The organism is Ruegeria sp. CK2 (assembly GCF_056536585.1).
Map to the genome: position 1 here is coordinate 1 of NZ_JBQFPW010000001.1, position 57,671 is coordinate 57,671.

Annotated in this window: 52 protein-coding genes and 1 tRNA gene (1 of these 53 running past the window's edge); 24 read left to right on the top strand and 29 right to left on the bottom strand. The window is 55.4% G+C overall.

What is annotated here, in order from left to right; translation table 11 throughout:
* Positions 1–69 precede the first annotated feature (69 nt).
* The 4 genes from ACR0BU_RS00005 to ACR0BU_RS00020 form a co-directional block, all read right to left on the bottom strand.
* Positions 70–2,430: a xanthine dehydrogenase family protein molybdopterin-binding subunit gene (locus tag ACR0BU_RS00005; RefSeq protein ID WP_480735394.1), complete on the bottom strand. Its 2,361-nt coding sequence runs from the start codon at positions 2,428–2,430 to the stop codon at positions 70–72.
* A 79-nt stretch (positions 2,431–2,509) separates the two neighbouring features.
* Positions 2,510–2,995, bottom strand: coding sequence for a (2Fe-2S)-binding protein (locus ACR0BU_RS00010; protein ID WP_299078741.1), 486 nt, complete (start codon positions 2,993–2,995; stop codon positions 2,510–2,512).
* A gap of 150 nt (positions 2,996–3,145) precedes the next feature.
* The gene (locus ACR0BU_RS00015) at positions 3,146–4,147 is read right to left on the bottom strand and encodes a molybdopterin-binding protein (RefSeq protein WP_480735392.1); all 1,002 of its coding nucleotides are present in this window, start codon (positions 4,145–4,147) and stop codon (positions 3,146–3,148) included.
* A complete protein-coding gene (locus ACR0BU_RS00020; protein WP_299078735.1) occupies positions 4,144–5,112 on the bottom strand; it encodes an XdhC family protein in 969 nt (322 codons plus the stop codon). The genes ACR0BU_RS00015 and ACR0BU_RS00020 overlap by 4 nt, the downstream gene beginning before the upstream one ends.
* A gap of 233 nt (positions 5,113–5,345) precedes the next feature.
* Here ACR0BU_RS00020 and ACR0BU_RS00025 point away from each other — a divergent pair, with 233 nt between their 5' ends.
* The gene (locus tag ACR0BU_RS00025) at positions 5,346–5,846 is read left to right on the top strand and encodes a hypothetical protein (RefSeq protein WP_299078732.1); all 501 of its coding nucleotides are present in this window, start codon (positions 5,346–5,348) and stop codon (positions 5,844–5,846) included.
* Positions 5,847–5,850: 4 nt separating this feature from the next.
* Here ACR0BU_RS00025 and ACR0BU_RS00030 read toward each other — a convergent pair whose 3' ends face one another.
* Together ACR0BU_RS00030 and ACR0BU_RS00035 are read right to left on the bottom strand one after the other, a co-directional pair.
* Positions 5,851–7,107 carry a vWA domain-containing protein gene (locus ACR0BU_RS00030; protein ID WP_480735390.1) on the bottom strand — a complete coding sequence of 419 codons (1,257 nt, stop codon included), beginning with the start codon at positions 7,105–7,107 and terminating at the stop codon, positions 5,851–5,853.
* Between the two features lie 58 nt (positions 7,108–7,165).
* A complete protein-coding gene (locus ACR0BU_RS00035; RefSeq protein WP_299078726.1) occupies positions 7,166–8,074 on the bottom strand; it encodes an AAA family ATPase in 909 nt (302 codons plus the stop codon).
* A gap of 180 nt (positions 8,075–8,254) precedes the next feature.
* Between ACR0BU_RS00035 and pyrC the strand changes: the two genes are divergently transcribed.
* Complete coding sequence (gene pyrC / locus ACR0BU_RS00040; RefSeq protein ID WP_480735388.1) at positions 8,255–9,292, top strand: dihydroorotase; 1,038 nt, start codon at positions 8,255–8,257, stop codon at positions 9,290–9,292.
* On the opposite strand, the gene ACR0BU_RS00045 is transcribed toward pyrC, so the two are convergent.
* Positions 9,289–10,584: an MmgE/PrpD family protein gene (locus ACR0BU_RS00045; RefSeq protein ID WP_480735387.1), complete on the bottom strand. Its 1,296-nt coding sequence runs from the start codon at positions 10,582–10,584 to the stop codon at positions 9,289–9,291. The two genes, pyrC and ACR0BU_RS00045, sit on opposite strands and share 4 nt — an antisense overlap.
* Positions 10,585–10,621: 37 nt before the next feature.
* Complete coding sequence (locus ACR0BU_RS00050; protein WP_298932234.1) at positions 10,622–11,068, bottom strand: type II toxin-antitoxin system RatA family toxin; 447 nt, start codon at positions 11,066–11,068, stop codon at positions 10,622–10,624.
* Between the two features lie 72 nt (positions 11,069–11,140).
* On the opposite strand from ACR0BU_RS00050, the gene hpt reads away from it, so the two are divergent.
* Both hpt and ACR0BU_RS00060 read left to right on the top strand, forming a co-directional pair.
* A complete protein-coding gene (gene hpt / locus ACR0BU_RS00055; protein ID WP_298932236.1) occupies positions 11,141–11,683 on the top strand; it encodes a hypoxanthine phosphoribosyltransferase in 543 nt (180 codons plus the stop codon).
* On the top strand, positions 11,684–11,857 hold the full coding sequence (locus tag ACR0BU_RS00060) for a hypothetical protein (protein ID WP_298932238.1): 174 nt from the start codon (positions 11,684–11,686) through the stop codon (positions 11,855–11,857).
* Between the two features lie 5 nt (positions 11,858–11,862).
* Here ACR0BU_RS00060 and ACR0BU_RS00065 read toward each other — a convergent pair whose 3' ends face one another.
* Complete coding sequence (locus ACR0BU_RS00065; RefSeq protein WP_480735385.1) at positions 11,863–13,005, bottom strand: amidohydrolase; 1,143 nt, start codon at positions 13,003–13,005, stop codon at positions 11,863–11,865.
* Positions 13,002–13,952, bottom strand: coding sequence for a lipoyl synthase (gene lipA / locus ACR0BU_RS00070; RefSeq protein ID WP_299078712.1), 951 nt, complete (start codon positions 13,950–13,952; stop codon positions 13,002–13,004). Before lipA ends, ACR0BU_RS00065 begins: the two co-directional genes overlap by 4 nt.
* A gap of 262 nt (positions 13,953–14,214) precedes the next feature.
* On the opposite strand from lipA, the gene ACR0BU_RS00075 reads away from it, so the two are divergent.
* Entirely contained in the window at positions 14,215–14,763 is a 549-nt protein-coding gene (locus tag ACR0BU_RS00075) for a redoxin family protein (RefSeq protein ID WP_480735384.1), read from the top strand.
* Positions 14,764–14,808: 45 nt separating this feature from the next.
* Here ACR0BU_RS00075 and ACR0BU_RS00080 read toward each other — a convergent pair whose 3' ends face one another.
* Together ACR0BU_RS00080 and ACR0BU_RS00085 are read right to left on the bottom strand one after the other, a co-directional pair.
* Positions 14,809–15,732, bottom strand: coding sequence for a LysR substrate-binding domain-containing protein (locus ACR0BU_RS00080; RefSeq protein WP_300072756.1), 924 nt, complete (start codon positions 15,730–15,732; stop codon positions 14,809–14,811).
* A 50-nt stretch (positions 15,733–15,782) separates the two neighbouring features.
* The gene (locus ACR0BU_RS00085) at positions 15,783–16,865 is read right to left on the bottom strand and encodes a DUF6456 domain-containing protein (RefSeq protein ID WP_480735803.1); all 1,083 of its coding nucleotides are present in this window, start codon (positions 16,863–16,865) and stop codon (positions 15,783–15,785) included.
* A gap of 240 nt (positions 16,866–17,105) precedes the next feature.
* On the opposite strand from ACR0BU_RS00085, the gene ACR0BU_RS00090 reads away from it, so the two are divergent.
* Entirely contained in the window at positions 17,106–17,405 is a 300-nt protein-coding gene (locus tag ACR0BU_RS00090) for a DUF6477 family protein (RefSeq protein ID WP_480735382.1), read from the top strand.
* Here the strand turns inward: ACR0BU_RS00090 and ACR0BU_RS00095 are convergent, their stop codons facing one another.
* Together ACR0BU_RS00095 and ACR0BU_RS00100 are read right to left on the bottom strand one after the other, a co-directional pair.
* The gene (locus ACR0BU_RS00095) at positions 17,406–18,950 is read right to left on the bottom strand and encodes a trimethylamine methyltransferase family protein (protein WP_298932247.1); all 1,545 of its coding nucleotides are present in this window, start codon (positions 18,948–18,950) and stop codon (positions 17,406–17,408) included.
* A gap of 145 nt (positions 18,951–19,095) precedes the next feature.
* Complete coding sequence (locus ACR0BU_RS00100; RefSeq protein ID WP_480735380.1) at positions 19,096–19,794, bottom strand: MgtC/SapB family protein; 699 nt, start codon at positions 19,792–19,794, stop codon at positions 19,096–19,098.
* A gap of 173 nt (positions 19,795–19,967) precedes the next feature.
* On the opposite strand from ACR0BU_RS00100, the gene guaA reads away from it, so the two are divergent.
* The 11 genes from guaA to ACR0BU_RS00155 all read left to right on the top strand — a co-directional run bounded on the left by guaA (position 19,968) and on the right by ACR0BU_RS00155 (position 31,808).
* Positions 19,968–21,527, top strand: a complete 1,560-nt coding sequence (gene guaA / locus ACR0BU_RS00105; RefSeq protein WP_480735378.1) for a glutamine-hydrolyzing GMP synthase — start codon at positions 19,968–19,970, stop codon at positions 21,525–21,527.
* Between the two features lie 307 nt (positions 21,528–21,834).
* Positions 21,835–22,896, top strand: a complete 1,062-nt coding sequence (locus ACR0BU_RS00110) for a hypothetical protein (RefSeq protein WP_480735377.1) — start codon at positions 21,835–21,837, stop codon at positions 22,894–22,896.
* Between the two features lie 170 nt (positions 22,897–23,066).
* Positions 23,067–23,930 (top strand): DMT family transporter, encoded by an 864-nt coding sequence (locus ACR0BU_RS00115; RefSeq protein WP_480735802.1) that lies wholly within the window; start codon positions 23,067–23,069, stop codon positions 23,928–23,930.
* Positions 23,931–24,056: 126 nt separating this feature from the next.
* Positions 24,057–25,181: an OmpP1/FadL family transporter gene (locus tag ACR0BU_RS00120; RefSeq protein ID WP_300072747.1), complete on the top strand. Its 1,125-nt coding sequence runs from the start codon at positions 24,057–24,059 to the stop codon at positions 25,179–25,181.
* 101 nt (positions 25,182–25,282) lie between these two features.
* Entirely contained in the window at positions 25,283–26,179 is an 897-nt protein-coding gene (locus tag ACR0BU_RS00125) for a DMT family transporter (RefSeq protein ID WP_480735375.1), read from the top strand.
* A gap of 48 nt (positions 26,180–26,227) precedes the next feature.
* The gene (locus ACR0BU_RS00130) at positions 26,228–27,100 is read left to right on the top strand and encodes an ATPase (RefSeq protein WP_480735373.1); all 873 of its coding nucleotides are present in this window, start codon (positions 26,228–26,230) and stop codon (positions 27,098–27,100) included.
* 38 nt (positions 27,101–27,138) lie between these two features.
* Positions 27,139–28,056 carry a homoserine O-acetyltransferase MetA gene (gene metA, locus ACR0BU_RS00135; protein ID WP_299078682.1) on the top strand — a complete coding sequence of 306 codons (918 nt, stop codon included), beginning with the start codon at positions 27,139–27,141 and terminating at the stop codon, positions 28,054–28,056.
* Positions 28,040–28,999, top strand: coding sequence for an alpha/beta fold hydrolase (locus ACR0BU_RS00140; protein ID WP_480735372.1), 960 nt, complete (start codon positions 28,040–28,042; stop codon positions 28,997–28,999). Before metA ends, ACR0BU_RS00140 begins: the two co-directional genes overlap by 17 nt.
* 49 nt (positions 29,000–29,048) lie before the next feature.
* A complete protein-coding gene (ppk2, locus tag ACR0BU_RS00145) occupies positions 29,049–29,918 on the top strand; it encodes a polyphosphate kinase 2 (protein WP_480735371.1) in 870 nt (289 codons plus the stop codon).
* Between the two features lie 129 nt (positions 29,919–30,047).
* Positions 30,048–31,079 carry a sterol desaturase family protein gene (locus ACR0BU_RS00150; protein ID WP_299078674.1) on the top strand — a complete coding sequence of 344 codons (1,032 nt, stop codon included), beginning with the start codon at positions 30,048–30,050 and terminating at the stop codon, positions 31,077–31,079.
* A gap of 114 nt (positions 31,080–31,193) precedes the next feature.
* Positions 31,194–31,808, top strand: a complete 615-nt coding sequence (locus tag ACR0BU_RS00155; RefSeq protein WP_298932263.1) for a TetR/AcrR family transcriptional regulator — start codon at positions 31,194–31,196, stop codon at positions 31,806–31,808.
* A 304-nt stretch (positions 31,809–32,112) separates the two neighbouring features.
* Here ACR0BU_RS00155 and ACR0BU_RS00160 read toward each other — a convergent pair whose 3' ends face one another.
* From ACR0BU_RS00160 to pyrH, 10 genes are all read right to left on the bottom strand, one after another.
* Complete coding sequence (locus ACR0BU_RS00160) at positions 32,113–32,994, bottom strand: urea carboxylase-associated family protein (protein WP_480735370.1); 882 nt, start codon at positions 32,992–32,994, stop codon at positions 32,113–32,115.
* 373 nt (positions 32,995–33,367) lie between these two features.
* A tRNA-Ser gene (locus tag ACR0BU_RS00165) sits at positions 33,368–33,457 on the bottom strand.
* A gap of 158 nt (positions 33,458–33,615) precedes the next feature.
* A complete protein-coding gene (locus tag ACR0BU_RS00170; protein ID WP_480735368.1) occupies positions 33,616–36,051 on the bottom strand; it encodes a DUF3772 domain-containing protein in 2,436 nt (811 codons plus the stop codon).
* Positions 36,051–37,085 (bottom strand): cysteine synthase A, encoded by a 1,035-nt coding sequence (locus ACR0BU_RS00175; RefSeq protein ID WP_299078668.1) that lies wholly within the window; start codon positions 37,083–37,085, stop codon positions 36,051–36,053. Before ACR0BU_RS00175 ends, ACR0BU_RS00170 begins: the two co-directional genes overlap by 1 nt.
* Before the next feature lie 68 nt (positions 37,086–37,153).
* Entirely contained in the window at positions 37,154–38,269 is a 1,116-nt protein-coding gene (locus ACR0BU_RS00180; RefSeq protein WP_480735367.1) for an NUDIX domain-containing protein, read from the bottom strand.
* A 29-nt stretch (positions 38,270–38,298) separates the two neighbouring features.
* Complete coding sequence (locus tag ACR0BU_RS00185) at positions 38,299–38,739, bottom strand: TrgA family protein (protein WP_298932272.1); 441 nt, start codon at positions 38,737–38,739, stop codon at positions 38,299–38,301.
* A 15-nt stretch (positions 38,740–38,754) separates the two neighbouring features.
* Positions 38,755–39,963, bottom strand: coding sequence for an SAM-dependent methyltransferase (locus ACR0BU_RS00190; RefSeq protein WP_298932274.1), 1,209 nt, complete (start codon positions 39,961–39,963; stop codon positions 38,755–38,757).
* A 69-nt stretch (positions 39,964–40,032) separates the two neighbouring features.
* Complete coding sequence (locus tag ACR0BU_RS00195; protein ID WP_480735365.1) at positions 40,033–41,457, bottom strand: cryptochrome/photolyase family protein; 1,425 nt, start codon at positions 41,455–41,457, stop codon at positions 40,033–40,035.
* A 48-nt stretch (positions 41,458–41,505) separates the two neighbouring features.
* Entirely contained in the window at positions 41,506–42,732 is a 1,227-nt protein-coding gene (locus tag ACR0BU_RS00200; RefSeq protein WP_480735364.1) for an aminotransferase class V-fold PLP-dependent enzyme, read from the bottom strand.
* Positions 42,733–42,992: 260 nt separating this feature from the next.
* Positions 42,993–43,745, bottom strand: a complete 753-nt coding sequence (gene pyrH, locus ACR0BU_RS00205; protein ID WP_480735363.1) for a UMP kinase — start codon at positions 43,743–43,745, stop codon at positions 42,993–42,995.
* A 97-nt stretch (positions 43,746–43,842) separates the two neighbouring features.
* Between pyrH and miaA the strand changes: the two genes are divergently transcribed.
* From miaA to ACR0BU_RS00230, 5 genes are all read left to right on the top strand, one after another.
* On the top strand, positions 43,843–44,736 hold the full coding sequence (gene miaA / locus ACR0BU_RS00210; protein WP_480735362.1) for a tRNA (adenosine(37)-N6)-dimethylallyltransferase MiaA: 894 nt from the start codon (positions 43,843–43,845) through the stop codon (positions 44,734–44,736).
* A gap of 347 nt (positions 44,737–45,083) precedes the next feature.
* Entirely contained in the window at positions 45,084–46,754 is a 1,671-nt protein-coding gene (locus ACR0BU_RS00215; protein WP_298932286.1) for an ABC transporter substrate-binding protein, read from the top strand.
* Between the two features lie 137 nt (positions 46,755–46,891).
* A complete protein-coding gene (locus tag ACR0BU_RS00220) occupies positions 46,892–47,938 on the top strand; it encodes an ABC transporter permease (protein WP_299078646.1) in 1,047 nt (348 codons plus the stop codon).
* A gap of 12 nt (positions 47,939–47,950) precedes the next feature.
* Entirely contained in the window at positions 47,951–49,414 is a 1,464-nt protein-coding gene (locus ACR0BU_RS00225; protein ID WP_480735360.1) for an ABC transporter permease, read from the top strand.
* A gap of 93 nt (positions 49,415–49,507) precedes the next feature.
* The gene (locus ACR0BU_RS00230; RefSeq protein WP_300067198.1) at positions 49,508–51,595 is read left to right on the top strand and encodes a dipeptide ABC transporter ATP-binding protein; all 2,088 of its coding nucleotides are present in this window, start codon (positions 49,508–49,510) and stop codon (positions 51,593–51,595) included.
* Positions 51,596–51,716: 121 nt separating this feature from the next.
* Here the strand turns inward: ACR0BU_RS00230 and ACR0BU_RS00235 are convergent, their stop codons facing one another.
* The 3 genes from ACR0BU_RS00235 to ACR0BU_RS00245 all read right to left on the bottom strand — a co-directional run bounded on the left by ACR0BU_RS00235 (position 51,717) and on the right by ACR0BU_RS00245 (position 54,472).
* Entirely contained in the window at positions 51,717–52,703 is a 987-nt protein-coding gene (locus tag ACR0BU_RS00235; RefSeq protein WP_480735358.1) for an MBL fold metallo-hydrolase, read from the bottom strand.
* A 129-nt stretch (positions 52,704–52,832) separates the two neighbouring features.
* Positions 52,833–53,795 (bottom strand): LuxR C-terminal-related transcriptional regulator, encoded by a 963-nt coding sequence (locus tag ACR0BU_RS00240; RefSeq protein WP_480735356.1) that lies wholly within the window; start codon positions 53,793–53,795, stop codon positions 52,833–52,835.
* A 98-nt stretch (positions 53,796–53,893) separates the two neighbouring features.
* The gene (locus ACR0BU_RS00245; RefSeq protein WP_300067204.1) at positions 53,894–54,472 is read right to left on the bottom strand and encodes a lytic transglycosylase domain-containing protein; all 579 of its coding nucleotides are present in this window, start codon (positions 54,470–54,472) and stop codon (positions 53,894–53,896) included.
* 205 nt (positions 54,473–54,677) lie between these two features.
* On the opposite strand from ACR0BU_RS00245, the gene ssb reads away from it, so the two are divergent.
* Positions 54,678–55,175, top strand: a complete 498-nt coding sequence (ssb, locus tag ACR0BU_RS00250) for a single-stranded DNA-binding protein (RefSeq protein WP_480735355.1) — start codon at positions 54,678–54,680, stop codon at positions 55,173–55,175.
* Positions 55,176–55,193: 18 nt separating this feature from the next.
* Positions 55,194–56,264, top strand: a complete 1,071-nt coding sequence (locus tag ACR0BU_RS00255) for a site-2 protease family protein (RefSeq protein WP_480735353.1) — start codon at positions 55,194–55,196, stop codon at positions 56,262–56,264.
* 12 nt (positions 56,265–56,276) lie between these two features.
* Here ACR0BU_RS00255 and aroB read toward each other — a convergent pair whose 3' ends face one another.
* Together aroB and ACR0BU_RS00265 are read right to left on the bottom strand one after the other, a co-directional pair.
* The gene (gene aroB, locus ACR0BU_RS00260) at positions 56,277–57,389 is read right to left on the bottom strand and encodes a 3-dehydroquinate synthase (RefSeq protein ID WP_480735352.1); all 1,113 of its coding nucleotides are present in this window, start codon (positions 57,387–57,389) and stop codon (positions 56,277–56,279) included.
* A protein-coding gene (locus ACR0BU_RS00265) for a shikimate kinase (RefSeq protein ID WP_480735350.1) crosses the window boundary here: on the bottom strand, positions 57,390–57,671 show its 3' portion. It continues 306 nt past the right edge of the window; the window shows 282 of its 588 coding nt (coding positions 307–588); its start codon lies off the right edge, out of view; the stop codon is at positions 57,390–57,392. It abuts the gene before it with no gap.

The following is a 57,671-nucleotide window of genomic DNA, read 5'->3' on the forward strand; positions in this document are numbered from 1 at the left end:
CTCCCTTTGTTGTTTTTTATGTAATTTTGGGGGGGGGGGGGGGGCCCCCCCCTCCCCCTTCCCCATAACTCACCCGTTCATCGCCGCCCAGACACGCGACGGGCTGACCGGCATGTCGATATGATCGACCGCCTTGCCACCCGAGTTCAGCGCATCCAAAACCGCGTTGACCACAGCCGGTGGCGAGCCGATCGCACCGGCCTCGCCACAACCCTTCACACCCAGCGGATTGTGGGTACAGGGCGTCTGGCTGGAATGGTCGACACCATAGAACGGCACGTCATCGGCACGCGGCATCGCGTAGTCCATGAAAGATGCGCTCAGCAGTTGGCCATTCTCGTCATAGGCGCAGTTCTCAAGTAAGGCCTGACCAATGCCCTGACCGATGCCACCATGTACCTGACCGTCCACGATCATCGGGTTGACGATGTTGCCAAAGTCATCCGCCGCAGTGAACGCCTCGATGCTGACCTGCCCGGTCTCGGGGTCAACCTCGACTTCACAGGCATAAGCGCCAGCCGGGAAGGTAAAGTTGGCCGGGTCGTAAAACGCGGTCTCTTCCAGCCCCGGCTCAACTTCCAGAGGGTAGTTATGCGGCACATAGGCCGTCAGGGTTACATCCCCCCAGGCCACCGATTTGTCGGTGCCGGCCACGCTGAACTGACCATCCTTCAGCTCGATATCCGCCTCGGAGGCCTCCAGCAGGTGGGCGGCGATCTTCTTGGCCTTGTCGATCACCTTCTCGGTCGCCTTGACCATGGCCGAGCCGCAAACAGCCAGGCTGCGCGACCCATAGGTGCCCATGCCAAACGGGATCTTCGAGGTGTCGCCATGTACGATCTCAACCATCGACTCGTCGATGCCGATCATGTCAGCCACAACCTGCGGGAACGCAGTCTCGTGCCCCTGCCCGTGGCTGTGTGCACCAACCATCACGCTGATTGATCCGGTGGCATTCACCCGAACGGTTGCGGCATCATAAAGACCCGCACGGGCCCCCAGCATGCCAACGATGTTCGACGGCGCAATGCCGCAAGCCTCGATATAGCAGTTGATGCCCAGACCACGCAGCTTGCCGTTGGCCTCACTGGCCGAACGACGCGCGGCAAAGCCTGTCAGATCGGCAGCAGCCTCAAGCTTGTCCATGGTCCCGTTGTAGTCGCCGGTGTCATAGGTCAGCGCGACCGGTGTGTCATAAGGGAATTGGGTTACAAAATTCTGTCGGCGCAATGCAATCGGATCGACACCCAACTCGCGCGCGGCCTTATCGACGACGCGCTCCAACTGATAGGTCGCCTCGGGGCGGCCTGCGCCGCGATAGGCATCGACCGGCACTGTGTTGGTGAACATCGCCTTCACATTCACCTGAATGACCGGGGTCTTGTAATTACCCGCCATCAGCGTGCCATGCAGCCAGGTCGGAACCGAGCTGGAGAAGGTCGACAGATAGGCACCCAGATTGGCATAGGTGTTGGTACGCAGGCCGACAAAGTTGTTATCCGCATCCAGAGCCAGTTCGATCTTACTTACATGGTCGCGGCCATGGGCATCCGACATGAACGCCTCGGATCGGCTGGACGTCCATTTGACCGGACGGTTGCAGGCCTTGGCGGCGAATGTGCAGAACGCCTCTTCGGCATAGTGGAAGATCTTGGTGCCAAAACCTCCGCCCACATCGGGCGCCACCACACGCACCTTATGTTCCGGCAGACCCAGCACAAAAGCGCACATCAGCAAGCGGATCACATGCGGGTTCTGCGAGGTGGTATAGAGCGTATAATCCTCGGTCGCGCGGGCATATTCCCCCACCGCCACACGGGGCTCCATCGGGTTGGCGACCAGACGGTTGTTGACCAAATCCAGAGTTGTCACATGGGCCGCATTCGCAAACACCTCGTTGACCTTGGCGTCATCCGTCTCGCCCAGTTGCCAATCATAGCAAATGTTGTTCTTCAAATCGTCATGAACCAATGTCGCGCCAACCTGCGCGGCAGCCTTCATGTTCATGACTGCAGGCAGTTCCTCGATGTCCACATTGATCGCCTCAGCGGCATCGCGCGCCTGTTCTAGGCTATCGGCCACTACGGCTGCGATGGGATCGCCTACATGACGCACTTTACCCTGCGCCAGAATTGGGTGCGGCGGTTCCTGCATCGGCGCGCCGTGCTTGTCGGTGACCTCCCAACCGCAGGGCATACCGCCCACGCCTTCGAAATCCTTGCCGGTGAAGACTTTGACGACACCGGGCATACCCTCGGCCGCCGAAGTGTCCACTTTATTGATCCGGCCATGTGCGATGTCGGACCGCAGGAAATACACATGGGCTTGACCATGTACGTTGATGTCGTCGGTGTAGTTGCCTGCTCCGGTCAAAAAGCGCACGTCCTCGCGCCGTTTGGAACTGGCTCCGATGCCACTGTCTTTGGGCATTGCTTGTTCTCCTCCCATAAACGGATGCTATGCATCCTATGTCATCCCACGGGCGTCTCCCCTGACGCCCGCAGCGGCATCATTCGGCAGCGATGCTGCTGACGTCCTGACCGGATGCGGCCATGATCGCTTTGACGATATTGTGATATCCGGTACAGCGGCACAGATTGCCTTCCAGGTACTTGCGCACCTCTGCTTCGGTTGGGCGCGGATTGTCCTTCAGCAGCGCAGCCGCGCTCATCACCATGCCTGGCGTGCAAAAACCACACTGCAGGCCGTGATGATCTTGAAACGCCTGCTGGATCACATTCAAGGACCCATCTGCATTCGCCTGACCCTCAATCGTGCCAACATCAGCGCCATCCGCCTCAAGCGCCAGCATGTTGCAGGATTTAACTGCCTCACCATCCACGTGCACAACACACGCGCCGCATTGGGCCGTGTCACAACCGACATGCGTGCCGGTCAGTGACAAGTGATCACGCAGAAAGCTGGAAAGCAAAGTGCGGCCTTCGACGTCACCGCTCACAGACTTACCGTTCACGGTCATGGAGACCTGTGTCATAGATTCCTCCCATTTAATATTTTTGCTTGTTTCGAGTTAAACACGGGAATTTTCGTTTGAGAACAAAAATCTTGTCGCAATACGCAAGACAAAAGTCGCAAGAGTTATACGAGCCAATCAACGCAAAGCCAGCGGCATCTATCGGCCGTGTCACTTCTTCCGTTGCGCGCGCGGTTGCGGTCGGGTCGGGATTTCCTTGAGCAAACCGCCAACACCCATCCCGGCGATATCCGTTCCCGTCGTCTCAATTCCGCACGCGACGCGGGACAGAACCCAATCAGCGCCGTTCAATGCCGGAGACCGTGCACATCCCGGCAATCCAATCACCGGACGTTTCCCAAGTGCGCCCAAAAACAGAAGGTTCCCAGGATCGACAGGCATGCCGAACCGATCTACCGCGCCCCCTGCGACGCGGACGGCCGCGGGCGCAACATCATCAAAATCCGAAGTAGCAGAGCCGGTCAGGATCAGCACCAATTGCCCATCTACGCCCGAGATCGCGGCCGCAAGCGCCTCAGTTTCATGCGGTACGATTTGGACATCACACAAATCCATGCCCAACGCCTCGACCCGCCCCCGGATCGCTGAAACGCCTTTCTCGTTTGGCGGGCCGCCGGGAATATCCGTGACAACCAAACCGGCGCTCTTATGCACCGGGCGGACAAGACGGATCACGTCCCGAGCCAAGTTCGCGGCACGCATTACGTCTGCTCTGGGCACGGCGTAAGAAATAACTTTTATGGTCGCCACCATGCCCGCCGCGCCCATTTGCTGGTACTGCGGAACAGTTGCGACTGTGATCATCGGATTGACTTGATTGAACTGCTCTAACGCTGCCACATCCAGCACGGCCACGCCGGGCCCATCCGCCAACAGGTTTACACGACCGGTGAACGCTTCGGTTACCCGAAGATTAGCAGATGCGGGGTCCGTCGCCAGCGCTTCGGCCAGGATCCGTGCGGCTTCGTCCTCATGACAGTCGCCGGGCTCCAACCGGGCTACGATGACCTCTTCGACGCCCGCTTCGGCCAGTTGAGCCACATGTTCAGGCAAAAGGGACAGGCCCTTGCGAAGCTTCCGGCCAGCGGCTGTTACAGAATGCGCCAGGATTGCGCCTTCGGATTGTGCAACCGGGATCGGTCCAAATTTCATACCCGTCCTCTCAGCACGGCGGTCATCTGCGCAAGGATCGCTACCGCGATTTCTGCAGGGTCCGATGCGCCGATATCCAGCCCAACCGGCCCATAAATCCGTGAAATCTGCGCGTCGGTGATGCCCGCATTCTGCATTCGTTCGACACGTTTTGCATGGGTTCGCTTGGACCCCAGCGCACCAATGTAAAACACACCTGCCCCCAGCGCGGCTTGCAGCGCCGGGTCATCTAGTTTCGGATCGTGGGTCAGAAGAACGACGGCCGTGCGCGAATCCAATCCCAATTTGGCGACGGCCTCATCCGGCCAGTCCGTCAGGATCGTTTCGCCGGGGAACCGGTCGTCAGAGGCAAACGCCTCGCGCGGGTCAACGATGGCCGGATCATACCCCGCAATTCGCGCCATCGGCACCAAGGCCTGCGCGATGTGAACCGCCCCAACGACGATCAAACGCAGCGGCGGGTTGTGCACGGCCACAAAAGTCCTGCCATCCTCTTCAAAACCAGAGCGATCCATGCGCAGCCGTTGGCCATAGCCAGTTCGGCGCAAAGCGCGGCGGCCGGTGTCAACATTGACCTCATAGGCCAGCGGTTCGCGTGCCGCCCGGGCCTCGACCAGTTCGGCCAGCATTGGTTCGGGCAAGACCTGACCAATGGGCTCAACCAAAACCCGAATGGTCCCTCCGCAAGCAAGCCCGACAGCGAAGGCATCTTCGTCGCTTACGCCGAACTCAAGCAGGCGGGCTTCGCCCTCGTCGATAGCTTCCAGCGCTTCAACGATTACGGCGCCTTCTACACAGCCGCCCGACACAGACCCTTCGATCCGACCGTCTCCGCCAATGGCAAGTTGCGCGCCAACACGGCGCGGCGCACTGCCCCAGGTTTCAACAACGGTGGCCAGGGCGGCGCCGCGGCCACTGCGAAACCATTCCAGCGCTGTCTCTGGACTGTTGTCGAATCGATCCATCGAACCCTCCCGGCGTGTTCCGATCCAACATAAGGCGCTTTGAGGCAATAAAAAGTAAGATCAACCCAAGAAAGTGAAGCGTCGAAACCGACTTCGCGGCTAAGTAGTACGGGAATACCGCCACATTCCCTGAAGCAGAGCATTGAATGTCGATATTCCAGCCTCTAGCCTGCTGCCACAGCCGGTCATCAACCGGCTGCCCGCTTTGACCATTTTATATCGGAGACAAAAAGTTGAAACGCATTCTTACACTGGGAACGGCGATCGGTCTTTTAACCTCAACCGTCGCATGGGCTGATACATTTGAACGCTATGGCGAAGTCGAGGGCTGGAAGGTGTTCATCGACAACGAAAAGAAATCCTGCCTGATAGAAGCTGTCGACGATGCTGAAAACGTGGTCCAGATGGGTCTGACCGAGGACCGTGGCGTTGGTTACGTCGGTGTTTTCACCAAAGCCAAAACCAACATCAAACGCGGTGAGAAAGAGGCTGTGGCGATCCTGTTGGGTGACAACATCTATCTGGGCGAAGCGACCGGCATGAAAGGTAACATTACCAAAGGGTATTCCGGCGGTTACGTCCTTTCAGACGACCCCCAATTCGCCGATGATCTGGCCAAGAAAAAGGTCATGATCGTTTTCCCCGAGAAAGAGTTCGCTTTCACGGTAGATCTGACAGGCACCTATAAAGCCATCGAAATGGCGCGCGAGTGTAACGAAAAGCAGCTTGGATAAAAGTTCAGGCAGAAAGCGCGGACATCAACCGCGCTTTCTCACCCACGTCGTCAGGTTTTGAAATAACAGCCGCCAGATTTTCTAGCGAGGCGATTGAGTGTCCCGCGCGGAAACTATCCACATGCGGCAACATTGATACAATTCCCTGCGCCTTGGGCGCAAACTCATCCCAGCGTAGCAGCGGGTTGAGCCATATCAGACGATGAGAGGACAGGTGTAACCGCTCCATCTCTTTCGCCAACGCATCGGGTTCGCCCCGGTCCAGACCATCCGAGATCAACAAAACCACAGCACCCTGCCCCATGACACGGCGTGACCAATCCCGGTTGAAGGCATGCAAACACTCCCCGATCCGTGTTCCGCCTTCCCAATCCTGAGCCTCTGAGCCCGCCGCAGCCAATGCAGCGTCCACATCACGTTGCCGCAGGTGACGGGTAATATTTGTCAGCCGAGTTCCGAACGTGAATGCGTGAACCTTGGCCCAGCCCGCGCCTTTGGTGTTCGACACGGTATGCAAGAAGTGCAGAATAATGCGGCTGTACTGGCTCATCGAACCCGAGATATCACACAGAGCCACCAGATTGGGCCAGCGCGGCTTGGGTTTCATTCGGGCAATGTCGCGCAGCTCACCCCCCTGCCGCATGGCAGCGCGCAACGTGCGCCCCCGGTCTATGCGATGACCCAGATGACTGGCCTGCCCCCTGCGACTGGCAATAGGTTTGACGGGCAAATTCAATTGCGCCAGCAGACGTTTGGACTGCGCAACTTCTGCGGTACTCATCTGTTCAAAATCAAGGCTGCGCAAACGTTCCTCGGATGACGCGGTTTGTGACGCATCGATTTCAAGCTCGGTCTCGCCTTCGTCTTCGCGGGACTCGGGAGGGTCGCGTTCCACACCATCCAACAAAGCTTCGGCCGCGCGCTTTTCTCCGGCATCGGCCTTGCGGTCCTCTTGCACCCCGCGAATTGCAGGCAGCATCATGGACATCATATGTTCAAGGTAACGTGGATCCCGCCAGTAGAGGCGGAAAACCTGTGCGAAAACCGTACGATGCTCGGGGCGATTAACGAAACAGGCGTGAAGCGTCCAATAGAAATCCTGTTTCTCGGTGAAACCCGCCGCCTGAACCGCACGAATGGCGTCAACGACGCGACCTGTACCAATGGGCAATCCGGCCTTCCGCAAAGCCCGCGCAAAATGCGTTATATTCTGTGCCAGTTTCGGGTCGTCGGGGATATCGATTGGGAGTTGTTCTGCCATCATACATCATGGGGGCGCCGCCCCCATACCCCCGGAGTATTTAGAAAAAGGTGAAGCATCAGGCCGGTTCGAGCGTGGCTTTCGCCTGATCCAGAATTCGCTTCGCCTCGGACCCTTGCAGTTTTTGAATGTCGTCTTGGTATTTCAGGATCGCCCCCAAAGTGTCGCCAATGACTTCCGGGCTCAGATTAATGACATCCAAGGCCAGCAGGCATTTGGCCCAATCGATCGTTTCTGCCACGCCTGGTTTCTTGAACAGATCCTCGGTGCGCAGGCGTTGAACGAAGGCTACGACTTCGCGGCTGAGCGCATCCGCAGCTTCGGGCGCGCGTGCGTGAAGAATTTCGATTTCTCGTTCAAAATCGGGATAGTCGACCCAGTGATACAGGCAGCGACGCTTCAAGGCATCATGCACTTCGCGGGTGCGGTTCGAGGTGACGATCACGATAGGCGGTTCCGGGGCTTTCACAGTTCCGAGTTCGGGGATGGTCACCTGAAAATCACTGAGCGCTTCCAGCAGGAAGGCCTCGAACGGTTCATCGGTTCTGTCGAGCTCGTCGATCAGCAAGATCGGCGCACCATTTTCGTCGGGCCGCATGGCCTGAAGTAACGGGCGTTCAATCAGATACTCATCCGAGAACAGTTCGGTCTGCAAACTGTTGCGATCTGCCCCGCCAGATGCCTCAGCCGTGCGAATTGCCACCATTTGTGCAGGGAAGTTCCATTCATAAACGGCCGAGGACGCATCCAGACCCTCGTAGCACTGAAGGCGGATCAACCTGCGCCCGAGACCGCTGGCGAGTGCCTTTGCAATCTCGGTTTTTCCGACACCTGCCTCACCTTCCAGAAACAAAGGTCGGCCCAGTTTCAGGGCAAGAAACACCACCGTCGCCAAGGCCCGACCGCAGACATAGCCTTGGTCGCCGAGAACCTGCTGAACGGCATCAATTGATTGGGGTTGGTGCATGTGGTTTCTCCTTGGGCCTAACAGGTCACGACGCACGTCATGCGTCAAGTCACTGATCGATGAACCACTTACGACGATCCGATTGTTTGGCAAGCTTCAGGCATGCCCGCGCCTTGGCTAGGTCTATTTGCTGCAACGCGGCTCTTTCCCGAGGCAAGCGGCTGTGTTAGCGGATGGCTCATGACCGATAGCATCACGATCCGCCGCCCCGACGACTGGCATCTGCACTTGCGCGATGGCGCTATGCTGCAGGCTGTCCTGCCCGAAACCGCGCGCCACTTTGCCCGCGCGATCATCATGCCCAATCTTGTGCCCCCTGTCGTGACAGGCACACAAGCCGCCGCGTATCGGGAGCGTATTCTGGCGGCACTTCCGGACGGCATGACATTTAAACCGCTGATGACCCTGTATCTGACCGAAGATACAGATCCCACTGACGTCGAAGCTGCACATGCCAAGGGTTTGATAAGTGCGGTCAAACTGTATCCTGCCGGCGCCACAACAAACTCGGCCTCGGGCGTGCGGGATTTCGACAAAGTGCGCCCGGTGCTTGAGAAGATGGCCGAAATTGGCCTGCCCCTTTGTGTGCATGGCGAGGTCACAGATGCTGAGATCGACATTTTTGACCGCGAAGCGGTATTCATTGATCGTGTCCTGGACCCGATCCGCAAGTCGACGCCTGGCCTGCGAGTGGTCATGGAACACATTACGACCAAGGACGGTGTAGACTACGTCAAAGCCAATGATACCGATCTGGGCGCAACAATTACCGCGCACCACCTGATCATCAATCGCAACCACATTCTGGTTGGCGGGATCAAGCCGCATTACTACTGCCTGCCCGTTGCCAAACGCGAAGAGCACCGATTGGCGTTGCTCGCCGCGGCGACATCGGGCGATCATCGATATTTTCTGGGCACCGACAGTGCGCCTCATACCGATGACAATAAAGAAATGGCCTGCGGATGTGCCGGGTGCTTCACCGCGACCAATACCATGTCCTTGTTGGCGGAGATGTTCGCGCGTGAAGGCGCGTTGGACAAGTTAGAAGGGTTTACGTCGCTTAATGGGCCAGCTTTTTACCGGTTACCCGCAAACGAAGACACGCTGACCCTAACCAAGGGCGGCCCGGTGGATTACCCGGCCAAAATCGAAACAGCTGACGGACCGGTAACCGTTTTTGATCCGGGCTTTCCTTTGCATTGGCGCGTCGACTAACCCGTCAGTCGTTCCGCCAGATCGCGGGCGCGTCCTCCGGTGCGCAGCATCGACCAAATCGCGTCCGCCTCGTCGCTGCCAATCAACTTGGCGGCCTTGCCGCGCACGCGGTCTTCGCGATCAGCCAGCGACACTGGTGCCAATAGGTCATGCGTCGCTTCGCGGCGAACTCCGTCACGACGCAACAGCGAAAGATTGGCTTGGGTTTCGGAAAGAGTATCGTCGGCTTCGACTGTGATGCGATCCCCCAGGGACGTGATACGCGGATTGGCGCAGACCTTCTTGGAGTAATTGGTCGGTAAGGCTGTATCAAACCCCAAGGCTTGCATCGCGATAACGGTGCGGTAGGAGAACTTGGCGCCCAAGCCAGTTGTCGGAGCGACCTGATTGCAGACGCTCATCCATCGTGGGTGCGTTTTGATCCTAATTTCAGCCACTTCCGGCTCGGCAATGTCGAGATCCCGCGCAGCCTCAAGCGCGGCGTGCAAACCGTGGCAGCAGGCGTGCAGTTTGTGACTGACGGATTCGAACAGCCACTTTTCACCTAGCCCGTCTAGTGCCGCGTCCACATCGGATGCACCTTGATGGGTGGATCCAAACCCGTATTGACCTTCTAACGCACCAGCATTTGCCTCAAAACCGCGTTGTACCAGAAGGGCAGCCTCGACCCCGGCAGAGGACGCAAGTCCGGCGTTATATGGTTTGCCCATGGTCCCGAACTGCGCCTTCAATCCCGCCGCACGTGTTGCCGTCAGTCCCAGGACGTTCTGCATCTGCTTCTCATCGAACCCAAACACCCGCCCAACCGCAACAGCCGCGCCAAAAGCACCGGCCGTCGCAGTTTGATGGAACCCGACCTGATAGTGTCCACGTCCAAGCCACAGCCCAATTCGGATTGAGGTTTCCATCCCGATCAAAGCGGCTTCGAGAAGGTCCACCAATATGCGGTCATCCCATTCCGTAACCGCCAGCGCTGCGGGCAAAACAGCCACTGAAGGATGGCCGATATGGGCGAAATGCGTGTCGTCATAATCCAACGCGTGCGAAACAGTACCGTTAACTAAAGCCGCTGCCCGTAGCGGGGCAGCACCGCCGCCGAAAAGATGCGCCTGGGCTGCGCCTTCTTCACCCATAACCAAATCCCGAACAGTGCTTGAGACGGGTTCGGCCGCACCCGCACGCCCCACAGCGATCCAGTCAAGCGCTGACAAGGAGGTAACAATACGCGCCTGGGCGGATGTCGTTACAGGACCGGCAGCAAAGGCTGCCAAAGATGTGGTCAGATCACGCATGCGCACAGTCTAACGTGCGCGAAACATTGGTAAAGGCTTAGCTGTAGAGTTCTTTGGCGCGGGCTTCGAACGCACGAACGATCCGCTGCATGGCCTCGTTGAAGACAACACCGATAATGCCTTGCAGGATGGCGTTTTTGAATTCGAAATCGACGTGGAACGAGATGTCACAGCCGCCATCCGCTGCATCCGCGAACTGCCAGTCGGATTTCATGTATTTGAATGGGCCATCCAGATATTCAGTGTCGATTCTCTTTTGATCGCCAAACAACGTAACCCGGCTGCCAAATCGTTCGCGAAACACTTTGAACGAAATGACCAGATCGGCCTCAAGCACATGGGACTCGCCGACTTCGTAGGTCTTCCGGATGCGCGCCGCAGCGCACCAGGGTAGAAACTCGGGGTATTTGGCCACGTCTGCGACCAGATCATACATCTGCTGAGCGGTATAAGGCAGGTGACGTGTTTCCGAATGGATAGGCATGGCGTCCGGTATTTTCAGATGACAATGGCGCGTCATGTCGTATGTTGCGCGCCAAAGATCAAGGGGGCTGGGATGAGTGACCGCGCATATGTGATAGATGAGATGATCTCGGCCAAGGCGATTGCCGCCCGGATTGAGGAGCTTTGCCGCGAAATAACGGATGAGTTTGGAGACACAGACAAGCTTGTTGTTGTCGGCCTTTTGCGCGGCAGTTTTGTCTTCATTGCCGATCTTGTGCGCGAACTGGACCTGCCGATCGAGGTGGACTTCCTTGAAGCTTCATCTTACGGCGACTCGATGGAGAGCAGCAGAGAGGTGCGTATTCTCAAGGACTTGAGAGGCGCAATTGAAGGGCGTGATGTGCTGGTCGTCGAAGATATCGTAGACACAGGCCACACCCTCAACCACGTCACGAATCTGTTGATCAGCCGCAGTCCGAAACGTCTGAAATCCATCGCACTTCTGGACAAACCCAGCCGACGAGAGGTCGATTTCCGCTCTGATTGGATCGGATTTGAAATCCCGGATGAATTTGTCGTGGGCTACGGGATCGACTACGCTCAGCGTAACCGCAACCTGCCCTTCATCGGCAAGGTCAGATTCACCGAGGCATAGATGAACCCGCGCCACTTCCTGCGCATGTCCCAATGGGCGAGAAACCCGCCGTCGAAACGGCGGGTGCAACTTGTATTCGGGATCATTCTGCTGTGCTTGCTGATTTTCGGGGTCGAATACATGGGCTGGTGGCCCGATTGGGCCACGGGTGAATGGACGCGCGCGCCGCGCTGATCCGACTACCCCAGTATGCGACGGATCACGGCCAGAAACACCCCTGTGCCGATTGGAATGAGCGCGTCCGGAAAATCATAGTCCGGGTTGTGGAGCTGCGGGTGATCCGACCCCGAACCCAGCCAAAACATAGCCGTTTTTGCATTTTTGCCGAATTGCCCGAAGTCTTCCGAGAATCTTTGCGGTTCGTTCACAAGACGAACCGGGACATTTCGTTCCACGCACGCCTGATTTAGAATGTTTACGGCGTCGATTTGATTTGCGCAGGCTTCAAAGGCGTCATCATAGGTGACTTCTGAGCTCACACCTTCAGCCTGCGATGTCTTTGCAACCAACGCCTCTGCTTCGGCAATCAGCTCTGCCATGCGCGTGTCCGTGACCGTGCGCAGGGTCACCCACAGTTCCGCTCGTCCGGGTGCGACGCCAAATGTCTGTTCCCCAAGGCTTGCATGGGTCACGGTGGTCAGCGCGTAGTTTTGATCCAGCGGCCCTCCCTGCCCCAGATTTGTCAAAGCAGGCATAAGTTTCGACAGTGCAGCAGCCGGGGAAACCCCGTCCTGCGGCGCAGCGGCATGCGAAGTTTTACCCGTCAAAACAATCCGCATCCCACGTGACGCGCAATTGGCGGGCCCGTCACAGATTTCAACAATGCCAAGATCCAGCCCCGGCAGGTTGTGCAGGGCAAAAACATAGTCGGGGGCAATGTCTGAAAACCGAGGGTCACTGCGAACCGCAGCGGCGCCTTTGCCGGTCTCTTCCGATGGCTGGAAGATCAAAACGACGCGGCCTATCTGTGGGCGTGCAATACGCAGAGCCTCAGCCAGGCCCACTACCATCGCCATATGCCCATCATGGCCGCACAGATGGCCCTTTCCAAGAATACACGATGTGTAAGGAAAATCGGATTCTTCTTGAATTGGCAACGCGTCCAACTCGCAACGAATTCCGATACCAGGTCCTTCCATGCCACTGTCAAACACGGCCGCAACGCCATACCCGCCTAGCCCCGTCAGGACCAAATCAGCGCCCGCGTTCTGCATCAACTCAGCAATTCGCTCGGCTGTTTCTTGTTCCTGACCGGAGACTTCAGGGGATTGGTGCAGCTCTCGGCGCAGGGCCGTAAGGCGCTTGACAGTTTCCGGCGTCACGCTTGTCCCAATTTTGCCTGCCGTGCGGCCCGCAAACGGGCGAAATCATCGCCCGCGTGGTATGAGGACCGGGTCAATGGTGTCGCCGATACCATCAGGAACCCTTTGCCATATGCTGCTTTTTCGTACGATGCGAACTCTTCCGGTGTGACAAAGCGGTCCACCCCGTGATGCTTGGGCGTTGGCTGCAAATACTGGCCGATGGTCAGAAAATCGACATCAGCCGCACGCATGTCGTCCATCACCTGTCGTACCTGCTGTTCGGTCTCGCCCAAACCAACCATGATGCCGGATTTGGTGAAGATCGACGGGTCCAGCTCCTTGACCCTTTGCAGCAGACGCAGCGAATGGAAATAGCGCGCGCCGGGTCGCACTTCGAGATATAGCCCCGGCACGGTTTCAAGATTATGGTTGAATACATCGGGCTTGGCTTCGACCACAGTCTCCAGAACCTTGGCGTCGCATTTTAGAAAATCGGGCGTCAGAATCTCGATCGTCGTTTTCGGAGACCGATGCCGTATGGCACGAATGGTCTGGCCAAAATGTTCCGCACCACCATCCTTGAGATCATCCCGATCGACCGAGGTGATCACAACGTGGTTCAAGCCCAGCTTTTCGACGGCATGGGCCACGCGCCCCGGTTCGAACACATCCAACGCATCCGGACGACCTGTTGCTATGTTGCAGAAGGTGCAACCGCGCGTACAGATTTCGCCCATGATCATCATCGTCGCGTGACCCTGGCTCCAACACTCTCCGACATTTGGGCAGCCGGCTTCCTCGCACACCGTGACAAGGTTATTGTCGCGCATTATACGGCGGGTATCGGCATAGCCTTTACCACCGGGGGCTTTGACGCGAATCCAGCTGGGTTTCTTAGGCTGTGAGTTATCCGGACGATGGGCTTTTTCCGGGTGACGTTGTTCGGGGATCTTCAGATCGCGCACGGGCAGTTTTCCTGACTTTGGGTCAACTTTGTGTACCTATAACATAAACCAGTCGTTGTGATTACACCAGCGGCGCATATCCGCTATGCAATCGCACTTTGCGCTTGCAGAAAACCTCTGACTACGAGGGTGTTTATTCATATTTTTCAGCCAGTAATGAACGTATCCACAAATTTGCAAATGCGGCATTTCATCAATTGAAGGCAGTTTCGAACTGAACTAGGTCTCGGTCTAAACACATGTGAATCACAGGAGATTGAACATGAAATCCGGTGCCAAACTGCCCGATGTAACCTTTCATACCCGCGTTCGCGACAGCTCGCTCGAAGGGCCCAATCCGTTTCGCTGGGAAGACATGACAACAGCAGATTTCTTTGCCGGCAAGCGTGTGATCCTGTTCTCGTTGCCTGGTGCGTTTACGCCGACATGTTCGACCTATCAATTGCCGGGATTTGAAAACGGGCATGCTGATTTTACGGCCAAGGGAATTGATGAGATCTACTGTATGTCCGTGAATGACAGTTTCGTCATGAACAAATGGGCAAAGGACCAAGGCTTGGAAAAGGTCAAGGTCATTCCCGATGGATCTGGTGAATTTACTCGCAAGATGGGGATGCTGGTCGACAAGGACAACCTTGGGTTCGGCATGCGGTCTTGGCGCTATGCAGCCATCATCAATGACGGTGTTGTTGAAGCGTGGTTTGAAGAGCCTGGTCTGATGGACAACTGCCCCGAAGATCCATATGGCACGTCCTCACCGGAAAACCTGATGGAATATCTGGAAAAAGCTGCTGAACCAGCGCTAGTCTAAGCAAAGACAACATGTTGATTTCAGGCCCGCTCTTGGCGGGCCTTTTCATGCGCGCGTGGCCGATACAATCTTTTCGCCCACATCCTGAATGACCTGCGCCAGTCGACCTGACCAATCCTCCTCAGATGTTGAATTGCGCAGCACCAACCCTACTGTGCGGGCCGGCTGCGGAGCGCCGAAGCGCAGCAGTTTCAAACCGGACACAGCCTCGGTTTCCGAACGGGCGGCCAGTTCCGGCATCAACGTCAGGCCAAACCCTTCCGCGACAAGGCGCGACAAAGTCGCCAACGACGATGCCCCCATGTTGATCTGCCCACTGCCGCGGTCCTGACCACAGACCTCCAGCGCTTGATCGGTCAGGCAATGCCCGTCTTCCAACAGCATCAATTGCGCCGCCTTTAGATCCAGGGGCCGCAGCATCTCAGGGCTGGTGGTCACCCTTTCCAACCGCGCCGCACTTCCAGCCAGCAGAAACTGGTCCTGAAACAACGGAATCTCTTGAAACTCACGTCCAGCTGCGGGCAATGCCAGAACTGCGGCGTCAATATCGCCACTGCGCAACAGCGCCAGCAAACGGTCGGTCCGTGCCTCTCGAATCTGCACTCTGAGCGAGACGTCGCCAGCCCGTAATCCCGCCAAAACACCGGGAAGCAGATAAGGCGCTATCGTTGGAATGATCCCGATCGAGAGCGATCGATGCCCGCCAGAATGGTCCCGGGCAAACTGATCCAACCGATCCGCAGCCCCTAGAACCTGGCGCGCATGATCCAGCACATCGCGCCCCAGCGGGGTCAGCAAGATGTCCCTTGCCTGACGTTCAAACAGAATACCACCCAGAGTTTCCTCTAACGCTTTGATCTGCACAGATAGCGCTGGCTGTGAAACATTACATAGCTGAGCCGCTCGACCAAAATTTCGTTGTTCGGCAACGGCTTGAAAGTACTGGAGCTGTCTTAGTGTGAAACCCATAATCCCTGATTATCAATCCAGCGCAAATTCGCAAGCAATCCAAATGGATTTCACCCGATCATGCAGTCACGCTCGGCTTGATCCTCGTAGTGGCGCTTGAGACGTTGCAGCGCGATACGAAGCACGATTTTTCCGGATCTCGCAGACCATCCCATTCGCTTTTCTGCCAGCTCCAACCCTTCGAGATAGCAGCAACACCTGAGGGCAACATCACTCAGACCCGGGCCAAGATCACTCAAGGCACGCGCGACCCGATCCCTTGCATCAGATGACCCTTTGCCGCCGTGAGAGGCACTGTCGAAGCTTCCTCGCGCGCCCCCTGTCAGAAAGCTGTCCCAGTTTTGTGTGACCTGCGGGCCGATTTGCGCCAACTCAAAATCCTCACGAAGACGTTCGCCGGCGCTGACCAAAGCCTCATCCAGAAAAGGTTTTCCATCGCGATCCCGGCGGCGGGACAAGGCGATCAGCGGGCTTTCGGCCGTACTGTAGCGCATGCGCCGGATGCGATCAGGTTGAGCACCCGAAGTGTTCGCCTGAAATGGGCTTTGCACCTCGGCCATTCCGAATTCATTGCGCGCGCGCGCCTTGTTCTCTGCCTCGGCCACCAACAGACTCAACGCGGTTCGACCAGACGTTGATATGCGATACCGGGATATCCGCCCGGGATTGTCGCAGGAAATCCAATCCTTCAACGCCAGAGCCTGCGCAATCTTGCATTCTACAACGGCCGTTCTTGTCGCCCCCGCCTCACCGGTGTCGCGTACAACCACGGCCTTGTCCATATCCTCGGCCACCGCAAGAACCGACCCGGTTTCACACAAGCGTCGGAGAATACGCAAAGCCTCGCGTTCGAATTCTTCTTCTTCCCTGGTTTCGTTGATCTGGGGGGAAAGTGCGCGCCGGTCATTTGCCACAGAAAAATGCGTCTCGGCCAGCGATTGCAAGGCGGCATCTACCAACGGGTCGTCTCGCCGCGTTTCAATACGACGGATTTGCCTGAGGATGGTTGATGCATGGCACCCTGCCGACCTCGCAATATCTCTAATAGACCGACCGGTTTCGGTATGAGCAAGGTATCTTTGTGCCCCTTCTGGTACCCATGCCGGAACGGCGAAAGCCACGTTGTTTTCCATAATCATTTACCCTCGTCGACAAAACAGACTGCCACTTTTCGCCCTCAGAGTTTGAGTTAACCAAATCTAACTAGAGATTCTTTCGTTACTCGTTCGTTAACCCCGAAGGGCGGGAACCAGATTTGATTCAAAAAGATAAACAGTCGTGAAACCATCGTTCGGAGTGAGTTCAATCAAGGCAACGCCCGCTAAAGTTGTGTGACAAGCAAGGCGTCAGAACTTGAACAAGGGACACACGACATGCAGGACCTGATGACCATGATCGCAACTCTCCACCGCCCGCGCCTTTTGGCCCGGGCCGCGAAATTCGGGGCGCTGGATTACAATCGGGATCGGCATTTACAACGCATTCTGGGCTATGGCCCACTGCCGGGAACAGGGTCGGCCCTTATGCGGTTGATGGAAATGGAGAAAGAGGTGAATGAGCAGCGAAAAGAAGAGGATGCAGCCTATTCTCTGGTCCGACATCTGGATCTTTTGATCGCGCTATTGGGCGAGGCGCAGCTGTATCAGGCCAGCCGCGCCTCGCACCTGAATTGATCAGGTGAAGGCATCCGGCATGGAAGCTTTCTTCTCAGCAACATAAGCCTCCAGCGCGGCATTTACGTCCGGATCGATTTGCGGCTGTTGATAGTTGGCCAACAAATGCTCGACCCGCGCAGTGGCGAGTTGACGAGTGTCACGGGACCCTTCTTCCTGCCAAGTCTCAAATGGCTTGTAGTCCAGCATTTCGGATTTCCAGAAGGCTTCCTTGAAGTTGGCCTGCGTGTGATCACATCCAAGATAGTGGCCACCCGGACCAACCTCGCGGATAGCGTCCATGGCTTGAGCGTTTTCGTCATACGTCACGCCCTTGGCCAACCCGTGCAATACGCCCAGTTGATCGGCATCCATGACGAATTTTTCGAAATCCGCAACAAGACCACCTTCCAGCCAACCGCAGGAATGCAGCATGAAGTTCACACCAGACAACAGACCCATATTCAGTGAGTTCGCCGTCTCATAGGCGGCTTGCGCGTCCGGCAGTTTCGATCCGCAGAATGACCCGGCTGACCTGTAGGGCAAGTTCAAACGCCGTGCCAACTGGCCCGCGCCGTACGTAATATGTGACGCCTCAGGCGTTCCAAATGTCGGCGCGCCCGAGTTCATGTCAATGGACGTCACCATGGCGCCAAAGATTGCCGGCGCGCCCGGACGGATGATCTGGCTATAGGCGACACCGGCCAGAACCTCGGCCAGCACCTGTGTCAGTGTACCTGCCACGGAAACCGGGGCCATCGCTCCGCCCACGATGAATGGCGAGATGATGCAGGCCTGGTTATTGCGCGCATAGACCTCAAGCGAGCCCATCATCACATCGTCGAAAGTCATCGGCGAGTTGATGTTGGTCAGTGAGGTCATCACTGTGTTTTCCTGAACGAATTCCTTGCCGAAGAGGATTTCGCACATTTCAACCGAATCCTGCGCGCGGCTTGGGTCGGTCACCGACCCCATGAAAGGCTTGTCCGATAGCGTCATATGCGCTTTCAGCATGTCCAGATGCCGCTTGTTCACCGGGACGTCGGTGGGTTCGCACACTGTACCGCCCGAGTGGTGCAGCCACTTGGACATATAGGCCAGTTTCACAAACTTGTTGAAATCGTCCATGGTCGCATAGCGACGTCCGCCTTCGGCATCACGCACAAAGGGCGGGCCATAGACAGGTGCCAAGACCAAAGTGCGCCCGCCGATCTCAACCGATTTCTCAGGATTGCGAGCGTGCTGTGTAAACTGACTGGGGGCTGTCTTGATCAGCTCACGCGCCAGACCACGCGGGATGCGCACGCGTTCACCGTCGATATCTGCCCCAACATCGCGCCACCGGTCAAGAGCGTCGGGGTTGTCAACAAAGTTGACACCGATCTCTTCCAGTACGGTCTCTGCATTGGTTTCGATGATCTCCAACGCTTCTTCGTTGAGAACTTCGAAATTGGGAATGTTGCGTTCGATATACTTTGCTGTTTCGATCCGAACCGCGGTACGCTCCGCCCTGCGGGCGGCTCCACCTCCACCGCGACCCCGGCGACGTGCTGCTGCTTCAGCCATGTTTTTTCCCCATGATCAGGATGTCTTGATTGAGCTCCTGTCTATCCCGCGGTCGATGACAACCGTTGGAAGATAACGGCGATTGGAACATAAAAGCGACATGGCAGCTGCTTTACTGCCAAACGCGACGCCTAGAATTTAAGCATCAAGTCTCGGGAACAATCTCCCAGTCGACACTGAGAATACCAGGTTCAAGGATAAGAGGCGCCGCAATCTTATGTTGAATATCTTCCAACTGTTCCTCGCTGGACACGAAAATCTCGAGGGTTTGAATACCGTCGTGGTCTTCCGCACCTCTTTCGAATCCAACAATTCGCACGCCATTTTGCGCCAGAGCTTGCAAAGCTGATGCTCGTGTTTGAGTCTGATCACTGGCAGCACACCGCACCAAAATGCGGAATTCCTGTGTAAGCGGCACACCGGCCCGCGTTGTGCGCTTCAGCCATTTCACTAACGGCCTTAGTCCCAGGTTCACGAAGATAACGAACCCGGTCATCATCAGCGCAAAAATCCAGGCACCGCTGCCAGCCATCATTCCCACCGCTGCAGAACACCACAATGTCGCGGCCGTGTTCAGACCATGAATGGTGAAACCGTGCCGGAAGATGATACCAGCGCCTAGAAAACCGATCCCCGAAACAACTTGGGCGGCCACCCGGGTCGGGCTGACTTCGTCCGGATAAAGCGCTGAAAACACCACAAACGCAGCGGCACTCAACGCCACCAAGGCATTCGTCCGCAGGCCTGCCATCCGTTGCCGAACCTGACGTTCCGACCCGATCAACGCGCCGCAAAACAGTGCGAGGGCCAGATTCAGAGCGGCAATTTCAATAGCAATTGGCACGCGCACCTCCCAATTCGTTTTCGCCAACTCTCCCGGTTGGCCGAAGATCGTCATATTTCTGTTACAAATTATTTACAATAGGCCAGTCATTACTGTGCGCCCTATACCATCTGTGGTAGCTGGAAGATGACCTTGCTCTTGCGAAATCACCGTGCTTGGCCTATGGCGCGAACATGAGTGAAAAATCCCATGACCGCCTCCTGATCATCGACTTCGGCAGCCAGGTGACGCAGCTGATTGCTCGCCGTCTCCGCGAACTGAATGTCTACTGCGAAATTCATCCTTATCAGAACGTCACGATGGACTTCGTGCGGGAAATGTCCCCGCGCGCCGTGATATTTTCAGGTGGCCCGGACAGTGTGACTCGCGAAGGCTCTCCACGTGTTCCGCAAGAGATTTTCGACTATGGCGTGCCAATCTTGGGAATCTGCTACGGTCAGCAGGTGATGATGCATCAGCTTGGCGGTACGGTCGAAAGCGGCCATGGCACGGCCGAGTTCGGCCGCGCCTTCGTCACCCCGAACAAGACGGTGGATATTCTGGACGGCTGGTTCGCTGACGGTGATGAACAGGTCTGGATGAGCCACGGCGACCATGTCAGTGAAATCGCTCCGGGATTCGAGGTGTTTGGCACCTCGCCGAACGCACCATATGCCATCACCGCAGATCCGGATCGCCACTTTTATGCGGTGCAATTCCACCCCGAGGTACACCACACCCCGAAAGGCGCGAAACTCTACGAAAATTTCGTGAAATTGGCCGGGTTCAAAGGCGACTGGACCATGGGTGCCTATCGCGAAGAGATGATCCGCAAGATCCGCGATCAAGTGGGCGATAAGAAAGTCATTTGCGGCCTGTCGGGCGGCGTCGACAGCTCGGTCGCGGCAATCCTGATTCACGAGGCGATCGGCGATCAGTTGACCTGTGTGTTCGTCGACCACGGCCTGCTGCGCAAGAATGAAGCCACCGAAGTCGTTGGCATGTTCCGCGACAACTATAACATCCAGTTGATCCACGCCGATGAAAGCGATTTGTTCCTGGGCGAGTTGGACGGTCAGAGCGATCCTGAGACCAAGCGCAAAATCATCGGCAAACTGTTCATCGACGTGTTCCAGAAACATGCTGACACGATCGACGGCGCCGAGTTCCTGGCGCAGGGCACGCTGTACCCCGATGTCATCGAATCCGTTTCATTCTCGGGCGGCCCATCGGTCACGATCAAATCGCACCACAATGTGGGCGGCCTGCCAGAAAAGATGGGCCTGAAGCTGGTTGAACCTCTGCGCGAGCTGTTCAAGGACGAGGTTCGCGCACTGGGCCGCGAACTGGGCCTTCCGCCCAGCTTCATCGGACGCCATCCTTTTCCCGGACCCGGCCTTGCCATCCGCTGCCCTGGTGAAATCACCCGCGAAAAACTGGAAATCCTGCGAGAGGCCGACGCGATCTATATCGACCAGATTCGCAAGCACGGCCTTTATGACGATATCTGGCAGGCCTTTGTCGCCATCCTTCCCGTGCGCACGGTTGGGGTCATGGGCGATGGCCGGACCTACGATTATGCCTGCGCCCTACGCGCGGTGACTTCGGTCGACGGAATGACAGCCGACTATTATCCGTTCAGCCATGAATTCCTCAGTGAGACTGCCACGCGCATTATCAATGAGGTAAAGGGCATCAACCGCTGCACCTATGACATTACCTCAAAGCCTCCGGGCACGATTGAGTGGGAATAACCAAACAGATTCACGAACGTGTTGATCAGGTTGCGCTCGGTGAAGTGCTCCGCGTTCAGATCTGATAGAGCAGCCACCCTGCCCCAAGCTGATGCTGCACCTCAGTTGCGAAGTCAGCCGCAAACAAATCAGGCACCGTTGGGCTATTAGCCGCCTTGTGACTCAAACTAGTCACAACGACGTTTGACTTGCATTCCGCATCCCGATCTCACAGCATGTTTTGCTAGAAGACCCCGAAGACAATACCGGACCTTTTTTAAATAGCAGTATCGCACCAAATTGTAGCAAGTAGCGCCCAAGGTATTTTATGGCACTGATCAAGAACATTTTTTTCGTTTGTCTGTTAACTTTAACGATGTTGGTCGCGCTCGAAGTCATCCTGTTTGCCGCATTTTCAGTACGGGACCTGGTAAGTGACGGCAGGGCTTCAAAAAAGACCGACAACCCGAACCAAAACGAAGAAACGTTTCAATTTCAAAACGACACTGAAAGCTTTCAAGGTTACCCCTACAAAGCCTTCGTTGGCTGGGAATCCCCCATGATTTCCAGCAAAACCCTGAACATCGACGAAGACCTGAGGCGCGTTACGACGAACCCTGAACCAGAAAGTGCAACGAAAGTCCACTTTTTCGGCGGGTCTACTATGTGGGGCCACAGCGTTTCCGACAAAAACACAATCCCCTCACAGTTTGCGGGATTGTCTGGAAAAACGTCTATCAACTACGGTGAGCAGGCATACAATTCACGACAAAGCCTCAACCGGCTTCTCAACAATCTGTCAGACATTCAAAGCGGGGACACTGTGGTTTTCTTCGACGGCGTGAATGACGTTTACCACAACTGCCTTGGCTTAAACTCCGCTAACGGCCATCCCCGCGAAGGCTTCATAAAGGCGGCTTTGGAGAACAAGTCACAATCTACCTCGGCGCTTTGGAGCATAATTCAGTCCTCATCTATCAATCGCTTTGCCAGAGGCATCGGGCAGAAGTTGGATTCTAACTCAAACGACAAAAACTTCTCAGAGCTCAACCGTTGTAACGAAGAGGAATACGCGGAAGACGTAGCCAGTTTCCTTGTAGACAGTTGGGCCGCGACCGAAGCCATCGTCCGATCCAAAGGCGCGCGGTTTGTATGTGTGCTTCAACCGAACCCTTACACGTTGAGCTCGGAACCCTTCAGCCATAACGCCAATTACGAAACTCAAATCCATCAAGTGTATCCGAAGATACGGGAAAAAGCGCAAAACCTTGGATGTTTCAGAGACTATTCGGCACTTTTTCAAGAAGACCACTACATCGATCATTGCTGCCATGTGAACGCCAAGGGGAACCTGGAAATAGCCAGGCAATTCGCAAAGGACCTGAACTAGCGTTCTGGGCGCTGATCTGTCTTCCAAAAGCCATCAACCCTGGAAAATACTGATTTTGGGTGACTTTCCGGTAAATCCAAGTCAGACAAACCTCTGACAGGCAAGATAACGCATACGGAGGCGTCAGGGTGGAGAGTTCGTCACCTCAGGTCGGTAAAGCGGCTGCTTGGATGATCGGGGCCATCGCGTCTTTCTCGTCAATGGCGGTCGCCGGGCGCGAGCTAAGTCTCTATCACGATACATTCGAAATTATGATGTACCGCAGTTTTGTGGGCTTTGTCGTCGTCGCGCTGGTCCTGACTGCGACTGGCAAATGGTATCAGGTCAAAACCAAACGTCTGGGCCTGCACGCTGTAAGAAACACACTGCATTTCACCGGGCAAAACCTTTGGTTCTATGCGGTCGGCGTAGCTCCTCTGGCGCAGGTTTTCGCGCTTGAGTTCACACAACCCATTTGGGTCATCCTGCTATCACCGCTTTTGCTAAAAGAACGCCTGACACTACTGAAAATGACGGCCGCTTTGATTGGGTTCGCAGGAATATTGGTTGTGACCCGACCTGGGGCCGCACCGCTAAGCCCCGGCATCTTGATGGCCGCCGCGTCAGCCATATTCTTCGCGTTTACAACTATCACGACCAAAAAGCTCACGAGATTTGCCAGTATCGGATGTATCGTGTTCTGGTTAACGGCCATGCAGGCGGTGCTGGGCACCGCGGCAGCTGGGTTTGACGGGCAGATCACCATTCCCAATGCACAAACGGCTCCGTTTTTGCTGCTTGTAGGACTGGCGGGGTTGTTGGCGCATTTTTGCATCACAAACGCTCTGGCCATCGCGCCCGCGACTGTCGTGATCCCTTTTGACTTCGCACGCCTGCCCACCATCGCTGTGGTCGGTATGATCCTATATCACGAGCCGATCGATCACTGGACGCTTTTGGGTGCGGCAATAATTTTTGCCGGCATCTTTTTGAACGTGTGGTCAGAGAATCGTAACAGTTTGGCAACAGTTCGTAACGTAACAACCCTCAAGTAACGCATGGTCACCAGTTGACGTTAAAATGAGTCACGAGTGAGTATCGGGCACCACAAATAATGGGCCCGGCGACGCACACTCAGGCACTGCCAATAAGGCCCACGAGAGACAGTATGGGAGGAATAAATGAAAAAGGCGCTTCTACAAGCTTGCGCCCTATGCGTAGGGGCAACGACAGTGCAGGCGGGTGGCTTGGATCGCAGTGGTCAGGGCATCAATCTTATTTTTGAAGAAGGCACGGCCGTTCAGTTTCGACTTGGCTACACCAATCCTACAGTGTCAGGCACGCTAGGCGGAGTAGATTCTGGAAATATCGCGAAGGACTTCTTCACGCCCCACCTGGGCTACAAAACTTCGCTGACCGAACAGCTCGATTTCGCGCTCGTGTATGATCAGCCCTTTGGCGCTGATGTGGCCTACGGTTCGAATTATCCATTGTCGCAGAACCCTACGTCAGTGGCAGGTGGCCGTACCGACGTTTTGCGTGCCTCAGCCGATACAGATGCGGTTACCGCATTGTTTCGGTACAAGTTTGACGGCGGCTTTAGCGCAATAGGTGGCTTACGCGCGCAGCGCCTGACAGGCAACGTGGCTGTTCCCGCTGCAGCGGGTTATGAAGTCGACATCGATCCGGAAATCGATTTTGGATACGTGGTCGGAGTAGCATGGGAAAAACCAGAAATTGCCGCCCGGGTCGCCCTAACGTACAACTCCAAAATCACGCACAATCTGTCGCAAACAGAATCTAACAATGTGGTGCCTCCAATTCCTGCGGGTCTTTCTGTCAACAACACAGAAACGGAAGTAGTAACACCGCAGTCGGTGAACCTCGACTTCCAGACGGGCGTGGCACCGAAGACGCTTTTGTTTGGATCAATACGTTGGGTTGATTGGCCGCAATCTATCTACGCCCCGCCTGTGTATGTTGGCATAACCGGAAACAACCTACTTGACTACGACGATGCTACGTTCACCTACACACTTGGCTTAGGCTATCAGTTCTCAGAGGAATTTTCCGGAGCAGTTACAGTTGGGTATGAGACTTCTACCGGCTCCACTGTTTCAGACTTGGGTCCGACTGATGGTTTCTGGAGCGTCGGTTTGGGCGGCACTTATTCGATCGAGCAAGCGAAGATTTCCGGTGGAATTCGCTATACCGATATTGGGGATGCTACGACAAACCAAGGAGCGCGGTTCACTGGAAACAGCGCTTGGAGTGTCGGTGTTCAGGTCACCTACGCCCTAAACTAATCAGCGTTAAGTCATGGATGAAAAGCCCCGCTGTTCAGCGGGGCTTTTTTTTTCGCAAGTTTCGGGTCGCTTCAGTAGTACCCAAATGAAAGAGTGGTGCCATGGAAACTCAAAAACACCTCTCTCGTCGCGCTTGGTCTGAACTTTTGTTGCTGGGCTTGATTTGGGGCGCGTCCTTTTTATCGATTCGCATCGCTTTGGATACAATTCCGGTAATGACATCGGTTTTGCACCGCACTTTCTGGGCTATGTTGGTGCTGTGGCTTGTCGTTCTAATTCAACGTCACAACATACCAAAAAGCCCCAAGGTCTGGCTGGCTTTTCTGGTCATGGGCCTTCTGAACAACGCTATTCCCTTTACATTGATGGCATGGGGCCAGCTGTATATCGACACTGGGCTGACGGCGATCCTGAACGCGGCCACGGCGGTTTTTGGCGTCCTGATCGCAGCCATGTTCTTCAAAGATGAGCGTCTGACAAAAGCCCGCCTAACAGGCGTCGGGCTGGGATTTCTGGGCGTGTCGATCGCGATCGGCATACAGAATTTCTCAAATTTCAACCTACAAAGCACAGCCCAACTCGCGATAGTTGCCGGAACCATCTCATATGCGTTGGCTGCTGCATGGGCCCGCAAGTCATTGTCTGGCCTTTCGCCTATCGTCGCAGCAGCTGGCATGCTGACCGGATCGACGCTGCTGATCCTACCGGTCACATTGATGGTCGACGGCATGCCCACCTTGACCCTGCCTTTTGTGACATGGGTTGCCATCGGCTACTACGCCATCATAGCGACCGCTGGCGCGTACCTGTTATACTACCGCGTGCTTGCCATGGCTGGCAGCGGCAATCTGATGCTGGTCACCCTGGTTATCCCGCCCGTTGCCATTGTTCTGGGCGCTGCGGTGCGGGACGAGGCCCTTGAACCGAGGGCTTTCGTCGGGTTCGCAGTCCTTGCGTTGGGCCTGTTGATCTTAAATCGTTCTGGTTCTCGCAATTGACGCCGCCTCCTGCCCGATTTAGCAAAGGCTAAAAAGGGACAGTGGCAAATGATCTACGGCTCGGCAAAAGACTGGCGCAACGCGCCGCGAAAAAAAGTGTTATTTTTCGGCATGTCGGGTCTGGGCAAAACCTATGTGTCAAACATCCTGAGGGATTCCGGCGGTTGGTTTCACTACTCAATCGACTACCGTATTGGCACCCGCTACATGGGCGAATACATCACCGACAACGCCAAGGCCGAAGCGATGAAAGTCCCGTTTCTGCGCGATCTGCTGCTTTCGGATTCGATCTATATCGGCTCGAACATATCATTTGAGAACCTGACCCCGGTGGCGGCCTATCTGGGCAAGCCAGGGAACCCAGATCTCGGCGGGCTTGAAATGTCAGAATACCGCCGCCGGCAAGAGCAGTTCCGCCTGGCGGAAATTCACGCCCTGCTGGATACTGAGTATTTCATCGACCGTGCGCAGCGGTTGTACCAATACCCGCATTTCATCTGTGATACCGGCGGATCCATCTGCGAATGGGCAGACCCGGACGACCCAGGCGATCAGTTGTTGACTGAATTGTCCCGACACACCCTTATGATATGGCTGAAGGGTGACGAAGATCATACCGCCGAGTTGATAAAACGCTTCGACAAAGCCCCTAAGCCGATGTCTTATCAGGGCGAATTTCTTACCCGCGTCTGGCAAGATTACCTGGACCAACACGGCTGCGCCGAGTCTGATGTTGATCCCGATGACTTCATCCGCTGGACCTATGCTCAAGCTCTCGCTCATCGTCAGCCCAGATACGAAGCCATGGCGAAGAACTGGGGTGTCGCAGTCACTGCAGGCGATATCAGCAAGGTGCGCGATGCCCCTGATTTCGATGAGTTGATCGAACGCACCCTTGAGACCAGGCGCAATTGCGCCTAACTACCAGCTTTCTATGACCTCTTTAAAAGCCTGAGCATATGCCCATAAAGATCCCTTCAGACCTGCCCGCTTATGACGTCCTGACCAAAGAGGGCGTTATGGTCATGGACGAAGATCAGGCAATGCGTCAGGATATTCGCCCCTTGCGGATCGGGTTGCTTAACCTGATGCCCAAGAAGATCCAGACCGAAAACCAGTTTGCCCGCTTGATCGGCGCGACCCCTTTGCAGATCGATCTGTCGCTAATCCGTATGACTGAGCACAGGACCAAGAATACCGCAGCGGTTCATATGGCTGAGTTTTATCGCCCCTTTCAGGAGGTGAAGGATCAGAAATTTGATGGTCTCGTCATAACCGGCGCGCCTATCGAGCATTTGGATTTTGTCGATGTGACTTACTGGGATGAAATCAGCGAAGTCTTCGACTGGACCCAAACCAACGTTCATTCGACATTTGGCGTCTGCTGGGGTGGGATGGCGATGATCAACCATTTTCATGGTGTAAAAAAGCACATGCTGGACGCCAAGGCCTTTGGGTGTTTCCGGCATCGAAACCTGAACCAAGCCTCTCCGTTTTTGCGCGGGTTTTCCGACGATTGCGTTATTCCTGTCAGTCGCTGGACTGAAATGAAGCAGGCCGAGATTGATGGTGCACCCGGTTTGACCACGTTGCTGGGCAGCGATGATGTTGGCCCTTGTCTGGTCGAGGACAGATCGCATCGGGCGCTCTATATCTTCAACCACTTCGAATACGATAGTGATACGTTGAAACAGGAATATGACCGTGATGTGACCAATGGCACGCCGATCAACGTGCCGATCAACTACTACCCAGACGACGATCCAGCCCAGACTCCGCAGAACCGGTGGCGCAGTCATGCGCATCTTTTGTATGGGAACTGGATCAATGAAATTTACCAGAGCACCCCTTTCGATATGAATGACATTGGCCGTTAAACTCCTGATATCTTTTGGCCTTGCAGTGTTGGGCCTGGCGCTATTCACCATCTGGCGCGCGACGCAGCAAGAAGCGCTGGCCGAAGCCGCGTTTCCGCCAGAAGGTGAAATGCTGGATATCGACGGTGTCGCGATTCATGCTGTTGTGATGGGCAAAGGCCCGGATGTCGTGTTGATCCACGGGTCCAGCGGAAACACCCGTGACATGACCTTCGCCCTCGCCCCGATCCTGGCCGAGCACTACCGTGTTATCGTTTTTGACCGGCCCGGTCTTGGCTATTCCGCCAGTTTCAACCCGGATGGTGAAACCATCATCGAACAGGCGGATGTATTACAGCGCGCTGCTGCACTGCTTGGGGCCGACAAACCGATCGTGGCCGGGCAAAGCTATGGTGGGTCAGTTTCGTTGGCCTGGGCCATCACGCGCCCTGACAACATCTCGGCACTGGTCCTGATGGCTCCGGCCGCGATACCGTGGGAAACACCTCTGGATGGGTTCAACCAGCTCGCCTCAACTTCGGCAGGGAGTTCACTCGCCCTGCCCTTCATTACGTCATATGTTCCTGATTGGTACGTAACGCAGGCTCTGGACACTGTCTTCGCCCCACAAAAAGCTCCTGATGGCTATGCCGAACATTTCGGACCTCAATTGACTGTTCGCCGCGCCTCAATGCACGCGAATGCCAAACAGCGCGCAAACCTTCTGCATGAGATCACCCAGTTGCAACCCAGATATGGCGAGATTTCTGTTCCGACCGAAATCGTGCACGGCACGGCAGATGATACTGTCGGGCTGGATTGGCACTCCGAACGTCTGATCGAGCAAATCCCGGGGGCGGAACTGATCGCACTGCAAGGCATTGGACATATGCCGCAGGTTGTCGCCGCACCCGAAGTTGCTGAAGCAATCGACCGCGCCGCCCGACGCGCAGGTTTGCGTTAAGACGACGCCTAATCCATAGTAAGATATGGATTTTCTTGCGAGGTAGCACATGGCCCGGTCGGAAAAAGGCTCTATCGAAAAATATTACCGCAAAGGCGCGCCCAAAAGCGTGCGCGAAGAAATCAAAAAGGCCAGCAAGGGCGATATCCTGAACCCCACCTATCCCTACGCCGAAAAAATGAAATCCAGCGACTACCAAGAACAGATGGACGCGCTGCAGATCGAGTTGGTCAAGATGCAGTCTTGGGTAAAGGAGACCGGTCAGAGGGTTGCCATTATCTTTGAAGGCCGTGATGCGGCGGGCAAAGGCGGAACCATTAAACGCTTTCGCGAAAACCTGAACCCACGCGGTGCCCGTAACGTCGCATTGTCCAAACCGTCGGACACAGAACGCAGCCAATGGTACTTTCAACGTTACATCCCGCATTTGCCTGCGGCGGGGGAAATCGTGTTTTTTGATCGCAGTTGGTACAACAGAGGCGTTGTTGAAAACGTCTTTGGTTTTTGCACACCCAAAGAAAGAGAGCGGTTTTTCCGACAGGTTCTGCCGTTGGAGACAGGTTTGGTTAACGACGGCATTCATCTGTTCAAGTTTTGGCTGAACGTTGGGCGGGCCGAACAGTTGAACCGTTTTCTGGCACGCGAGACAGATCCGTTGAAACAATGGAAGTTGAGCCCGATTGATGTCGCGGGTCTGGACAAATGGGACGGGTATACACAGTCCATTTCTGAAACGCTGACACGATCTCATACCGACAGCTGTCCATGGACAATCATTCGGTCTGATGACAAGAAACGCGCCCGGCTTGCGGCGATCCGAACCGTACTTCATGCGCTTGATTACGAAGAGAAAAAGACCAAAGATCTCGGCGCAATTGATCCGAAAATCTGCGGCGGGCCGGAAATCTGGGACGCATAGACTTGCAGTCCTTAGCTAAAGCAGTTTCTCGCATGAAATGACACATCGCTGCCGCATTTCTGCCGCCGAGAAGCCGTCGACATGCATCAAGGTTCCTACTTAAAAGCGAGATACAGACAGGTGCTCTCGATGGTTGAGGAAGTATTCGCGGCGCTGCGGCATCCTTTTGAGTTGTTCTTTGATCCGACAAACCGCTTGTCCTTGCTTCATTTGGGGACAGCGCTGGCGGCGGCCATTTTCGTTTTCTATCGAACCAGAAAGGCGCGGCAGGGCAAAACCTTCAAAGATCTGCTCAATTGGTTGCTTCCTTGGGATGTGCTGACACATAAGTCAGCAAAAGCCGATTACGTCATGTTTTTCTTGAATAAATCCATCATCGGCGCAATCTATGCATCGATCTTGTTGCAAGTTCCGTTCTGGTACAATGTCGTCGAGAAAATCTTGGGACCTGCAACCGAAGGACCATATGATTCCTCGCTCGCTGTGTCAGTATTCTATACAGCGGTGGCTGTCCTCGTATTCGATGGGGCTCTTTGGTTCGGGCACTATATTTTTCACAAGATCCCCTTTTTGTGGGAATTCCACAAAGTCCACCACTCGGCCGAAGTCATGACACCGCTGACGGCATCTCGCATGCACCCGGTTGAGGAAATCATCTCGTCTTTACTAAGCGGCTTTTTCGTTGGGGTTGCTGTGGCATTGCTTGACCAGTTTTTTGGCAGTGGTGGACGGGCGTTTACCTTGTTTGGACTAAACATCATCGTCTTCGTATTTTTCATAGCTGCCTTCAACTTGCGTCACAGCCATGTCTGGCTGCAATATCCTGACTGGGTGCAGCATGTCTTCGTGAGCCCTGCACAGCATCAGATTCATCATTCCAAGGCCCGTAAGCATTGGGATAAGAACATGGGCTTTATCTTTGCGATATGGGACTGGAGTGCCGGAACACTTTACTCACCAAAATCGAAGGAAAATATTGAATACGGTTTGGGAAATGGCGAAGACGGAACATGGAACGATCCCGTCGTTTTATATCTGCGCCCGTTCCGAAACGCTTTTGCTCTCTTAAAAAAGGATCCCAGAGGTGCTCTTACAGGATCCAACGCCGAAGCCCGCTCGGAACAAGAAGCCACACATGCGAGCTCTGCCGAGAGCAACTAATCCTCATGTTGTGAAATAATGGGTCTGCGACCTCTCAAGCGTTGGACGAACCTATCCTGATACACTATCTCTTTGGTCTCAATTGTCTTTAGCACAAAGGTGCCTGAGCCCGGGATGACGAAACGCGGTTATCACCATGGAAACCTGAAACAAGCCCTGATCGAGGCTGCTTTGTCTCTGATTGAAGAAAAGGGTCCAACGGGTTTCACACTTTCTGAGGCGGCCAAAACTGCGGGCGTGACACCAGCGGCTGTATATCGTCACTTCCAAGGCCGCGAAGATCTGATTGCAGAAGCGGCGCGGCAAGGCTTTGAGATGTTCGCCGATCTGATGCAATATGCCTATGACAAGGGACAGCCGTCAGCCCTGGCGGCTTTTGAAGCCACCGGCCGCGCCTATCTGGCCTTTGCACGAAAACATCCCGGCCATTATATCTCGATGTTCGAAAGTGGTATTTCCCTGAACCGAACCCCGGAATTGTCGCTGGCGGCGAACCGTGCAAAAAGCGTGCTTGAAAAAGCTGCTGACGATTTGTCCCAGCATATTCCACCGGAAAAGCGCCCTCCTGCTGCGATGTTCAGCGCACATATCTGGGCAATGAGCCATGGCGTTGTTGAACTCTATGCCCGCAACACGGGTGCGACGTCCCCTTTTCCGCCTGAAGACCTACTTGAAAGCGGTATTGGCATTTACCTCAGGGGATTGGGTTTGGTTCCTCAGGACAAGTGACCCTAAATCTAGGCCGAACCGAACCCAACGTGGATGAATTTCTGAAGGCCGACGACCGATCCCACGATGGATCCTGTCCCTAGGTGCGATGAACTGCCTCGATCCAGTCATAGCTTAATGAGGTCGGCTAGTCGTTTAGAAGCCATCGTATTTTTCGTAAAGCGTCTGCTCCTCGCGACCACTCTGGCGTTACCCTACAGAGAACATCACGGCTTTATGTCAAAACGCTTATTTTGTTAGCTTTATTGATGTTTTTGGGACTACTGACTAGGAGTTCAGGCAGACGCTCGCGTTCCTGCCTTAGCTAAACCTTTGAGTCATCTGCCTTGCCATGGGTCCGGTCGTAGGAAGATACCTTGGGCTGTTGATGCGCCGCGCGAACATCTTCTCCGGGATCATACACCTCGATCAGCAACGGATAGCAGGATGCAGCGTCGGACGAATGCTCGGATGAGCAATCGCCGCCAGGACATGCTGAGATGCCAACCACAAGGTCGATTTCCGCATGAAATTCCAGATAATCACCGGGGCGCCCTGGGCTTGCTTTCATGAAGTACTGACCAGTATCGCGGGTAAAACCGGTGCACATGAAAACATTCAAAACGTCATGCACGTACACCTCCGCTTCGTGCAAGGGTAAATCACAATGACTTGCTAATGCGCGCGTCAGGTTGGAATGGCAGCAATGGTGATAGTCGTTGCCCGACAGCAACCTCCCGGTGTAGGGATCGCAACGCGTACCAATGACGTCATGCACTGATCCCCCAAACTCGTCAAAGCCATACCAGTCAAGGGTGTCCTCGACGATGGTCGCCATTGGGCGCATAGTTGGAAAACTTGACCACATTCGGTCGCCGGTCGACAGATGCGTGCCATGCAGTGCCCGTGTTTTTCCCGAGTAGAACCGCTCGGTCAGGTCATGCTTGTTCCAAAGGTTCAAATCACCAACCTGCGCGCCGTCGACCGAAACGATGCGAAAGAACGCTCCGGCAGGTACGTCTATGCAAGCCGCATCTCGTGGCAGCGCCGTAGTTTCTGCAGATTTCTTAGCCTTTTGCCTCAGGTCACTCAGACCCTTCAAATCAGGTTGGTCGAGGCTGTCCGGCGGGTAACAGATCACCGGCTGAATACCCTTGCGGACATTGGCATCCTGAGGCGGCGTGAAGCTTGGGTTTTCTGATTTCACGAGAGACTTCCAACTGTTTTGTGACAGGCGCTTAACGTCACCAGAGATAGGACAACTTCATACGAGATGCCATCCGGGTTGACAGATTCAAAATCGGCTCATCGCAATGCCTTGCCGCCACACCAGTTGGCCAGCCATCTCAGCAGCGCCATGCGTTGCGATCTGTGCCAATTGTGAGGACCAGCAATGAGCAGTCCTATTTGTGCACAAGAGCATTGAAAACCGTCATAGTGATTTATCCGACGTATTCGCCTACCAGCGGCGTCAGTTTGCATTCCAAATAATAGCCGCTGCACCCATGCCTGTTTCTTCCATCGCGGATACAAAAGCGCTATTTCGAGTTTGGAAAGACCACCAATGACAGTCAAGTAAATGGCGGAGAGACAGGGATTCGAACCCTGGAGACGGTCTCCCGCCTACACACTTTCCAGGCGTGCGCCTTCGACCACTCGGCCACCTCTCCGTGAAGGCGATATGTGAACCAACACAATCAGATTTGCAAGGCCCCAAATCGGGGAATTTGGTGCCGCCTGAGTAAATAAATCACGCAAATGAGTCAGCGGGTCACACAGAGAAAACAACCTCACTTTGTGATCGAGGGGATCGTCGTTGGACTATGGATCAGAACTCCTCACCACCATCGGGATCCAGATCCGACTCTTTCATTTCTATTGGGCTGGTCGAGTCTCTTCGGGATTGCCCTTGCGCGCTGCCCGGCGTAGTTTCAGGTGCGTTATCAGAAGATTGCAGAACCTCTGGGTTCCGCAACCACAAATCGCGCTGGGCAAATGGAATCTCGATCCCAGCCTCGGCGAAGCGGCGGTTAATCTCGTGGTTCATGTCGGATTTCACCGACAAAACCCAGTTCACGTCCCGCAAGATCGCCCGTATCTCGAAATCCAGGGAGTCGGCCCCGAAGCCCTGGAACACCACACTGGGCGCCGGGTTGGCCAGAACCATCGGGTGAGTGTTAGCAACCTCTCTCAATATCTCCTCGACCTGTTTTGTATCGGTCCCATAGGCCACGCCAACCGGCACGATCACCCGGCCAATCGTGTTCCCTCGTGTGTAGTTTGTCACCACTCCGCTGATCAGGTCCGAATTCGGGACAATCACATCCGTTCTGTCAAAGGTCTCGATTCGGGTCGACCGCACCGAGATGTCGCGCACATAGCCCATCATCCCGTTCACGTCGATCCAGTCGCCCTTGGAAATCGGGCGTTCGACCAAGAGGATAATGCCAGACACGAAATTCGAAACGATAGTTTGCAGACCAAAACCGATGCCCACGGACAACGCACCGGCAACGATGGCAAGCGACGACAGGTCAAAACCCGCCACCATGATGGCGACCAAAGCGGCCAGAAAGACGCCGACATATCCTGACCCGGAAACGATCGCATTCTGGCCACCCGGGTCGATACTGGTTTTTGGCAGTAGTGAGTTTCGCAGCCCGCTTTGCAAAAGTCGCGTTAAGGCATAGCCAATCGCAAATACTGCAACAAATGTCAGAAAGTTGGTCGGTGAGATCGTCACGCCGCCAATGTCGAAACCCTGCAACAGCCGAGACCACGCTTCGAGCAAATCCGCCTCGCGCGCTCCCCAATAGACTGCAAGGATCGGTAGCGCGATGATCGTCAGGGCGAATCCAATCAGCACCGCAAAAAGCGAATCTCCGGCACCTTCGCCCTGCCCGCTTACCCAACCATAGATTTGGCAGAAGAAACGCTGGAAGATGATCAATGCGGCAATCAAAACCAGTGTTTTGACGGCTGGAAAGACAATGGCTTCGGCGGCATTTGTATAGCCCAGAAGTGCCAGAAAGGGTGCGGCCATGCCCAGCATGAACAGCGCCCGGCGCAAAAACTCGACCAGTTGGCTGAAACCCGCTGCCCGGGACGAGGTGTTTTGTTCAGACCCCTCCTTCTGAATGTCGTTTGTTCGTATGTGACGTGCACGCAGCAGCAACAGTGCAGTTGCCACAATAATTGGAAAACTGACCACGGCCCGTGTCGCATCGGAGATGTTTTCAATCTTCTCGAACAGCTTTACCAACTCATGCAGGATCAGCATGATCGCCAGCAAATCCAGGTAGATACGAAGCTCTGTGATTTTTCTGACCGAAAGGCGTTTGAAGTTGTTCGCTGCACCCATCAGATAGATTTGGCGACCGATCCAGTCGTAAGACAGCACAATTGCTGCCCAGTAGGGGATTTCATCAACCAACAGCGATCCGCGCAGGCCCAAAACATCGGTGAGGTAGAGCGCCACAACCACTGCCAACACACCGATCCATGGCAAGATGATCCGAAGCAGCGAAATGACAAAGGTCCAAACGCCACTGCCAGAACCGCCAAACTGCCGCAGATACTCACCACCCTTCTCTGACCAGTATTTGCCAAAGACCAGCAAGACCGTAGCGATGCCCAGCAATATGAAAATCACCAACCCACGTTCGCGAATTTGCTCGCGAACAACGTCGGTCTTCATATTCTTGACCGTCTCGTTGATCAGGCTGCGGGCCGCACTTTCGACATCCACCCATGCCGGGGCCCAATACGCCGGGTTTATTGGCGATGGGCCCTTCTCCAAAAGCTCCTTGGTTTGTCGATCACGGATAATCTGGTCGATTTCGCTGATCAGCCCGTTGGCGCGGCTATACGCTTCTTCCGAGATGATGCGCGGAACGCGCAAGCTGTTCAGCTGGTTTTCAAGGTGCTGGCGCAGCTTGGCAATGTCTTCTGGTTCAGTTGCATCCCCTTCGGGCTTAGGCCCCAGGGCTTTAAGCTGCCCTTCCAGTGTCTCAATCCGCTCGGTATTTTCTCCGCGAGATTTGTTAAAGGTATCTCGATAACCGTTTATTTCTGAACGCAAATTTTCCAACGCCGCGCTCGACGCCCTGTTGACGTCGATCACGGCCTCGGCCCGGTCCGCCGTTCTTATCCATGTCTGATAGTATTCGCTTTGCCGATCTGACAGCTGCGCATCTGCAATACTACCAAACCCGACAAGCGACAGGATAACGAGAGCAAGAAACAGGCGGACCTGTCGCAGCATCATACGTCCTCGAATACGCCTGGAATGCTACGCGGCGCTTCGGTCATCCAGTCGGGTACGGGCAGCTCCTTTTCACGGAGGAATTCCGGGTTGAACAGCTTGGACTGATAACGCGTGCCGTAATCACACAGAATGGTCACAATGGTATGGCCCGGTCCCATTTCCTTAGCCAAACGCACTGCGCCAGCCATGTTGATCGCGGTTGATCCGCCCATAACAAGGCCTTCTTCGCGCAACAAGTTAAAGATGTAGGGCACCGCTTCATTGTCGGTGATTTGATAAGAATGGTCGGGTGTGAACCCTTCAAGGTTTTTGGTCACGCGGACCTGCCCGATGCCCTCGGCGATCGAGCTGCCTTCCATCGCGATCTCGCCGGTTGTGTAGTAGGAAAAGAGCCCTGCTCCCATCGGATCGGCGAGGCCAATTTTGACGCCTTTGGGCTGCAGGGCATCGGCCACGCCTGCCAACGTGCCGCCAGATCCGACGGCGCAGATGAACCCATCAACCTTGCCACCTGTCTGTTCCCAGATTTCCGGGCCGGTGGTTTCCACATGGGCTTGTCGGTTGGCGACATTGTCAAACTGATTGGCCCAGATTGCGCCATTTGGTTCGGTCTGCGCCAGTTCCTCGGCCAGACGGCGAGAGTAATGCACGAAGTTGTTCGGGTTGCGATAAGGTGCCGCTGGCACCTGCACAAGCTGCGCCCCCGCCAGGCGCAGCATGTCTTTTTTCTCTTCGGACTGGGTTTCCGGGATCACGATCACAGTCTTGAACCCCATCGAAGCACCCACAAGCGCGAGCCCGATGCCAGTGTTCCCCGCAGTGCCTTCGACAATCGTGCCTCCAGGCTTCAGATCGCCGCGGGCGATGGCATCGCGAATGATATAAAGCGCGGCACGGTCTTTAACGGACTGGCCCGGGTTCATGAACTCGGCCTTGCCGAGGATTTCGCACCCGGTTTCGTCACTGATGCGGCGCAGCCGGATCAACGGTGTTTTTCCTACTGCGTCAGCAAGATCTCGTGCAATGCGCATGGCACCCTCATGTCATTATGTCTCAACGAAGATTTACAGATGCAGTGTCCCAACCACAAGCGTCATAGTCATGCGCGCAGGCGGTCCCTGTGACGTGCCAACCAATGGGCGAGCGTCAACAAGGGCAAATCCTTGAAAACACTCTGATCAACAAGGTTCATGAATTCTTCGAACGGCAGAATCTGCGTGCGGATATCCTCACCCTCAGTTTCCACACCGCCTACCTCGGTGGTTTCGGTCAATTCGCCCACTCCAACGTAGAGATAGACATACTCAGTCGACGATCCGCTTGATGAATAAGCGCCACCCGCATATTCAAGCTTTTCCAAGGTGATTTTCGCCTCTTCTGTCGCCTCGCGATACGCGGTTTGCTCGGGCGTTTCTCCGGGATCGATCATTCCGGCGACGGGTTCCCACATCCAGGGTTCCGGGTCATCGATCAAAAACAACGGCGTTCTGAACTGCTCGACCAACAGGACCGTGTCGCGCACCGGGTCATAAGGCAACACAACTACGGCACTGCCTTGCAACAGTGCATTGCGGCTTAGCACAGGACCCATCGAGCCGTCGTGCTGGCGATGCTGCAGTTCGATTTCTTCCAATCCGAGGTAATCAACATAGGCCCGGGTATGACGATGCACGACGACATCTTCGGCCACATTGCGTGGATCACCGGTTTTGCGTTGTCGCGCAAACAGCTTGGCCCATGCCCGTGTCTGGATCGCAGGCATGCTGCGCGAGATCGCGCGGGCGTCGACCTTGCCGAAATAGGCCATTTCTTCTTCAGCGGCGAGCGTAGTTACCTCGCCCAGCCGATCGACCCAATTCTGCAAAGACCAGGGATCGCTAGGTATCCACGCACCGGGAGCTGGATAAAACACCTGCGCGGAAGCTTCGCTATCATCCTGCAGAACAACAGTGACCGGTTCTAGATCATAGTCGAAGCCGCCTTCGTAAAACGCCAGTCTCGCCAAATCCTCAGCCGTCAGTCCACGCACAAGGATACCTTGGGCATTTGCCCGGGCTTCCTGCAGGATCATTGGAAAGTCCTGCCCCTGAACTGCGTAAACCATATGGTCAGGAAGGATTGCTGCATCCATGGACAGCGCGTTGGCGTCGCGCCCCAAAACACGGTGCAGCAAGGGCTCGTGCCGCAACGTTCCATATAAGAAAAGATCAGACACAATTCAGACTTTCACGCCGGACAAAGATATCAGCGCCAACGGCGGCTTGCTTCTTCAGTTGCCAATCCAGCAGCCACAGCGCCAACGCCCAATGTCACGAGGATTTCGGGAACCAGCAACAGCTGACCATAGTCGAGCCCGATCTTGAAGATGGCCAATAGTGCCTCGAAGGGGCCGTCGTAGCGGTGACGCATTGCCAGACGGAACATCTCGTAGCAGCCTTGTACAAACAGCGCCCAGAAGACCAATGAAGCAACACCCGTCAAGCCATTGTTTACCCCCGCTGTCCAGCCACGACCTGCGCGCTTGCCCATGATCTTCCATCCACAGATCCAGCCCAACGCGATGTTTACAACGGTGAAATAGCCATAATCTTTGCCTTCTTCACCATTTTCTATGATCATGCTCGACACCAAGAAGGCTATTACCACCAGACAAATGGCGGCAACTAGACGTGAGGCACTGGGCATTCTGAATTCCGTTCCTTAACTGGGCTTTGCTACGGTGATCTGTGTCACATCACAATTGCCTGTGTCAAAGGCCGCTCCACATGCGGTCAAATAATAATTCCACATGCGGCGAAAACGCTCATCAAAACCCAATTCTGATACTTGATCCCATTTGGCATTGAACGTCTCGTACCAACGCCGCAAGGTCAGGTCGTAGCTTTTACCAAATTCTTTGGATCGCACTAGTTTCAACCCCGCCTGATCAATTTGTTCACGCAAAACCGTCGGCGATGGCAGCATCCCACCCGGAAAGATGTATTTCTGAATGAAATCAACACCATTCTTGTAGAATTCCCAGCGGTGGTCTCCGACGGTGATGATCTGAAAAGTGGCTTGCGCCCCGGGTTTCAGCCTTTCGCGAACCGTGTCAAAGTAAACCGGCCAGTACTTCTGGCCCACCGCTTCGAACATCTCGATCGAGGCAATCCCGTCATAGTGCCCACGCTCATCTCGGTAGTCTTGCAGCTTGAAATCGACAAGATCAGAAAGTCCTGCCTTTTCTATACGTTGAGAGGCGAATTTCAACTGTTCTTCACTGATGGTCAAACCTGTTACGCGAAGGCCACGCTCTTTCGCGGCATATTCGGCGAACCCACCCCAACCGCAACCAATCTCAAGGATGTGGTCACCGGGCTTGGCACCCATTTCGTCAACCAAGCTTTCGTATTTCGCGGCTTGTGCTTTTTCCAAGCTTTCCTGCCCTGTTTCAAACAGCGCGCTGGAATAGGTCATCGTGTCGTCCAGCCATAGACCGTAGAAGTCATTGCCCAGATCATAGTGGTAAGAAATGTTCTTTTTGGCCTGCGTCCGGTTGTTACGGTGCAGCCAGAAGCGCAACCGCTCGTAGGCCTGAACCAGAAACTTACCCGTGAAACCATCATACACTGTTTCAGTTCCCAGATGGACCAGATCCATAAAGGATCGCAAATCAGGCGTGCTCCAATGTCCGTCCAGGTACGCGTCGGAAAACCCCAGCTCTCCCTCGCGGATTAGTCGGGCAAAAACATCAGGGTCGTGGATATCGACCTGAGCAACGGGACCTGGTTTGGCGCCCTCAGTGCGAAACGTACGGCCATCTGGCAAGGTGATATCCAGACGGCCAGACTCCATCTTGCCCAGCATCTTGAAAACCTGCGCGAAATATCTGGGCAGATTTTTTTGCCCCTCAGTCGTCATAAAGATCATCCGCTCTCCCCTTTGCGGTGCCTCTGGAAGGCTAGGCCGCGATTCTGTTTCTGGCAAGTTTTCAGTTCCTTACTGGCTTTTTCGGCATTCATACGCGGCCAGCGCACGGCGTCGCCCATCTGGCAATGCGACGACAGGTTTTGGGTAATCTGTGTCGGGCCGGATGTTCCACGATCTCGGAACGGCATCGAAATAGGCAAGTGCGGTATCGCTTGCATCGGCCTGACCCTCTGCAATCCACCGCCGTATGTAAGCGCCATCGGGATCAAACCGCTCCTGTTGTGTCTGTGGATTGAATATCCGGAAAAACGGCGACGCGTCGGGGCCTGATCCGGCCACCCATTGCCACCCCATTGCGTTAGCAGCCGGATCCCAATCGATCAGGCAGTCCGCGAACCAATCCATGCCAATCTTCCAGTGAGTCATGAGATGCTTGGTCAGGTAGCTGCCGACAATCATTCGCGCGCGGTTGTGCATACGCCCGGCGACATACATCTGCCGCAAACCCGCATCGACGACCGGAATGCCTGTTCTGGCCTGCTGCCAAGCCACCACATCAGGATGATTTGGATCGATATTCCAGGGAAACCCATCCCATTCCGGTTTCCAATTGCCGGTCAAAAGGCGTGGCGTGTGATACATCAGGTGGTACGCAAACTCACGCCAAACAAGCTGGCGCAAGTACGCCTCAGTCCCGGACACGCCCGTCATGGCGGCGCGCTGCACCCTGTGCCACGCGGTACGTGGCCCGATTTCACCTAATGAGAGGTACTCTGACAGGTTCGATGTCCCATCCCGGTCCAACCTGTCCCGATCGTTGGAATACCCGCTAACGCGGTCCAGAAAACCGTCCAGATGATCAAGCGCCGCCTTTTCACCCGGCTGAACATACGGCCTGACGACGAAAAGCCCGCGGTTCATAGCCGTTCCTAACTTCCATGAAGCCAGATCATCAGAAGCAGGCCATTGCGTCGGCGCTGGCAGCCGCGTCGGCGCCGCATCTGGAACAGAAACCTCTCGCGACTGAACAGCCCGCCACATTGGCGTGAAAACACGGAACGGCTGTCCCGCTTTGGTTGCAACGGTCCAGGGTTCGAACAGAAGATGACCGGCAAACGACTTTGCCTGCACGCTTTGAGCGCTCAAAGTCGATTTGATCATTGTATCGCGTTCGATCGCTTCTGGATCGTAAGCACGAGACCAGTAAACGGACTTGGCCCCGGTTTCGGAGATCAAATGCCGCAATTGATCCAAGGCATTGCCGCGACGCAGGATCAGCCGACTCCCAATTTGCCTTAGCGACTGGTCAAACGCTTCCAACCCCAGCCCAAGGCGCCACTTTGGTGCTGGACCCAAATGCTGGACCAGGTCGTCCAATATGAAGATTGGTATGATGGGGCGGCCTGTTTCCAAAGCCGCCTTAAGTGCCGGATGATCCGACAGGCGCAAATCCCGTCGGAACCACAAAATAATCGGAGACTGCCCCTGTGACATACTTGTCCTGATGTTTTCTTCTTTATACGAGGCCGAGCAAAATTTAGATCACAAAACGCGTTCAAGTGCCCCTAAAAGTTGATCAATTTCATTTTTCGCGGTGTAATGCGTGAAACTGATCCGAAGAACACCCTGCGCTGGATCGACACCCATAGCTTGCAACGGTCGCGACGCATAAAAGTCTCCGCCGCCAGCCATGATACCATGCTGCGCAAGTTCCGCCGCAACTGGTTCTGCTGGGCGACTCAACGACAACGCGACCGTCGGCGCCCGCACAGACGCATCTGACGGGCCAATCAAACGGACGGCATTTCGATCTTTCACAGCGTCCAGCACAGGTTGCAGCAAAGCAACCTCGTACGCCCGCATCAGATCATGAACAAAGACTCCTTGCTCGGCTGCGCCTGTCTTTGGCCCACCGTGATGGCCACACAGCTGTTCCACATAATCCGCCATCCCGGCGCTTGCTGCAATCTGAGCATGATCCGGGCCGGCCGGAGTGAACCGTTTGTACAAATCATCGCCGTTAAAATAATGCGCCTGGTTGGGCAGCAGCTCTCCAAGTGTACGGCGAATGACCATGCAGCCTTGATGCGGCCCATAGGTCTTGTAGGCAGAAAACAGGTAGATGTCCGGGCCTAAATCGCCGACATTCGGGAACCCATGCGGCGCGTATGATACGCCGTCCACGCATACAAATGCACCTGCAGCATGGGCGATTGCAGTGATCTCGGTCACCGGATTGATCTCACCCACCACGTTCGAACAATGGGGAAAGCAGACAAGACGCACTTTTTCATCCAGCAGGTTTTCTAGATCTTGTGGGTTCAGCGACCCGGTATCAGGATCGATCTGCCATTCCCGCACCTCGATTCCTGCGTCTGCCAGACGCCGCCACGGGCCGGAATTGGCCTCATGGTCCTGATCAGTCACAATTATGGCCTCGCCTGGTTTCATCCACTGCCGGAACGCCTGCGCCAGAACATACGTGTTTTGCGTGGTCGAAGGGCCAAAGCTCAACTCATCCGTATCTACACCCAGAATCGTGGCCATCCGGGTGCGTGCCTCATCCATCTCTTGTCCGGCAAGCCGGCTGGCCTCGTACGCGGCGTAGGGTTGAACCTTGCGCTGAGTATAAAACCGCGTCAGCCGGTCAATAACCGGCTTGCAAGTATATGATCCGCCTGCATTTTCGAAAAACGCTTGCCCTGCCAGGCTGGGTTCGGAAAAAGCGGGAAACTGTGCCCGAACGAAATCGATATCCAGAGAGCTCATCGCATCTCACTCCTCAGTCATGCTGCACATCAAAGAGGAGCCGGCGCATGTTTCCGGACACCTCAGAAATCATGGCAGGTCTTCCAGCCTCGCCGAAACCTTGGTCACCAACTCATGGCATCGGCAGTTCTATGGATTGATTGCGAACCCTAGGAACGAGGTTACGTTGCCGGTGGACCCCGCGCAGGTCAAGCGTGGCATTCAAACAAAAAAGGCCGGACCCATGGATCCGGCCAATTGCAAATCTCTGGTCGAAATCGTCAGCCTTGAACCTTGGTATAGGTCCCCTCGCCCGCCAGAATGCCGCGGAACCCGCCGGGTTCATCCAAGCCGAATACGATCAAGGGTAGGTTGTTGTCCCGCGCCAATGCAATGGCCGAGGCGTCCATGACCCGCAGGCGTTTGGCCAGAACATCGTCATAGGTCACTGTGTCATAGCGCACCGCATCCGCATGTTCCTTAGGGTCCTTATCGTAAACACCGTCAACGCCATTCTTGCCCATAAAAATAGCCTCGCACGCCATTTCGTTGGCGCGCAGCGTGGCAGCGGTGTCCGTGGTGAAATACGGGTTGCCTGTTCCCGCGGCGAAAATGCAGACCCGCTTCTTTTCAAGGTGACGCACCGCGCGGCGGCGAATATAGGGCTCACACACTTCATCCATGCGAATGGCCGAGATTACACGGGTGAACACCCCAACCTCTTCCAATGCAGATTGCATCCCCAGCGCATTCATGACGGTGGCCAGCATCCCCATGTAATCCGCTGTCGTCCGCTCCATCCCCTGGGCCGAGCCGCTGAGGCCACGGAAAATGTTGCCACCGCCGATAACCATGCAAATCTCGACGCCCATATCATGCACTGATTTGACCTCTTGCGCGATGCGCTGGACCGTTGGCGGGTGCAAACCGAATCCCTGATCCCCCATCAAAGCCTCACCCGAAATCTTCAACATCACGCGTTTATACGTTGTTTTAGGGGCTTCTTCGGTGTCGATGGATGGGGAAAGGCTCATATTGCGCTCCGGGCTGGCACGGGTTTATTTTCCGGCGCAAAATGAAGCAAAAGCGCCGCAGGTTCAATGCGGTTGGTAAGGAATGAGGCAACCCCGAATGACCAGCCGTTCAGCATCACAAATCCTAGACCGCCTGCCCCCGATCCCAGAGGGTAAACCGGTGCTGATCGCAGGCCCCACTGCATCGGGAAAATCAGCGCTGGCCTTGCAGATTGCCGAGACCTTCGGCGGCGTCATCGTGAACGCCGATGCCAGTCAGGTCTATGATTGCTGGCGGGTCATCTCTGCCCGCCCGTCCGCCGAAGAAGAAGCCCGCGCCCCACACAAGCTTTATGGCCACATCCCCTTTGATCAGGAATATTCGACCGGGCACTGGCTGCGCGAGGTTGTTCCTTTGCTGACAGGCGATCAACGCTCAATCATTGTAGGTGGCACTGGCCTGTACTTTACTGCGTTGACCGAAGGCATGGCGGAAATTCCAACCACACCCGCGGATGTGAGGTCATTGGCCGACCAGATGTCGCTGACCGAACTAATGGCAGGCGTTGACGATCTGACACTTGAACGGCTGGACACCAACAATCGTGTCCGTGTGCAACGCGCCTGGGAGGTGCAGCAGGCGACCGGGCGCAGCCTGCTATCTTGGCAGTCTGAAACACCCGCCCCGGATCTGGCTTTGTCGAATGCCGTTCCCATCGTCTTTGATGTCGACAAGGCCTGGCTGCTTGGTCGGATCACCCGGCGCTTTGATCAGATGCTGGAAATGGGCGCCTTGGATGAAGTAAGCGCCATGCGCGATCGATATGACCCGTCACTACCGGCTTATAAGGCGATAGGTGTTCCCGAACTGACCGCGTATCTTGACGGAGAGATGACGCTGGATCAGGCTCGAGAAAAAGCCACAATCTCGACCCGGCAATTTGCAAAGCGACAACGGACTTGGTTTCGCGCCCGGATGAAAGAATGGTATCATATTGATTTCTCAAGGTGATACTTTGGTAAGGCGTTTTCTTTCCTGCGAGACGCTCCGTGATCGTCGAAATTCGATAGTCGGAAGGATAACCCGCGCTTGCTCATCAAATGTCTCACTTTGATAAGTGGGCGAATCCCCATCGGATTGTTCTGGCATAGCCCTTTAAACTCGTATCAAAGATGTCGTTTTTTTGCCATCTATGACGATTTCGAACATTGACCTGATGCAAATTCTGGTGCCGAATGCGCCTATGGGGATGCTGAGAATCCAAAAAAGAAAACCCATCGACCTACCTTTCGGCGCCTGCTGCGCCGGGTAGCTCTGATCTTCACAATAAAAAAACTGTGTCACAGGGAGATGCATTTATGACAAATCAAACAACCACCGGAGCACCGGTACACTGGGCGGCTGAGATGCACGCTCAGGAGTATCGGGACGGTAAGTTAAATCGCCGCGAGTTCCTAACTCGCACCACAGGGCTGGGCCTGACGGCCGCCGCAGCCTACGGCATGATCGGTTTGGCTGCACCTGCCCGCGCGGAAGGTGAGGACGCCAAGCAGGAAGGCGGTACAATCCGCGTTCAACAGGAAGTACGCGCTTTGAAAGACCCGCGTACCTATGACTGGTCTCAGATCGCAAACGTAACCCGTGGCACTATGGAATATCTGGTCGAGTATAACTCGGACGGTACATTCCGCGGCATGCTGCTGGAAGGCTGGGAAGTCAACGACGATGCGACCGTTTACACATTGAAAGTCCGTCCGGGCGTCAAATGGAACAACGGAGACGATTTCACCGCCGACGACGTTGCCCGCAATATCGCGCGCTGGTGTGACAAGAGCTCGGAAACCAACTCGATGGCGGGTCGTTTTGCGACCTTGATTGACGCTGACTCAGGTCAGGCAATTGATGGGGCCATCGAAGTTGTGGACGCAAATACGGTTAACCTTAACCTGCCCAACTCTGACATCTCGCTGATCGCAGGTATGGCCGATTATCCGGCCGCTATCGTGCACAGCTCGTTCAGCGAAACCGATCTGCTCAACAATGTAGGCACCGGTGCCTACCTGATTGAAGAGCTGGAAGTTGGTGTGAAAGCATCGCTGGTCCGCAACGAAGACCACACCTGGTGGGGCGAGGAAGTCTTTGGCCGTCCGGCGCTGGACCGCATCGAGTACATCGACTACGGCACCGATCCTTCCGCCTGGCTGGCTGCCTTAGAATCCGACGAAGTCGACATGCTGTACGAGTCGGTCGGTGAATTCATCGATGTGATGGACAGCCTCGGCTATGTGAAATCGGAAGTTGTCACGATGAACACCATCGTTGTTCGACCGAACCAATTGGCCGAAATCGACGGCAAAAAGCCCTATGCGGACAAGCGTGTGCGCCAGGCTCTGCAGATGGCCGTGGACAACGCGGTTTGTCTCGAACTCGGATATGGTGGCCGTGGGTCGCCTGCTGAAAATCACCATGTTGGCCCGATCCACCCGGATTACTTCGAACTGCCTCCACAGAAAGTCGACCCGGAAGGGGCTCGCGCTCTGATGGAAGAAGCCGGAATGGCCGATTTCGAGCATGAGTTGATGTCAATCGATGATGACTGGCGCCGCAACACTACTGACGCCGTGGCCGCGCAGCTGCGTGACGCGGGCATCAAGGTCAAGCGGACGGTTCTGCCAGGCAACACCTTCTGGAACGACTGGGCCAAGTACCCATACAGCTCGACCAACTGGAACCACCGTCCCCTGGGTGTTCAAATCTGGGCGCTGGCCTATCGTTCGGGCGAGGCCTGGAACGAATTCGGCTGGGCCAACCCTGATTTCGATAACTTGCTGACCGAGGCACTGGCCATTGCCGACGCTGACAAGCGTCGCGAAGTTGTCGCCAAAGGCGAAGCGATGATCCAGGAAGAAGGCGTGACCGTTCAGCCGTACTGGCGGTCGCTCTATCGTCACATGAAGGATGGCCTGGTGGGCACTGACATGCATGTGTCGTTCGAACACCATCACTACAAGTGGGGTTGGGCTGCGTAAAACCCGCCTGCTCACCCTCCGGGGGCGCCTGACTTGGGCGCCCCCTTACAGCCGCAGACTTTCCGACACGGGATCGGACGTCCGAGGCCAGAAAATGGTCCACTGATCTGCGGAACACCCGAATAACAGGGGCCAACATGGGACTATTCATCCTCCGACGGTTCGGCGTCATGCTGTTAACAGCACTGTGCTTGACGTTCGTGGTTTTCTTTCTGACCAACCTCTATCCAAACCTCGAAAAACTCGCCAAGACGCAGGGAAACCAGCGTATGTCCGACGAACAGGTCGAGACATGGCTTGAAAACAGAGGATATCTGCAGCCGACCCTTATCAAGTATGGCCAGTGGCTGGGCGTAATGCCGGGTTACCAAAAGGTTCAGGAGGATGGGCAGGTCTTGGGCACCTGCACGCGCCCCGGGTCAACGGCCGACAACACCCCGAGGTTCTGCGGTGTTCTGCAAGGGGATTGGGGATACTCCAGTGTGTTTAAGGACGAGGTTGGCAGCATCGTCGGCAAACGTCTGGGCAACACCGGCTTTCTGATGCTCTGTGTTCTGGTGCTGATGGTTCCATCTGCCCTTATCGTCGGAGTACTGGCCGGGATGCGTGAGGGATCAGCGCTAGACCGGTCCTTGTCCACTTTCTCGATCATCACAACGGCAACACCGGAATATGTGTCGGGCGTGATTTTCATCGCGATCTTCACCTCATCCACAGTGGGCCTGAAATGGTTCAAGGGGACAGCGACGCAGGCGATGGACAATCCGACCTTCGAAAACTTCTTCCTGCCGGTTCTGACCATTGCACTTTATGGGATGGGGTACATCGCCCGAATGACCCGAGCGTCGATGACCGAAGTGATGACGGCCCAGTACATCCGAACCGCGCGCCTAAAAGGCGTGTCCTTCCCAAACATCGTGATGAAACACGCATTGCGCAATGCGTTGATCGCACCTTTCACCGTCATAATGCTGCAGTTCCCATGGCTGCTGAATGGTGTTGTGATCGTTGAGACCTTGTTCAACTACAAGGGCTTTGGCTGGGCGCTGGTTCAGGCTGCAGGGAACAATGACATTCAACTGCTGTTGGCGATTTCGGTCGTGTCGGTCTTTGTGGTTCTGGTGACGCAGCTGATCTCCGATATCGGCTATGTCTACCTCAACCCACGCATCCGTATTTCGTAAGGGAGATAGAACATGGAACCTCTTACCTGGACCGGCTCTATCGCCTTTCTAAACCCGCTTTTGATGGTTGCCCTTGCTGCATTGATCCTGTCGATTGTGATCTGGATTGTCGGAAGCATTGTCCTGCCGGAAGAACAAGTTACCGTAAACCCGGATGGAACGATAACATCCAGCAGCGGTGTACGAAACCTGACAAATCTGGCCTTGCGGTACAGCTTTGTAGCCTGTGTGGCATTGGCAGTTGGTTACTTGGTGCTGGGCATCCTCATGGGCACAAGCGCCGGCATTGTCGGGGCAATATCCCAACAATTCCTGCCCGTCTGGATGGCGCTGATCATCATGTTTGCCATGTCTATCGCCTATAAACGGCGGCTGGGTCTTTATGGCAAACTGTATGACAGCCCAATCGGTATGATCGGGTTTGGCCTTGTGATGTTCTGGGTGTTCACCGGGATTTTTGGTGCACTCGACCTGATCGTGACACAGGACCCTCTGGCACAGGTCTCGGGCATGAAGAACAAGGTCCCCGGGACGCCGTTGCCGAGCCCTGAAGACGGGCAATACGCCTGGTATCTTCTGGGCGGCGACAACCTTGCCCGCGACGTCTTTAGCCGAATGGTCAAAGGGGCCTGGATTGTGGTGCAGATCGCACCTCTGGCAACCATGTTTGCCTTCATGGTCGGTATTACCCTTGGACTTCCGGCAGGGTATTATGGTGGTCGCCTGGACACGTTCCTGTCCTTCCTGGCCAACCTGATCCTGGCTTTCCCGGTCATCCTGCTGTTCTATCTTCTGGTCACACCGGAAATCGTGGCAACCGGCGTGCCGAACTATATGGCGGCCGTGTTGTTCGTGTTCCCGATCCTGTTTCTGACCGTTTTGCTGAACTCGCGCTATTACACAAGACCGAGTTTCCGCACGCCTCTGTTGATCGGTGTGTTGGGGGTAACGGTCTGGCTGTACTTATCGCTGATTTCTACAAACGGGTACGTGATCAACACGGATGATTACAGCATCTGGGGCCTGCCGACCTATCTGGATCTTTTCGACGTTCCAGGCGGCATTCTGGTGGTGTTCGTTTCGGTGGTCTTCGTGAACTCACCCACCGTGTTTCGCATTGTCCGAGGTTTGGCATTGGACATCAAAACCCGCGACTATGTTGCTGCGGCACAGACCCGCGGCGAAGGCCCTTGGTACATCATGCTGTGGGAGATCCTGCCAAACGCGCGTGGGCCGCTGATCGTCGATTTCTGTCTGCGCATTGGCTACACCACCATCCTGCTGGGAACCTTGGGGTTCTTCGGATTGGGGCTGCCGCCGGAAAGCCCAGACTGGGGTTCTACGATCAACGAGGGGCGCAAGCTGCTGTCGATCTATCTGCACCCTGCCCTGCCGCCTGCCTTTGCGCTGTTGTCTCTGGTTCTTGGATTGAACCTGCTGGCGGACGGCCTGCGTGAGGAAAGCCTGAAGGACTGATGTGATATCGGCCGGGGGCTTTGCCCCCGGACACCCCGGGATATTTTTAGCCAGATGAAGGGGTTCCCCCGGACTCTCGCGAGGAGATACTAGATGAGCAAAATGGCGGAATATGACGGCCCGATCCTTGAGATTGACAAGCTGTCGATCTCATTTTTTACACGTCTTCGGGAAATTCCCGCCGTGATGGATTTCTCGGTCAGCGTTCAACCCGGTGAGGCTGTTGGGCTGGTAGGGGAATCCGGGTGCGGTAAGTCTACTGTGGCACTTGGCGTAATGCAGGATCTCGGCAAAAACGGTCGGGTCGTGGGAGGCACGATCAAGTTCAAGGGCCGCGATCTGGCCGAAATGAGTTCGGAAGAACTACGCGACATCCGCGGCAATGAGATCGCCATGATCTATCAGGAACCGATGGCGTCGCTGAACCCGGCGATGAAAATCGGCAGACAGCTGATGGAAGTGCCGATGATCCACGAGGGTGTGGGCCAGGATGAGGCTTATACCCGCGCGCTGGAAGTGGTCACCGATGTACGTCTGCCCGACCCCGAGCGGATGTTGAATTCTTTCCCGCATCAGCTGTCGGGCGGTCAGCAGCAACGTATCGTGATCGCGATGGCGCTGATGTCAAAGCCTGCGCTGTTGATCCTGGACGAGCCAACGACCGCGCTGGACGTGACAGTCGAGGCCGCCGTAGTCGAGCTGGTTAAGGATCTGGGCAAGAAATACGGCACCTCAATGCTATTTATTTCGCACAACCTGGGTCTGGTTTTGGAAACCTGCGACAGGCTTTGTGTGATGTATTCCGGTGAGGCGGTTGAACGCGGATCGATCAAAGACGTGTTTGACGAGATGCAGCACCCGTATACACAGGCGTTGTTCCGGTCGATCCCTTTGCCGGGCGCGGACAAGAACTCTCGGCCACTGGTGGCCATTCCCGGCAACTTTCCCCTGCCCCACGAACGTCCGTCGGGATGCAACTTTGGCCCGCGATGTGACTATTTCGAAGAAGGGCGCTGCGATTCACAGAATATTCTGATGGAGGCTGTTCCGGGCAATGATCGGCATCACACGCGGTGTCTGAAATTCCAGGAAATCGACTGGAACGCCCCGATCACATTGGCCGAGCAGAAGGAAAAGGGTGAAATTGGCCGGACCGTCCTGAAAATGGACAACCTCAAGAAATACTATGAGGTGGCAGCAAATGCCCTTTTTGGAGGCGGTACAACGAAAGTTGTGAAAGCCAATGAAACCCTGAGTTTCGAAGCACATGAATCCGAGACGCTGGCCATTGTGGGCGAATCCGGTTGCGGAAAATCCACGTTTGCCAAGGTTTTGATGGGGCTTGAAACCGCAACGGATGGCCAAATTCTTCTGGACAATCGCAATATCGAAGACGTGCCAATCGAAGACCGGGACGCCAAGACCGTGGGCGAGGTTCAGATGGTGTTCCAGAATCCGTTCGACACCCTGAACCCTTCGATGACGGTGGGCCGCCAGATCATCAGAGCGCTGGAGATCTTTGGGGTTGGCAATACCGAGGCTGAGCGCAAAAAGCGAATGCTCGAGTTGTTGGATCTGGTGAAACTGCCCCGCGCCTTCGCGGAGAGGATGCCAAGGCAATTGTCCGGCGGCCAGAAACAGCGCGTTGGTATCGCGCGGGCCTTTGCCGGGGATGCACGTATCGTTGTGGCAGATGAACCTGTCTCAGCGCTTGACGTGTCTGTTCAGGCCGCGGTGACCGATCTGTTGATGGAAATTCAGCGCGAGCACAAAACGACCCTGCTGTTCATCAGCCATGACTTGTCCATTGTGCGCTATCTCAGCGACCGGGTTATGGTGATGTATCTGGGTCATGTGGTCGAACTTGGGACAACGGATCAGGTCTTTTCACCGCCCTATCACCCATACACCGAGGCCTTGCTGAGCGCGGTTCCTATTGCCGATACGTCAATTGAGAAGGAACATATCGTTCTGGAAGGCGATATTCCATCCGCGATGGACCCTCCTCCGGGGTGTCCGTTCCAAACGCGGTGCCGCTGGAAATCCGAAGTGCCGGATGGTCGATGCGAGTCGGATGTGCCGCCAGTGAAAACACTGGCAGACGGGCACCAGGTCAAATGCCACCTGGCAGACGACGTGCTGGCCCGAATGCAGCCGGTCATAAAGATAGCCGCCGAGTGAATGAACTAAATTGACCCAAAAGGGCCGGTCAGTGACCGGCCCTTTCCTATTTCGCCCCATTTTCATCTTGGAAAGACGCATATGAGGCAGGTCGTGAGTGATAATCGCGAGAGCTTGGTCTTTATCCTGTCTGCACGTTATTTCCGAAGTACATGAACTCCTGGTTCATTCCCTTCACGTCACCAGCTTCCAGCTGCAAACTGGCACTGTCCAGCATCTTGTAACTCGGCTGAACCTTGACCCATTCATCAGCAGATTGCAGCGTTGTCAGCGTGTAGGAAGTGACGTCGTTCAGGTAATGCGTCGGAATGGTGATTTTTGGCTTTAGCTTGGCCACGATGTCGTTGCCTTGATCAAAGCTGAGGATATGCTCGGACCCGTCTACCGGCAAGGTCAGGACATCAACTTCACCAATCGAGTCCCAAAACTCCTGCGGCGGATTGTGGCGATTATCCCCCCAGATCAACGTGCGGATGCCGCCGGTTTCAACCAGATAGACGACCATATCCATGTGGCCAACATTGTTGGGCGGGCAAGCCTCGGCGCCAAACTCGGCCAACGCATTTGTCCAGTCATACCACCCCGGAGCGACGCAGGCATGCTTGTCGGCAAATCCGGTAATCTTCAGATCTGCAAATTCGAAATTGCCCGCCATTCGGTCCAACACCATGGTGGAACTTGGGCGCTCAATCGCATCGTGGTCGAAATGGGCATGGGTGGACATCGTAATATCAACCGGAATCTGCGGAAACTCGTTCCTGAACCACAATCCCCACGCGCCAGACGGATCATCCCGCCAGGGATCAAACAGAACTGTGGCCCCATTTGGGGATGTAATCTTGATGGCACAATGACCGTAGTAATCGATCCCAACGGTCCCTGTGCTGGCCTGACCCGTAGCGCCTTGCAGATCAATCACGTGGTTGTTGTTGCCAGGTTGCAGCCAGGCTTGAGATTGGGCTTGGGCAGGCTTTGCCCCAATCAGCGATGCCCCTGCACCAACACCGGCTGCACCGGCTGCCATGAAAAACGACCGCCGCGACAACCCGGGCGCAAGCGCATCCCTGTTCCCTTTCACAATCGTGGGCTTCAGATCTTTGCGATCCATGTTTGATCCTCTCTGCTGGGTTGGCGCGGCGTGTCCCGCGCCCTGCCAAAGAGGGTAACAAGTCATCTAACCTTGGCTCAGACCGGAAAAATCTGGGGGGAATATGGGGCCAATCCCCATATTTCCTGATCACGAAATCGCGAGCAGATGGCTCCGCAGGTTTTGCGACCGCCCATCAAGGCCAAGCTTGCGACGGATGTTATTGCGATGAAAATCAATGGTCGACGTTTCGCGCGACAGCGCTTTTGCGATGTCTTTTGTCGTCTTTCCAAACATGACCATTTGCGCAACTTCAGTCTCAGTCGGCGTCATGACCGCAAAAGCGTCTGTCAGCTTATCCGACATTGATGAGGTAATTTCATTAAGATTGTTTTCCGCCAATTCCAGATACACATGCTGGGCTTCATCTCGCCCCAGATGGCTGCGAACCTTGTCGAGATAGGGCAAGACCCTGTTTCGAACTTGCTCGACGATCTCATGGTCGCGGCTTTTGCGGTCATCATCCAAACTGGACAGCAAAACCCGCAACGCCGTGTTGGTTTCCTGCAATTCGCGCGTGCGCTCTGCAACGCGGTTTTCAAGCTGAGTCAGTGTTTCGTTAAGCTTTTCCTCCAACGCACGGCGCAGGTAAACCTCTTGCAACAAAGCCAAATCCGATTCGACGATGCGAGCGAATTGGCCCAAACCTTCCCGAAACAAAAGCGCCTGACGATTGCGTTTCCGATCCAAGACACAAATAGTGCCAAACACCGTTCCATCGGGCCACTTCAGCGGCAGACCGATATAGAATGACATCCCATGTTCCAAATCGTCATTATCGGCCCAAGCCGGATCACAGCTCGCATCTTCGACGACAAGCTCTCCGTCGAGCTCAAAGACTCCCTGGCAATAAAGCTTAGGGTTCAACTGGAAACTTAGCCCGACCGGATAGGGATTGTCTGGATGATGGGAGGTTATGAGAACCGCGTGTTCCGGCGCATCTGTTTTCATAATCAGGCTGGCAGGCACATCCGCCAGCTGCGCGACCAGATCGACTAGCTGCTGCCAGTTGACCAAAGTATCCTTGGGAATTTTCGAGCGATCACGTGGCATTCAGAGCCTCCCCTTTGCCGGGCAGTTCTCTTTCAGACTAGATTGCCAACCGGGCAGCAATCAAGAAACGGGCGCTCTGCACTGCGGCATGGCGGCGCTCAACCACCCCAGATCACTTTCACGTAGTTCTGGGTTTCTTTGTAGGGTGGGATTCCACCATGTTTTTCAACCGCCTTCGGACCTGCATTGTAGGCGGCCAGCGCAAGGCGCCAGGACTTGAACTTACGATACTGCCACGACAGATACCGTGCGCCGCCTTCAAGGTTTTGCTTGGGGTCATGTGGGTTCACGCCCAACAGCTCTGCGGTCTGCGGCATAAGCTGCGCCAGCCCGAGCGCGCCCTTGTGAGACTTGGCGTGTGGGTTCCAGCCACTTTCCTGCTGCACAAGACGCAAAAAAAGCTCTTCCGGAATACTGTGCAGCCGGGCCGCGTCGCGGGCCATTGACAGGTATTGGCCGCGATAGTTGCCGGTGTAGCGTTTGTTGAATTTCCCTTGCGCCGCCTTGGGCTTCAAACGCTCGGACCCGCGGTACTGTGTCGCCGCACGGGAATCCAACACTTTGGCCTGCTTCAGAAAAATGTCCTTACGGCTTTTAGAGGACAGCGTCTGCGCTTCCAAAGGACCTGAAACCAAAGCAAGGCACAGGGCACACAAACCAACAACCAGAGAACGCATAAAAGCCTATCCCGCTCGTTCCAAAATCAGTCGGAGTATATGTATTCCAGTCAAAAATGAAAGCTTGGTAAATGGTGTCGCAAGAATTCTTGCCGACTGTTGTCGTGATCAACTGTGTTTTAACCATGATGCAGGCCGTATAGGGTCGCACAGACACGCAGCGCCAGATTCGGCGCATCTAAGTTAGAACAGAACGGGGAGTTTCATGGCGGGTTCAGTCAATAAGGTCATTTTGGTCGGCAATCTTGGCCGCGATCCCGAGGTCCGGTCATTCCAGAACGGCGGAAAAGTATGCAATCTGCGCATCGCCACATCAGAGAACTGGAAAGACCGCAATACTGGCGAACGGCGGGAACGTACGGAATGGCACTCGGTCGCCATTTTCTCGGAACCCTTGGCCCGTATTGCCGAGCAATATCTGCGCAAAGGCAGCAAGGTCTATATCGAAGGTCAGCTGGAAACGCGCAAATGGCAGGATCAGTCTGGTCAAGACCGGTATTCAACCGAGGTTGTTTTGCGCCCCTATCGCGGCGAGCTGACCCTGCTGGACAGCCGTGGTGGTGACAGCGGTGGCGGTCAATCTGGCGGCTATGGCGGCGGCCAGGCCGGTGGAGGCTATGTCGGCGGAGACCCATATGGGGCCCCATCCAGCGCACCTGCCCCGGCATCCGGCGGAATCGACGACGACGAGATTCCGTTCTAAACGAAACGGAGACATCAAATGACATGGTCCTTCTCTCTCGGACGGTTACTCGGCTCCGAACTGAGGGTCCATGTCACCTTTTTCCTGCTGTTGGCCTGGATCGGATTCGCCGCCTATTCCAGCGGCGGATGGCCCGCAGCAATCGAAAATCTGGTTTTTGTGCTTGCTTTGTTTGCATGTGTAGTCGCGCATGAATTTGGTCATGCCCTTATGGCGCGGCGCTATGGGATAAAAACCCCCGACATCACCCTGTTACCCATTGGCGGTCTTGCGCGATTAGAACGGATGCCAGAAAAACCGATGCAAGAGGTCTGGGTGGCGCTTGCCGGGCCTGCTGTCAACGTCGCGATCTGGGTCATACTTGTCATACTGGGTGCTGGGATGCCTTACGAGGCTATCACTCAGATCGAGTCCGCCAATGTCGGGCTTCTGGACAGGCTCGCCTACGTCAATCTGCTTTTGGCTGCCTTCAACATGATCCCGGCATTCCCGATGGACGGCGGCCGAGTGTTCCGCGCCCTACTGTGCCTTCGGATGGACCGCGTCAAGGCTACGCGATTGGCGGCCCTCGGGGGTCAGGTTGTTGCGGTCGGGTTTGGCTTTCTGGGGTTAAGCTCTGGCAACCCAATCCTGATCCTGATCGCCGTCTTTGTTTTCGTCGCAGCCAACGCTGAAAGCCAGGACGTTGCCCTGAGGTCTGTCGCGCGACGCGTCTTGGCACGCGATGCCATGATTACCGAGTTTCACGCTCTGTCTCCCACTGACACACTTAGCACTGCGGCGCAGGCCGTTATTCATACCACTCAGCATGAGTTCCCAGTTTTGGATACAGACGGCTCGCTATTGGGGTTTGTGACCCGGGATCGGTTGTTTGCAGCGCTGGCAGGTGATCATCCCCGGTCGGAATTGGCAACGTCGATCATGGAGACCGCCATTCCCCAGATGGGCTTAACCGCCGGCCTTGAGGCCGTGTTGGAAGAATTGCACAAAGGCGCCCCCGCCATCGCGGTTCTCGGTCGAACCGGGCGTATGATTGGCTACATCACGCGCGAGAACATAGGTGAATTGATGGTGATTAGAGGGCGTTAAAGCTATTTCTTATCAAGCCGTTTGAAGCGCATCTTCAAGTGCAGAAAAAACCGCATCGCGCGGCACATCAGCGGTAACAAAGGCCTGCCCGATACCTCGGGCCAGAATAAACCGCAATTGCCCATCCACGACTTTCTTGTCCTGTGCCATCAATTCCACCAAAGGCGCGGCACCAGGCAATTCACCAGGAATGTCGGTCAGATCAGTCTTCATCCCCATAGCCCGCAAATGTGCCCGCACCCGGCTTGGATCTTCCTGTGAGCACAAGCCCAGACGCGACGACAGCTCAAAAGCCAAAGCGCAGCCAATGGCAACCCCTTCGCCATGAAGCAGCCTGTCAGAATAGCCGGTCGCAGCTTCCAGCGCATGGCAGAAAGTATGGCCCAAGTTCAGCAGCGCGCGGTCGCCTTGTTCCGTTTCGTCGCGGGCCACAATGTCTGCTTTCATCTGAACCGAACGAGTCACCGCGCGAACCCGAGACGCCATATCACCCGACGAAACTGCAGACCCGTTTGCTTCAAGCCACTCAAAGAAATCCGCATCGCCCAGCAGGCCATACTTCACAACTTCTCCGTACCCGGACAGGAAATCCCTTTCTGTCATTGTGCCCAGCACCGATGTATCAGCCAGCACCAGCGAAGGCTGGTGGAATGCCCCAATCAGGTTCTTACCTTGTGGTGCATTGATCCCCGTTTTCCCGCCGACGGAACTATCCACCTGCGCCAACAGAGAGGTGGGAATTTGCACAAAGCGGACGCCCCGTCGCAACACGGCAGCAGCAAAACCCACAAGATCGCCAATCACACCGCCGCCCAAGGCCACGACCACGTCCCGGCGCTCGACTTTTTCGGCCAGCAGCCATTCGACAGTGCGTTCAAAATGCGGCCAGCTTTTGGTGGCCTCCCCAGCTGGCAAGGCAAGTGCAGACATCTCGACACCCGCAGCGTTCAGCCCCTCGCGCAACGCGTCCAGATGCAGCGCTGCTACGTTCTCATCCGTGACAACCGCAACCTTTGGGCGTTGCAGCAGAGGTGAAATCCGCGCACCGGACTGGGCCAAAAGGTCAGGTCCGATCTCGACATTATACGAACGCTCGCCCAGCTCTACATTTACGGTCTGATGCATTTACTTCCGTTCCAAAACATCGGGACGCGTCATCAAAGCGACAATCACCCGATCCACCATTTTGTCGATTGAGACCTCACCGTCTGAGGTCACTGTCAGATCAGCCTCGGCATAAACCGGTACACGCGCCTCATACAAGGTTTTCAAGGTCGCATGCGGGTTCTTGGTGCGCAGCAATGGTCGCGTGTCTTTGTGACGAACCCGGTTCCACAACACATTCAAATCTGCCCGCAGCCAAACAGACGCCCCCTGTCGCGTGATCATTTCACGGTTTTCCTGAGA

Excerpts from the sequence above, each read along its gene's own strand:
- ACR0BU_RS00005 (WP_480735394.1), bottom strand. The coding sequence starts at position 2,430 with ATGCCCAAAGACAGTGGCATCGGAGCCAGTTCCAAACGGCGCGAGGAC.
- ACR0BU_RS00010 (WP_299078741.1), bottom strand. The coding sequence starts at position 2,995 with ATGACACAGGTCTCCATGACCGTGAACGGTAAGTCTGTGAGCGGTGAC.
- ACR0BU_RS00015 (WP_480735392.1), bottom strand. The coding sequence starts at position 4,147 with ATGAAATTTGGACCGATCCCGGTTGCACAATCCGAAGGCGCAATCCTG.
- ACR0BU_RS00020 (WP_299078735.1), bottom strand. The coding sequence starts at position 5,112 with ATGGATCGATTCGACAACAGTCCAGAGACAGCGCTGGAATGGTTTCGC.
- ACR0BU_RS00030 (WP_480735390.1), bottom strand. The coding sequence starts at position 7,107 with ATGGCAGAACAACTCCCAATCGATATCCCCGACGACCCGAAACTGGCA.
- ACR0BU_RS00035 (WP_299078726.1), bottom strand. The coding sequence starts at position 8,074 with ATGCACCAACCCCAATCAATTGATGCCGTTCAGCAGGTTCTCGGCGAC.
- pyrC (WP_480735388.1), top strand. The coding sequence starts at position 8,255 with ATGACCGATAGCATCACGATCCGCCGCCCCGACGACTGGCATCTGCAC.
- ACR0BU_RS00045 (WP_480735387.1), bottom strand. The coding sequence starts at position 10,584 with ATGCGTGATCTGACCACATCTTTGGCAGCCTTTGCTGCCGGTCCTGTA.
- ACR0BU_RS00050 (WP_298932234.1), bottom strand. The coding sequence starts at position 11,068 with ATGCCTATCCATTCGGAAACACGTCACCTGCCTTATACCGCTCAGCAG.
- hpt (WP_298932236.1), top strand. The coding sequence starts at position 11,141 with ATGAGTGACCGCGCATATGTGATAGATGAGATGATCTCGGCCAAGGCG.
- ACR0BU_RS00060 (WP_298932238.1), top strand. The coding sequence starts at position 11,684 with ATGAACCCGCGCCACTTCCTGCGCATGTCCCAATGGGCGAGAAACCCG.
- ACR0BU_RS00075 (WP_480735384.1), top strand. The coding sequence starts at position 14,215 with ATGAAATCCGGTGCCAAACTGCCCGATGTAACCTTTCATACCCGCGTT.
- ACR0BU_RS00080 (WP_300072756.1), bottom strand. The coding sequence starts at position 15,732 with ATGGGTTTCACACTAAGACAGCTCCAGTACTTTCAAGCCGTTGCCGAA.
- ACR0BU_RS00085 (WP_480735803.1), bottom strand. The coding sequence starts at position 16,865 with ATGGAAAACAACGTGGCTTTCGCCGTTCCGGCATGGGTACCAGAAGGG.
- ACR0BU_RS00090 (WP_480735382.1), top strand. The coding sequence starts at position 17,106 with ATGCAGGACCTGATGACCATGATCGCAACTCTCCACCGCCCGCGCCTT.
- ACR0BU_RS00095 (WP_298932247.1), bottom strand. The coding sequence starts at position 18,950 with ATGGCTGAAGCAGCAGCACGTCGCCGGGGTCGCGGTGGAGGTGGAGCC.
- guaA (WP_480735378.1), top strand. The coding sequence starts at position 19,968 with ATGAGTGAAAAATCCCATGACCGCCTCCTGATCATCGACTTCGGCAGC.
- ACR0BU_RS00110 (WP_480735377.1), top strand. The coding sequence starts at position 21,835 with ATGGCACTGATCAAGAACATTTTTTTCGTTTGTCTGTTAACTTTAACG.
- ACR0BU_RS00115 (WP_480735802.1), top strand. The coding sequence starts at position 23,067 with ATGATCGGGGCCATCGCGTCTTTCTCGTCAATGGCGGTCGCCGGGCGC.
- ACR0BU_RS00120 (WP_300072747.1), top strand. The coding sequence starts at position 24,057 with ATGAAAAAGGCGCTTCTACAAGCTTGCGCCCTATGCGTAGGGGCAACG.
- ACR0BU_RS00125 (WP_480735375.1), top strand. The coding sequence starts at position 25,283 with ATGGAAACTCAAAAACACCTCTCTCGTCGCGCTTGGTCTGAACTTTTG.
- ACR0BU_RS00130 (WP_480735373.1), top strand. The coding sequence starts at position 26,228 with ATGATCTACGGCTCGGCAAAAGACTGGCGCAACGCGCCGCGAAAAAAA.
- metA (WP_299078682.1), top strand. The coding sequence starts at position 27,139 with ATGCCCATAAAGATCCCTTCAGACCTGCCCGCTTATGACGTCCTGACC.
- ACR0BU_RS00140 (WP_480735372.1), top strand. The coding sequence starts at position 28,040 with ATGACATTGGCCGTTAAACTCCTGATATCTTTTGGCCTTGCAGTGTTG.
- ppk2 (WP_480735371.1), top strand. The coding sequence starts at position 29,049 with ATGGCCCGGTCGGAAAAAGGCTCTATCGAAAAATATTACCGCAAAGGC.
- ACR0BU_RS00150 (WP_299078674.1), top strand. The coding sequence starts at position 30,048 with ATGGTTGAGGAAGTATTCGCGGCGCTGCGGCATCCTTTTGAGTTGTTC.
- ACR0BU_RS00155 (WP_298932263.1), top strand. The coding sequence starts at position 31,194 with ATGACGAAACGCGGTTATCACCATGGAAACCTGAAACAAGCCCTGATC.
- ACR0BU_RS00170 (WP_480735368.1), bottom strand. The coding sequence starts at position 36,051 with ATGCTGCGACAGGTCCGCCTGTTTCTTGCTCTCGTTATCCTGTCGCTT.
- ACR0BU_RS00175 (WP_299078668.1), bottom strand. The coding sequence starts at position 37,085 with ATGCGCATTGCACGAGATCTTGCTGACGCAGTAGGAAAAACACCGTTG.
- ACR0BU_RS00185 (WP_298932272.1), bottom strand. The coding sequence starts at position 38,739 with ATGCCCAGTGCCTCACGTCTAGTTGCCGCCATTTGTCTGGTGGTAATA.
- ACR0BU_RS00190 (WP_298932274.1), bottom strand. The coding sequence starts at position 39,963 with ATGATCTTTATGACGACTGAGGGGCAAAAAAATCTGCCCAGATATTTC.
- ACR0BU_RS00195 (WP_480735365.1), bottom strand. The coding sequence starts at position 41,457 with ATGTCACAGGGGCAGTCTCCGATTATTTTGTGGTTCCGACGGGATTTG.
- ACR0BU_RS00200 (WP_480735364.1), bottom strand. The coding sequence starts at position 42,732 with ATGAGCTCTCTGGATATCGATTTCGTTCGGGCACAGTTTCCCGCTTTT.
- pyrH (WP_480735363.1), bottom strand. The coding sequence starts at position 43,745 with ATGAGCCTTTCCCCATCCATCGACACCGAAGAAGCCCCTAAAACAACG.
- miaA (WP_480735362.1), top strand. The coding sequence starts at position 43,843 with ATGACCAGCCGTTCAGCATCACAAATCCTAGACCGCCTGCCCCCGATC.
- ACR0BU_RS00215 (WP_298932286.1), top strand. The coding sequence starts at position 45,084 with ATGACAAATCAAACAACCACCGGAGCACCGGTACACTGGGCGGCTGAG.
- ACR0BU_RS00220 (WP_299078646.1), top strand. The coding sequence starts at position 46,892 with ATGGGACTATTCATCCTCCGACGGTTCGGCGTCATGCTGTTAACAGCA.
- ACR0BU_RS00225 (WP_480735360.1), top strand. The coding sequence starts at position 47,951 with ATGGAACCTCTTACCTGGACCGGCTCTATCGCCTTTCTAAACCCGCTT.
- ACR0BU_RS00230 (WP_300067198.1), top strand. The coding sequence starts at position 49,508 with ATGAGCAAAATGGCGGAATATGACGGCCCGATCCTTGAGATTGACAAG.
- ACR0BU_RS00235 (WP_480735358.1), bottom strand. The coding sequence starts at position 52,703 with ATGGATCGCAAAGATCTGAAGCCCACGATTGTGAAAGGGAACAGGGAT.
- ACR0BU_RS00240 (WP_480735356.1), bottom strand. The coding sequence starts at position 53,795 with ATGCCACGTGATCGCTCGAAAATTCCCAAGGATACTTTGGTCAACTGG.
- ACR0BU_RS00245 (WP_300067204.1), bottom strand. The coding sequence starts at position 54,472 with ATGCGTTCTCTGGTTGTTGGTTTGTGTGCCCTGTGCCTTGCTTTGGTT.
- ssb (WP_480735355.1), top strand. The coding sequence starts at position 54,678 with ATGGCGGGTTCAGTCAATAAGGTCATTTTGGTCGGCAATCTTGGCCGC.
- ACR0BU_RS00255 (WP_480735353.1), top strand. The coding sequence starts at position 55,194 with ATGACATGGTCCTTCTCTCTCGGACGGTTACTCGGCTCCGAACTGAGG.
- aroB (WP_480735352.1), bottom strand. The coding sequence starts at position 57,389 with ATGCATCAGACCGTAAATGTAGAGCTGGGCGAGCGTTCGTATAATGTC.